At 68.4% G+C, this 55,320-nt stretch carries 55 protein-coding genes (2 of these 55 running past the window's edge); 27 read left to right on the top strand and 28 right to left on the bottom strand.

Going from position 1 to position 55,320, the window contains the following annotated elements; all coding sequences use genetic code 11:
- From ASG63_RS00500 to ASG63_RS24850, 3 genes are all read left to right on the top strand, one after another.
- Positions 1 to 1,806 carry the 3' portion of a lytic transglycosylase domain-containing protein gene (locus ASG63_RS00500; RefSeq protein ID WP_056211004.1) on the top strand. It extends 462 nt beyond the left edge of the window, so only the last 1,806 of its 2,268 coding nucleotides appear in the window; its start codon lies beyond the left edge, outside the window; the stop codon is at positions 1,804 to 1,806.
- Between the two features lie 69 nt (positions 1,807 to 1,875).
- The gene (locus ASG63_RS00495) at positions 1,876 to 2,634 is read left to right on the top strand and encodes a competence/damage-inducible protein A (protein ID WP_056211002.1); all 759 of its coding nucleotides are present in this window, start codon (positions 1,876 to 1,878) and stop codon (positions 2,632 to 2,634) included.
- A 28-nt stretch (positions 2,635 to 2,662) separates the two neighbouring features.
- Entirely contained in the window at positions 2,663 to 2,833 is a 171-nt protein-coding gene (locus ASG63_RS24850; RefSeq protein ID WP_200957514.1) for a hypothetical protein, read from the top strand.
- Between the two features lie 7 nt (positions 2,834 to 2,840).
- Here ASG63_RS24850 and ASG63_RS00490 read toward each other — a convergent pair whose 3' ends face one another.
- On the bottom strand, positions 2,841 to 3,059 hold the full coding sequence (locus ASG63_RS00490; RefSeq protein ID WP_056211000.1) for a hypothetical protein: 219 nt from the start codon (positions 3,057 to 3,059) through the stop codon (positions 2,841 to 2,843).
- 131 nt (positions 3,060 to 3,190) lie between these two features.
- Entirely contained in the window at positions 3,191 to 3,370 is a 180-nt protein-coding gene (locus tag ASG63_RS00485; RefSeq protein WP_056189372.1) for a hypothetical protein, read from the bottom strand.
- Positions 3,371 to 3,601: 231 nt separating this feature from the next.
- Between ASG63_RS00485 and ASG63_RS00480 the strand changes: the two genes are divergently transcribed.
- Positions 3,602 to 4,471 carry an outer membrane protein gene (locus ASG63_RS00480; protein WP_056210998.1) on the top strand — a complete coding sequence of 290 codons (870 nt, stop codon included), beginning with the start codon at positions 3,602 to 3,604 and terminating at the stop codon, positions 4,469 to 4,471.
- A 107-nt stretch (positions 4,472 to 4,578) separates the two neighbouring features.
- Here the strand turns inward: ASG63_RS00480 and ASG63_RS00475 are convergent, their stop codons facing one another.
- From ASG63_RS00475 to ASG63_RS00435, 9 genes are all read right to left on the bottom strand, one after another.
- Positions 4,579 to 5,013, bottom strand: coding sequence for a GlcG/HbpS family heme-binding protein (locus tag ASG63_RS00475; RefSeq protein WP_056210996.1), 435 nt, complete (start codon positions 5,011 to 5,013; stop codon positions 4,579 to 4,581).
- A gap of 220 nt (positions 5,014 to 5,233) precedes the next feature.
- Positions 5,234 to 6,208 (bottom strand): HpcH/HpaI aldolase/citrate lyase family protein, encoded by a 975-nt coding sequence (locus ASG63_RS00470; RefSeq protein ID WP_056210994.1) that lies wholly within the window; start codon positions 6,206 to 6,208, stop codon positions 5,234 to 5,236.
- Between the two features lie 130 nt (positions 6,209 to 6,338).
- Entirely contained in the window at positions 6,339 to 9,098 is a 2,760-nt protein-coding gene (locus ASG63_RS00465; RefSeq protein ID WP_056210992.1) for a phosphoenolpyruvate carboxylase, read from the bottom strand.
- 236 nt (positions 9,099 to 9,334) lie between these two features.
- On the bottom strand, positions 9,335 to 10,228 hold the full coding sequence (gene sucD / locus ASG63_RS00460; RefSeq protein WP_056210989.1) for a succinate--CoA ligase subunit alpha: 894 nt from the start codon (positions 10,226 to 10,228) through the stop codon (positions 9,335 to 9,337).
- A gap of 18 nt (positions 10,229 to 10,246) precedes the next feature.
- Positions 10,247 to 11,425 (bottom strand): malate--CoA ligase subunit beta, encoded by a 1,179-nt coding sequence (locus ASG63_RS00455; protein ID WP_056210987.1) that lies wholly within the window; start codon positions 11,423 to 11,425, stop codon positions 10,247 to 10,249.
- 272 nt (positions 11,426 to 11,697) lie between these two features.
- Entirely contained in the window at positions 11,698 to 12,339 is a 642-nt protein-coding gene (gene fchA / locus ASG63_RS00450) for a methenyltetrahydrofolate cyclohydrolase (protein WP_056210985.1), read from the bottom strand.
- Positions 12,340 to 12,344: 5 nt separating this feature from the next.
- The gene (locus ASG63_RS00445) at positions 12,345 to 13,205 is read right to left on the bottom strand and encodes an NADP-dependent methylenetetrahydromethanopterin/methylenetetrahydrofolate dehydrogenase (RefSeq protein ID WP_056210983.1); all 861 of its coding nucleotides are present in this window, start codon (positions 13,203 to 13,205) and stop codon (positions 12,345 to 12,347) included.
- Between the two features lie 116 nt (positions 13,206 to 13,321).
- Complete coding sequence (locus ASG63_RS00440; RefSeq protein WP_056210981.1) at positions 13,322 to 14,260, bottom strand: D-2-hydroxyacid dehydrogenase; 939 nt, start codon at positions 14,258 to 14,260, stop codon at positions 13,322 to 13,324.
- A 130-nt stretch (positions 14,261 to 14,390) separates the two neighbouring features.
- Positions 14,391 to 15,599: an aminotransferase class V-fold PLP-dependent enzyme gene (locus tag ASG63_RS00435; protein WP_056210979.1), complete on the bottom strand. Its 1,209-nt coding sequence runs from the start codon at positions 15,597 to 15,599 to the stop codon at positions 14,391 to 14,393.
- A gap of 586 nt (positions 15,600 to 16,185) precedes the next feature.
- On the opposite strand from ASG63_RS00435, the gene ASG63_RS00430 reads away from it, so the two are divergent.
- From ASG63_RS00430 to ASG63_RS00420, 3 genes are all read left to right on the top strand, one after another.
- Positions 16,186 to 17,007, top strand: coding sequence for a UDP-2,3-diacylglucosamine diphosphatase (locus ASG63_RS00430; protein WP_056210977.1), 822 nt, complete (start codon positions 16,186 to 16,188; stop codon positions 17,005 to 17,007).
- Complete coding sequence (locus tag ASG63_RS00425; RefSeq protein ID WP_056210975.1) at positions 17,004 to 18,074, top strand: glycosyltransferase family 4 protein; 1,071 nt, start codon at positions 17,004 to 17,006, stop codon at positions 18,072 to 18,074. The genes ASG63_RS00430 and ASG63_RS00425 overlap by 4 nt, the downstream gene beginning before the upstream one ends.
- 65 nt (positions 18,075 to 18,139) lie before the next feature.
- Complete coding sequence (locus tag ASG63_RS00420) at positions 18,140 to 18,769, top strand: ribonuclease HII (protein ID WP_156394032.1); 630 nt, start codon at positions 18,140 to 18,142, stop codon at positions 18,767 to 18,769.
- Here ASG63_RS00420 and ASG63_RS00415 read toward each other — a convergent pair.
- A complete protein-coding gene (locus tag ASG63_RS00415; protein ID WP_056210971.1) occupies positions 18,735 to 19,859 on the bottom strand; it encodes a PA0069 family radical SAM protein in 1,125 nt (374 codons plus the stop codon). The genes ASG63_RS00420 and ASG63_RS00415 overlap by 35 nt on opposite strands.
- Positions 19,860 to 20,028: 169 nt before the next feature.
- Here ASG63_RS00415 and ASG63_RS00410 point away from each other — a divergent pair, with 169 nt between their 5' ends.
- A complete protein-coding gene (locus ASG63_RS00410) occupies positions 20,029 to 20,550 on the top strand; it encodes a hypothetical protein (RefSeq protein WP_056210969.1) in 522 nt (173 codons plus the stop codon).
- Positions 20,551 to 20,580: 30 nt separating this feature from the next.
- On the opposite strand, the gene moaB is transcribed toward ASG63_RS00410, so the two are convergent.
- The 3 genes from moaB to ASG63_RS00395 form a co-directional block, all read right to left on the bottom strand.
- On the bottom strand, positions 20,581 to 21,138 hold the full coding sequence (moaB, locus tag ASG63_RS00405) for a molybdenum cofactor biosynthesis protein B (protein WP_056210967.1): 558 nt from the start codon (positions 21,136 to 21,138) through the stop codon (positions 20,581 to 20,583).
- Between the two features lie 85 nt (positions 21,139 to 21,223).
- Positions 21,224 to 22,135, bottom strand: a complete 912-nt coding sequence (gene ypfJ, locus ASG63_RS00400) for a KPN_02809 family neutral zinc metallopeptidase (protein ID WP_056210965.1) — start codon at positions 22,133 to 22,135, stop codon at positions 21,224 to 21,226.
- 103 nt (positions 22,136 to 22,238) lie between these two features.
- A complete protein-coding gene (locus ASG63_RS00395) occupies positions 22,239 to 23,132 on the bottom strand; it encodes a uracil-DNA glycosylase (RefSeq protein WP_056210963.1) in 894 nt (297 codons plus the stop codon).
- Positions 23,133 to 23,370: 238 nt separating this feature from the next.
- On the opposite strand from ASG63_RS00395, the gene ASG63_RS00390 reads away from it, so the two are divergent.
- The 4 genes from ASG63_RS00390 to ASG63_RS00375 all read left to right on the top strand — a co-directional run bounded on the left by ASG63_RS00390 (position 23,371) and on the right by ASG63_RS00375 (position 29,777).
- Positions 23,371 to 25,032 carry an electron transfer flavoprotein-ubiquinone oxidoreductase gene (locus ASG63_RS00390; RefSeq protein ID WP_056210961.1) on the top strand — a complete coding sequence of 554 codons (1,662 nt, stop codon included), beginning with the start codon at positions 23,371 to 23,373 and terminating at the stop codon, positions 25,030 to 25,032.
- A 164-nt stretch (positions 25,033 to 25,196) separates the two neighbouring features.
- Entirely contained in the window at positions 25,197 to 27,050 is a 1,854-nt protein-coding gene (locus tag ASG63_RS00385) for a tetratricopeptide repeat protein (protein ID WP_056210959.1), read from the top strand.
- An 81-nt stretch (positions 27,051 to 27,131) separates the two neighbouring features.
- Entirely contained in the window at positions 27,132 to 28,007 is an 876-nt protein-coding gene (locus tag ASG63_RS00380; RefSeq protein ID WP_056211427.1) for a 4-(cytidine 5'-diphospho)-2-C-methyl-D-erythritol kinase, read from the top strand.
- Between the two features lie 117 nt (positions 28,008 to 28,124).
- A complete protein-coding gene (locus ASG63_RS00375; RefSeq protein ID WP_082559121.1) occupies positions 28,125 to 29,777 on the top strand; it encodes a putative bifunctional diguanylate cyclase/phosphodiesterase in 1,653 nt (550 codons plus the stop codon).
- A 24-nt stretch (positions 29,778 to 29,801) separates the two neighbouring features.
- On the opposite strand, the gene ASG63_RS00370 is transcribed toward ASG63_RS00375, so the two are convergent.
- Entirely contained in the window at positions 29,802 to 30,821 is a 1,020-nt protein-coding gene (locus ASG63_RS00370) for a polyprenyl synthetase family protein (protein WP_056210957.1), read from the bottom strand.
- Between the two features lie 159 nt (positions 30,822 to 30,980).
- Between ASG63_RS00370 and ASG63_RS00365 the strand changes: the two genes are divergently transcribed.
- Both ASG63_RS00365 and ASG63_RS00360 read left to right on the top strand, forming a co-directional pair.
- Positions 30,981 to 31,205: a putative signal transducing protein gene (locus tag ASG63_RS00365; protein ID WP_056210955.1), complete on the top strand. Its 225-nt coding sequence runs from the start codon at positions 30,981 to 30,983 to the stop codon at positions 31,203 to 31,205.
- Positions 31,198 to 31,968 (top strand): tRNA1(Val) (adenine(37)-N6)-methyltransferase, encoded by a 771-nt coding sequence (locus tag ASG63_RS00360; RefSeq protein WP_056210953.1) that lies wholly within the window; start codon positions 31,198 to 31,200, stop codon positions 31,966 to 31,968. Before ASG63_RS00365 ends, ASG63_RS00360 begins: the two co-directional genes overlap by 8 nt.
- A gap of 9 nt (positions 31,969 to 31,977) precedes the next feature.
- Here ASG63_RS00360 and ASG63_RS23880 read toward each other — a convergent pair whose 3' ends face one another.
- Complete coding sequence (locus tag ASG63_RS23880) at positions 31,978 to 32,271, bottom strand: hypothetical protein (protein ID WP_200957513.1); 294 nt, start codon at positions 32,269 to 32,271, stop codon at positions 31,978 to 31,980.
- Positions 32,272 to 32,462: 191 nt separating this feature from the next.
- Between ASG63_RS23880 and ASG63_RS00355 the strand changes: the two genes are divergently transcribed.
- Positions 32,463 to 33,317 (top strand): S49 family peptidase, encoded by an 855-nt coding sequence (locus ASG63_RS00355; protein WP_056210951.1) that lies wholly within the window; start codon positions 32,463 to 32,465, stop codon positions 33,315 to 33,317.
- 20 nt (positions 33,318 to 33,337) lie between these two features.
- Here ASG63_RS00355 and ASG63_RS00350 read toward each other — a convergent pair whose 3' ends face one another.
- Positions 33,338 to 33,577 (bottom strand): hypothetical protein, encoded by a 240-nt coding sequence (locus tag ASG63_RS00350; protein WP_056210949.1) that lies wholly within the window; start codon positions 33,575 to 33,577, stop codon positions 33,338 to 33,340.
- 212 nt (positions 33,578 to 33,789) lie between these two features.
- Here ASG63_RS00350 and ASG63_RS00345 point away from each other — a divergent pair, with 212 nt between their 5' ends.
- Positions 33,790 to 34,719 (top strand): glycine--tRNA ligase subunit alpha, encoded by a 930-nt coding sequence (locus ASG63_RS00345; RefSeq protein WP_056210947.1) that lies wholly within the window; start codon positions 33,790 to 33,792, stop codon positions 34,717 to 34,719.
- A gap of 60 nt (positions 34,720 to 34,779) precedes the next feature.
- Complete coding sequence (gene glyS, locus ASG63_RS00340) at positions 34,780 to 36,918, top strand: glycine--tRNA ligase subunit beta (protein WP_056210945.1); 2,139 nt, start codon at positions 34,780 to 34,782, stop codon at positions 36,916 to 36,918.
- An 18-nt stretch (positions 36,919 to 36,936) separates the two neighbouring features.
- On the opposite strand, the gene ASG63_RS00335 is transcribed toward glyS, so the two are convergent.
- A complete protein-coding gene (locus tag ASG63_RS00335) occupies positions 36,937 to 37,335 on the bottom strand; it encodes a winged helix-turn-helix transcriptional regulator (RefSeq protein ID WP_056210942.1) in 399 nt (132 codons plus the stop codon).
- Between the two features lie 107 nt (positions 37,336 to 37,442).
- On the opposite strand from ASG63_RS00335, the gene ASG63_RS00330 reads away from it, so the two are divergent.
- Both ASG63_RS00330 and ASG63_RS00325 read left to right on the top strand, forming a co-directional pair.
- Complete coding sequence (locus ASG63_RS00330) at positions 37,443 to 38,321, top strand: SDR family oxidoreductase (protein WP_056210940.1); 879 nt, start codon at positions 37,443 to 37,445, stop codon at positions 38,319 to 38,321.
- Between the two features lie 140 nt (positions 38,322 to 38,461).
- Positions 38,462 to 38,701 carry a hypothetical protein gene (locus tag ASG63_RS00325; protein ID WP_056211425.1) on the top strand — a complete coding sequence of 80 codons (240 nt, stop codon included), beginning with the start codon at positions 38,462 to 38,464 and terminating at the stop codon, positions 38,699 to 38,701.
- 66 nt (positions 38,702 to 38,767) lie between these two features.
- Here the strand turns inward: ASG63_RS00325 and ASG63_RS00320 are convergent, their stop codons facing one another.
- On the bottom strand, positions 38,768 to 39,262 hold the full coding sequence (locus ASG63_RS00320) for a GNAT family N-acetyltransferase (protein WP_056210938.1): 495 nt from the start codon (positions 39,260 to 39,262) through the stop codon (positions 38,768 to 38,770).
- Entirely contained in the window at positions 39,259 to 40,833 is a 1,575-nt protein-coding gene (locus ASG63_RS00315; RefSeq protein ID WP_056210937.1) for a glucan biosynthesis protein, read from the bottom strand. The genes ASG63_RS00320 and ASG63_RS00315 overlap by 4 nt, the downstream gene beginning before the upstream one ends.
- Positions 40,834 to 41,508: 675 nt before the next feature.
- On the opposite strand from ASG63_RS00315, the gene ASG63_RS00310 reads away from it, so the two are divergent.
- Together ASG63_RS00310 and ASG63_RS00305 are read left to right on the top strand one after the other, a co-directional pair.
- Entirely contained in the window at positions 41,509 to 42,675 is a 1,167-nt protein-coding gene (locus tag ASG63_RS00310) for a type III PLP-dependent enzyme (RefSeq protein WP_056210934.1), read from the top strand.
- 155 nt (positions 42,676 to 42,830) lie between these two features.
- Complete coding sequence (locus ASG63_RS00305) at positions 42,831 to 43,400, top strand: GNAT family N-acetyltransferase (RefSeq protein WP_056210932.1); 570 nt, start codon at positions 42,831 to 42,833, stop codon at positions 43,398 to 43,400.
- Between the two features lie 24 nt (positions 43,401 to 43,424).
- Here ASG63_RS00305 and ASG63_RS25875 read toward each other — a convergent pair whose 3' ends face one another.
- On the bottom strand, positions 43,425 to 43,601 hold the full coding sequence (locus tag ASG63_RS25875; RefSeq protein ID WP_200917634.1) for a hypothetical protein: 177 nt from the start codon (positions 43,599 to 43,601) through the stop codon (positions 43,425 to 43,427).
- A 321-nt stretch (positions 43,602 to 43,922) separates the two neighbouring features.
- On the opposite strand from ASG63_RS25875, the gene ASG63_RS00300 reads away from it, so the two are divergent.
- The 4 genes from ASG63_RS00300 (at position 43,923) to ASG63_RS00285 (ending at position 47,178) form a co-directional block, all read left to right on the top strand.
- Positions 43,923 to 45,368, top strand: a complete 1,446-nt coding sequence (locus ASG63_RS00300; protein ID WP_056210930.1) for a homospermidine synthase — start codon at positions 43,923 to 43,925, stop codon at positions 45,366 to 45,368.
- 152 nt (positions 45,369 to 45,520) lie between these two features.
- A complete protein-coding gene (locus tag ASG63_RS00295) occupies positions 45,521 to 45,865 on the top strand; it encodes a hypothetical protein (RefSeq protein WP_056210929.1) in 345 nt (114 codons plus the stop codon).
- 24 nt (positions 45,866 to 45,889) lie between these two features.
- The gene (locus ASG63_RS00290) at positions 45,890 to 46,732 is read left to right on the top strand and encodes a DUF1206 domain-containing protein (protein WP_056210927.1); all 843 of its coding nucleotides are present in this window, start codon (positions 45,890 to 45,892) and stop codon (positions 46,730 to 46,732) included.
- Between the two features lie 110 nt (positions 46,733 to 46,842).
- The gene (locus ASG63_RS00285) at positions 46,843 to 47,178 is read left to right on the top strand and encodes a hypothetical protein (RefSeq protein WP_056210924.1); all 336 of its coding nucleotides are present in this window, start codon (positions 46,843 to 46,845) and stop codon (positions 47,176 to 47,178) included.
- Positions 47,179 to 47,239: 61 nt separating this feature from the next.
- On the opposite strand, the gene ASG63_RS00280 is transcribed toward ASG63_RS00285, so the two are convergent.
- The 4 genes from ASG63_RS00280 to leuD all read right to left on the bottom strand — a co-directional run bounded on the left by ASG63_RS00280 (position 47,240) and on the right by leuD (position 50,540).
- Positions 47,240 to 48,163, bottom strand: a complete 924-nt coding sequence (locus tag ASG63_RS00280; protein WP_056210922.1) for an NAD-dependent epimerase/dehydratase family protein — start codon at positions 48,161 to 48,163, stop codon at positions 47,240 to 47,242.
- Between the two features lie 14 nt (positions 48,164 to 48,177).
- Positions 48,178 to 48,564: a RidA family protein gene (locus ASG63_RS00275; protein ID WP_056210920.1), complete on the bottom strand. Its 387-nt coding sequence runs from the start codon at positions 48,562 to 48,564 to the stop codon at positions 48,178 to 48,180.
- On the bottom strand, positions 48,561 to 49,766 hold the full coding sequence (locus tag ASG63_RS00270) for a lytic murein transglycosylase (RefSeq protein ID WP_082487790.1): 1,206 nt from the start codon (positions 49,764 to 49,766) through the stop codon (positions 48,561 to 48,563). The genes ASG63_RS00275 and ASG63_RS00270 overlap by 4 nt, the downstream gene beginning before the upstream one ends.
- A 171-nt stretch (positions 49,767 to 49,937) precedes the next feature.
- Entirely contained in the window at positions 49,938 to 50,540 is a 603-nt protein-coding gene (leuD, locus tag ASG63_RS00265; RefSeq protein WP_056210918.1) for a 3-isopropylmalate dehydratase small subunit, read from the bottom strand.
- 177 nt (positions 50,541 to 50,717) lie between these two features.
- Here leuD and ASG63_RS25870 point away from each other — a divergent pair, with 177 nt between their 5' ends.
- Positions 50,718 to 50,885, top strand: a complete 168-nt coding sequence (locus ASG63_RS25870) for a hypothetical protein (RefSeq protein WP_200917632.1) — start codon at positions 50,718 to 50,720, stop codon at positions 50,883 to 50,885.
- Positions 50,886 to 50,939: 54 nt separating this feature from the next.
- Here the strand turns inward: ASG63_RS25870 and ccrA are convergent, their stop codons facing one another.
- Positions 50,940 to 52,217, bottom strand: a complete 1,278-nt coding sequence (ccrA, locus tag ASG63_RS00260; RefSeq protein ID WP_056210916.1) for a crotonyl-CoA carboxylase/reductase — start codon at positions 52,215 to 52,217, stop codon at positions 50,940 to 50,942.
- A 596-nt stretch (positions 52,218 to 52,813) separates the two neighbouring features.
- On the opposite strand from ccrA, the gene ASG63_RS00255 reads away from it, so the two are divergent.
- Positions 52,814 to 54,880 carry a protein meaA gene (locus ASG63_RS00255; protein WP_056210914.1) on the top strand — a complete coding sequence of 689 codons (2,067 nt, stop codon included), beginning with the start codon at positions 52,814 to 52,816 and terminating at the stop codon, positions 54,878 to 54,880.
- 121 nt (positions 54,881 to 55,001) lie between these two features.
- Here the strand turns inward: ASG63_RS00255 and ASG63_RS00250 are convergent, their stop codons facing one another.
- Positions 55,002 to 55,320, bottom strand: partial view of an MFS transporter gene (locus tag ASG63_RS00250; protein WP_244479774.1) — the end only. Its footprint extends 857 nt past the window's final position; the window shows 319 of its 1,176 coding nt (coding positions 858–1,176); the start codon falls outside the window, past its right edge; its stop codon occupies positions 55,002 to 55,004.

Raw genomic sequence — 55,320 nt, 5'->3', positions numbered from 1 at the left:
GCGCGCGCGCTCCTCGAATGGGTGGCGATCCGGGCCGGTGCCGGCATCGGCTTCGAACGCACCGTCGCCTTCACGCGCAGCAATCCCGACTGGCCGGCCGGCCCCCTCCTGCGCCGCCGCGCCGAGGAGGCCTTGCTGACCGAGCGCAGGAATTCCGCCACGGTGCGGGCCTTCTTCGCCGCCTCGCGGCCGGCGAGTGCGCCGGGCAAGTTCGCTCTGGCGCTGGCCTTCAAGGCCGACGGCCTCGACGGGGACGCCGCCGCTCTGGTGCGCGACCTGTGGCGCTCGGAAACCTTCGGCCGGAATCTCGAGACGAAGGTGCTGGATGCCTTTCCGTCGGTTCTGACCCGGATCGATCACCGCTACCGCATGGAGCGGGCCCTTCTGAAGGAGGATTACGACACGGCCGGTCGCGCCGCGACCCTGGCCGGCGGCAGCTACGCGACCCTGGTCCGTGCCCGCCGAGCCGTGGAGGACAAGAGTTCGACCGCGCCTGCCGCCCTCAACGCGGTCCCGCCGTCGCTGCGCAGCGATTCCTCCTACATCCTGTCCCGGGCGCAGTACCTGCGCCGCCACGACAAGGTCGTGGAGGCGGCCGCGATTCTGGCCACCGCGCCGACCAACGCGGACGTTTTGGTCGACGGCGACGAATGGTGGGTCGAGCGCCGGATCGTCGCCCGCAAGCTCATCGACGCCAACGACCCCGCCGCCGCCTATGCGGTGGCCCGCGCCCCCTGCGCCCGCACGGTGGAGAAGCGCATCGAGGCCGAGTTTCACGCCGGCTGGATCGCCCTTCGCTTCCAGGACGATGCCGCGAAGGCGGCGCAGCACTTCGACGAGGCCGCCCGGATTGCCGAGACGCCGATCTCGCTCGCCCGCACCGCGTATTGGCAGGGCCGGGCCGCCGAGGCGATGGGCCAGGCCGGGTCCGCCAAGACCTTCTACGAGCGCGCCGCTCTCCAGCCCATCGCGTATTACGGACAACTGGCGCGGACCAAACTCGGACGTTCCAGCCTGTCCCTGCGCAGCATCCCCAGCCTCGACGCGACCCAGCAGGCCGCCTTCGACCAGCGCCTCTACGTCCGTGCCCTGAAGATGCTGGAGGCTGCCGCGATCCGCGACCTCGCGCTACCGCTCTACATCGATACGGCGAACCGCCTCACGGATGCGGCCGAACTCGAAGCGCTCGGCAACGTCGCCGCAGAGCAGCGCAACTCCCGCGCCCTCGTCGCCATCGGCAAGATCGCGGTGCAGCGCGGGCTACCGCTCGACGCCCACGCCTACCCGACCATCGGCATCCCGAACTACGAGGCTTCGGCCGCCGTTCCTCTGGTGGAGAAGGCGATGGTCTTCGCCATCGCTCGGCAGGAAAGTCAATTCGACCCGCAGGCGCAATCCAGCGTGGGCGCCCGCGGCTTGATGCAGATGATGCCGGCCACCGCCCAGCGCACGGCGCGCCGGGTCAGCGCCAGCTTCGACCCGGACCGCCTGACCAGTGACCCCGCCTACAATGCCCGCCTTGGTCAGGCCCATCTCGGCGAACTGATGGAGGATTGGCGCGGCTCCTACATCCTTGCCTTCGCTTCCTACAATGCCGGCGGCGGGAACGTGAAGAAATGGATCGACGCCTACGGCGATCCCCGCAAGGGCGGTGTCGACCCCATCGACTGGGTCGAGCGCATCCCGTTCACCGAGACGCGCAACTACGTTCAGCGGGTGATGGAGAACCTGCAGGTCTACCGCAATCGCCTGGACGGCAAGAGCGCCCTCCTCATCGACGGCGACCTTCAGCGCGGGGCGCGCTGAAGGTCGCGTGGTCAGGCGGGTCCAGCCGCGCTACTTGGCAGGGTCTCCCCCGCTTGCCCCGGATCCGCCGTGCCCGAACCCGCCGAAACCGCCGCCGTCACCGCCGCCGTCCTGGTCATCGGTGACGAAATCCTGTCCGGGCGCACCAAGGACAAGAACATCGGTACGATCGCGGACTATTGCACCGCCATCGGCATCGACCTGAAGGAAGTGCGGATCGTTCCCGACGAGGCCGACCGCATCGTCCCTGCCATCAATGCCCTGCGCGTTTCCTACACCTACCTGTTCACCACCGGGGGCATCGGCCCGACCCACGACGACATCACCGCCGACTGCGTGGCTGCCGCCTTCGGCGTCGCGATTGACGTGGATCCGCGGGCGAAGGCGATGCTGCTGGAGCGCCACAAGCCCGAGGACCTCAACGAGGCCCGCCTTCGCATGGCACGCATCCCCGCCGGGGCCGATCTCATCGCCAACCCGATCTCCAAGGCGCCGGGCTTCCGCATCGACAACGTCATCGTCATGGCGGGTGTGCCGGGGATCATGCAGGCCATGCTCGACAATGTCGGGCCGACGCTGATGACCGGCGCCAAGGTCCTGTCGGAAACGATCGAGGCCGGCAATCTACCCGAAGGCAATTATGCCGGCGGTCTCGCGGCCATCGCCAAGGCTCATCCCACGGTCTCGATCGGCTCCTATCCGTCGATGACGCCGAACGGTTTTGCCAATCGCATCGTGGTGCGCGGCCGGGAAGCCACGTCTCTGGACGCCGCCCGGGCCGAGGTGGACGCGCTGCTCGCGAGATTGCGCAGCGGCACGCCCGCCTGAAGAATCCCAGAACCGGCCCGCTCCCATCGTGATCGCCCTCTTCGTCTGGCTCGGCTCGATAAGCGACGATGCCGGGCGCCTCTTCCCGCCGGCCCTGATCGGAAACATCTTCAATGACACCGCCCTGGTGGCGGTTCTGAACTTCGGTCGGGTCGCGCCGGAGGTCGAGGCGCAAAGAGCCTCCGACGGTGCGGTGTGAGCCCTCCCTAATCGTTCTGGTCGGGCCGACCCCGGACGTAGCCGTGCGAGATGAGGCGATCCCGGCGCAGGGTCCGGCGCTCGGCCTCGCACAGGTCCGTGAGGGCATCGGCCACCGCGCGATGGAGCGCGAGAACCGCATCGCCGCCGGCCTCTTCCAGGTAGGCGGCCACGATCGCCGCCGCAGGCGAAGTCCAGGCAGGCGTGGAGGTGGACCGTGGCTGCATAAGCGATCCTGAGTAAGAACATATCAGGAACATGCGGCCGAAGGTCAGGAATGGTCAACCGATCTGTCGAGCTTTTCCTCGCCCTCCCGACATCTCGGGAGCCGGCACACGCAAATGTGCCGGCGCCGACGTCAGGCTCGGACCAGGCCCTTGCCTTTCACGGCAGCCGCGAGGGCCTTCAGGTTACGGTTGAGATCAGCGATCTCATTCAGGGCGATCGTCTTGTGGCCGTCCTTGACCGCGCGCTCGATGTCACTGACCTGGTCGGTGGCGATGCGCTTCAGTTCGGCGGCGAGCTGGTCCCGTGTCATCGTCGCTCCTGTCACGGCTGGAGGGGTGCCGGACCGGGATAGCGCGACGTGCTTAACCGGCCGTTGTCGGCCCCCGCAGTGCATCGCGGCTCGCATGCCGACGGGGCCGTCCGCCGGAATTTCTTACGCCGTCTGACGCTTCCGAGGGGGGTGTGGCTTGCGGGGCATAGTCGGCTTGGACAACCGCGAGTAGCTTGACGGCAACTCTCCGACCCTGGGACAGACACCCCGATGATTGCAAAGACTTTCCTGGCTGGCCTCGCTTCGCTCGCCGCCATCGGCGCAGCAAATGCCGCCGACCTTCCGCGCCGTCAGGCGCCCCCGCCGGTCTTCGTGCCGGTGCCGGTCTTCACCTGGACCGGTTTCTACGTGGGAACGCACAGCTCCTACACCTTCAGCGACAGCCAGACCATTCGCACGGTCGGCAACAACGCCAACACCGCCACGAACGTCGCTCTCGGCCGCCGCGCTCCCAGCTTCAAGGCCGAGCAGGATGGCATCGGCAACATCGGTGGCGGCATCGGCTATAACTACCAGTTCACCCCGGGCTCCGGCCTCGTCGTCGGCGCCGAGGCCGACGTCACCTGGACCGACATCGGCAAGCGCCGCGACTATTTCGGCCCGGCCATCGCCCAGAACAACTTCATCCCGGATCCGAGCAGCTACCGGAACCGTCTGAACTATCTCGGCACCGTCCAGGGTCGCCTGGGCTACGCTTTCGATCGGTTCCTCGTGTACGGGACCGGTGGTTTCGCCTACGGCGAGGTCAAGTACCAGGCCGACTTCTTCAACACCGCCAACCAGCTGGCCTATTTCGGTCGCTACAAGGGCATGGAGACGGGCTACGTCTACGGCGGCGGAATCGAGTACGCGATCCCCACCGACAGCTTCCTGAACCGCTTCAACTTCATCGGCGGCCTCCTCGGCGCCAGCGCCATCACGCTGAAGGCTGAGTATCTCCGCTACGACCTCGGCAGCCGCAACGTTCTGGTGAACAACACCGGTCTCGGCGCTCCGGCGACCGGCTCGTACACCTCGCGCTTCAACACCGAGGGCAACCTGATCAAGGCTGGTTTCAACTACAAGTTCGGCTCGATGTAAGCTTCGATCCGGCGGCCCCGCGGGGCCGTCGCGCTCGTGGCCCGCAAGGAAAAGCCCCGCTCTCGCGAGCGGGGCTTTTCGCTGTTCGAAGGGGGTTCGCGCGCAGATCAGGTCCGCCAGGGGTGCGCGGGCAGCTCCGTCGACCCGATGCAGCTTGCGCCGGCCAGCGCCACCGCATGGTCGTTCTCGACCGTCGATCCGCTGACGCCGATGGCGCCGGACATCTCGCCGTCCTTGTCGACGATCGGGATGCCGCCCGGGAAGGTGATCAGGCCGTCGTTCGAATGCTCGATCCCGTAGAGCGGTCCGCCGGGCTGCGAGAGCTGACCGATCTGCCCGGTCATCATGCCGAAGAAGACAGAGGTCTTGGCCTTCTTCTGCGAAATGTCGATGGAGCCGACCCAGGCGCCGTCCATCCGGTAGAAGGCCTTCAGGTTTCCGCCGGAATCCACGACGGCGATGCACATCTGTGTGCCGAGCTCCGCGGCCTTCGCGCGGGCGGCCTCGATGGCCTTGTGCGCGTCTTCGATGGTCACGTGCATGATGGGATCTCCCTGAATACCTGGTGAGGGTCTTATGTCATGCGCCCGTCAGTCGGCTCGCTCTTGCAGGTTTGCCGCAACGCTTGGCCATGGCGGGCGTGGATTAACGAATGACGGGCGGTCTTGGTGCCGGCCAAGCTGCGGACCGGTCACCAAACAAAAGGGCCGCCCCGAGAGGGGCGGCCGAGTTGCGGGTTTCGTCAGGCGTCGGGCCGAGCCCTCAGCTCGCCGACATCGCGTTGGCCTTCTCGATCAGCGCCTCGGCCATGCGGATGGAGGCGATGTCGATGAGGCGGCCGTCGAGGGACACGGCGCCCTTGCCGGCCTTGGCGGCATCTTCCATGGCCGCCAGGATGCGGCGAGCCTTGTCGACCTCGGCAGCGGACGGGGTGAACACCTCGTTGGCGAGGTCGATCTGCGAGGGGTGGATCGCCCACTTGCCTTCGAAGCCGAGCGCGGCGCAGCGGCGGGCAGCGGAGGTGTAGCCGTCCGGATCGGAGAAGTCGCCGAAGGGACCGTCGATCGGGCGCAGGCCATAAGCGCGGCAGGCGACCATCATGCGGGCCTGGGCGAACAGCCACGGGTCCTGCCAATGGGTCTCGCGGTTGCCGGCCTCGTCCTTGTCGGTCAGGACCGAATAGTCCTTGTTCACGCCGCCGATGACGGTGGAGCGGGCGCGGGTCGAAGCGGCGTAGTCGGCGACGCCGAAGGACATGGCCTCCAGGCGCTTCGACGAGGTGGCGATCGCCTCGACGTTGGCCATGCCGAGAGCGGTTTCGATCAGGACCTCGAAGCCGATCTTCTTCTCGCGCTTTTTGGCCTGCTCGATCTGCGTCACCATCACGTCGATGGCGTAGACGTCGGCCGGCACGCCGACCTTGGGGATCAGGATCATGTCGAGGCGCGGACACGCTTCAACGATGTCGACCACGTCGCGGTACATGTAGTGGGTGTCGAGACCGTTGATGCGGATCATCATGGTCTTGTTGCCCCAGTCGATCTCGTTGAGCGCCTGGATGATGTTCTTGCGGGCCTGCTCCTTGTCGTCGGGAGCGACCGCGTCTTCGAGATCGAGGAAGATCACGTCGGCCTTCGAGGTGGCCGACTTCTCCATGAAGGTCGGGTTGGAGCCCGGGACGGCGAGTTCCGAGCGGTGGAGGCGCGGCGTGGCCTGTTGGATCAGGGTAAAGCTCATGGGGATTCCTTCCTGTTGCGAATGATTGGGTCGTTCAGGAGACCCGACGGTCGGGCCACCATACCCGTCCGGGTGCGGCTGCGCGCAAGACCGAGGGCCGGTGGCGGTCTTCGGTCTTGGGACAAATGGATCACCCCGTCGCGCCGAAGCCGACGGCGATGCAATTGATCGAGAGCAGCAGGGCGGACTTCACCGCCTCGCGTCGATCCTCGTCCTCCTCCGAGCGGAAGCGGCGCAGGAGCTCGACCTGCTCGCGGCTGACCTGGTTGATGGTCGGCAGGCGCCCGTTGAGGCGGTCGCGGAACAGGGGGAAGCGCTCGGCGAGCTCGCGGCCGCCGCTGACCCGCAGGGCCATCTCGCGGGTCAGGGCGTACTCGGCCTCGATCATCGGGAAGATGCTGTTGCGCGCGTTCTCGTCGGGGACGAGGCTCGCGTAGTCGCGCGCGATCTCCAGATCGACCATCAGCAGCGTCTTCTCGACCTCGTCGAGGATGAGCCGGAACGGCTTCGATTCAGCGAACAGCCGCCGCAGCTGGGCCTCGCCCTGCTGACCGCGCACGTCGAGGAAGCTCTTGAGGCCCGAACCGACACCATACCAGCCCGTGATGACGTGGCGGTTCTGCGACCAGGCGAACACCCACGGGATGGCGCGCAGGTCGGAGAGCGACCGGGCGCCGAAGCGACGGGCCGGGCGGGAGCCGATGTTGAGGAGCGCGATCTCGTCGAGGGGGCTCGCGGCGCCGAAATACGTCACCAGATCGGGGTGCTGGATCAGGTTGACGTAGGCCGCGCGCGAGGCGCCCGACAGCGCCTCCAGGCAATCGTCGAACTCGTTACGGGGGATCTTGGCGGCCTCGCGCTCCGACTTCAGGGCGTGCTCGAAGACCGAGGAGGCCAAAAGCTCCATCTGGTAGGCGGCGGTACCCCGGTTGGCATACTTGAACGAGACGACTTCGCCCTGCTCGGTGGTGCGGAAGCGTCCGTTGATCGAGCCCGGTGGCTGGGCCGCGATGGCCCGGGCGGTCGGAGCGCCGCCCCGGCTGACCGAACCGCCGCGGCCGTGGAAGAACGCGATCGGCACGCCGGAGGCCTTGCCGAGCTGGGTCAGCTTGTCTTGCGCCTTGTAAAGTTCCCAGTTCGAGGCGACGAAGCCGCCGTCCTTGTTCGAGTCCGAGTACCCGATCATCACCTCCTGGACGCCGCCCTGCCAGCGGGTCGAGCGGCGCACCACCGGGATCGAGAACAGCTCCTTCATGATCGCAGGCGCGGCGCGGAGATCGTCGATGGTCTCGAACAGCGGCACGATCGGCAGACAGCAAATTTCGGTGCCGGTGGCGTCGAGGAAGTTGCCGGCCTCCTTGGCCAGCAGGTAGGCGCCGAGGATGTCCTGCACCGAGCGGGTCATCGACAGGATGAAGGCGCCGAAGGCTTCGCGGTCGAGCTGCTCACGCATCTCGCCCACCAGCGCGAAGGTCTCCAGGGTCTCGCGGGCGTCGTCCGGCAGGTCGTCGAAGCTTCGCTCCCCGGTCCGGGGTTTGGCCAGTTCCTCGATCAGCCACTTCTTCCACTCGGGTGAATCGACGTCGGGCGGGGTGCGGTTCTGCCCATGGGACTGAATCCACAGGGCCTGCAGGGTCTTGGTGGTGCGGGTGGTGTTCTCGCGCAGATCCAGGCGGACGGTGGAGAAGCGGAAGATCTCCACCATGCGCCGCACCGGGCGCACCAAGTCGATCGCCAGCGAGGCGCATTTCGCGTCGGCGAGCCCCTGCTCCAGGGTCCGCAGGTCGTTGATGAGGCCGTCGGCACTCGGGTAGTCGGGCCCGGTCGAGCGCTGACCCTTGTTGCGCAGGATCGTCGCCTCGAGCTTGCGCAGAATGCAGGTGAGGAACTGCCGGTAGGCCTCGCCCGGGTTGCGGTTGGCGATGGCGCGGCCGTCGCCGCTCTCGGCCAGCATCTGCGCCAATTCGGCCTTGAAGGTCGCCGGCACCGGCAGCGAGCGTTCGGTGAGGGAGAGCGTGCGCCCGAGGGACGTCACGCCGTCGCGGTAGCGCCGCAGGGAGGCGAGGGCGTTGCGCTGCAGGGTGGTGCGGGTGACGGACGAGGTGACGTAGGGGTTGCCGTCGCGGTCGCCGCCGATCCAGGAGCCGAACTGGAAGAACGCCGGCACTTCGAACTTCTCGTCCGGGTAGTACTGCGCCAGGCTCTCTTCCAGGGAATAGAGCACCTCGGGCAGCATCTCGAACAGCGTCTCGTCGAAGAAGTGCAGACCCCAGGCGACCTCGCGCTCGACGGTGGCCTTCTCTAGGTGGAGTTCGCCCGTCATCCAGACGAGCTCGATCTGGTCGCGCAGCTCGTTCATCAGGCCGTTGCGCTCGCGCTCGGTCCAGCGCGGCAGTTCCAGCTCGCGCAGCACGAGGTAGATGCGACGGAACTTCTCCAGCACAGTGACGCGCTTGCCCTCGGTGGGATGCGCGGTGATCGTCGGGCGGATTCGGAGATCCTTGAGCAGCGCGTGGATTTCCGGCGCCTTGATGCCATTCGCCGCCGCATCGGCCAGCACGGCGCTGAAGCTGCCGCTCAGCGCCTCGCGGCCCTTGGTGCGCTCGACCTGACGGCGCCGGCGCATGGCGGCGTTTTGCTCGGCGATCGAGAGGAGCTGGAACCAGATGCCCTGCACCTGCAGCGCGCGGGCCAGCAGCTCGGGCGAGAATTCCGAGATGTTGGCGCGGCCGTGCAGCACGTCCTCGAGCTCGGGCTCGTGCCGGCGGGCTACGTCCAGGAGGGCATGGAACAGGATGTCGAGCGCTTCCTTCGACGAGGTGCCCGTGATGACGGGCGGCGCGAAGGCGTGGTCGACGGCTCCGACCGGGGCGTGAAGGGTATCCGTCATCGAAGGCCACCTCGAGGGAAGTATCAGCCGATTGACCGCGACGGAGGCAGCCAATGGATTGGTCTGTTGCGCCCCGCCGGCATGGGATCGGCGCCAGCCGTCGGGTTTTCAGTCGCGTCGCCCCTCCCCACTAGCGAGATCGATTTCGGCTAGGCCGGCGATCCGCCGGGGGGGAGCGGTGAGTCGAGGTTCGAATGTCGGCGCGTGGCCGATCCGCAGGACGGATCGGCGTCGGCTCACGCCGCCAGCTTACGCATCACCTGCGCCACCGTCGTGCCGAACTCACCGGGGCTCGGGGCGACCGTGAGACCGAAGGAGCGCATGATCTCGGCCTTCTCGGCGGCGGAATCGCCGGTCGCCGAGATGATCGCACCGGCATGGCCCATGCGGCGGCCCTTCGGGGCAGTGAGGCCGGCCACGAAGCCGATGACCGGCTTCGTCATGTTCTCCTTGATCCAGGCAGAGGCCTCGGCCTCCTGCGGACCGCCGATTTCGCCGATCATCAGGACGGCCTTGGTCTCCGGGTCCTGCTCGAACAGAGCGAGATGATCGAGGAACGACGATCCGTTGATCGGGTCGCCGCCGATGCCCACCGAGGTGGTGATGCCGATACCCTCGTCCTTCATCTGCGCGGCGGCCTCGTACCCGAGGGTGCCGGAGCGCGAGATCACGCCGACATTGCCCTTCAGGTAGATGTGACCGGGCATGATGCCGAGCATCGACTTGCCGGGCGAGATGATGCCGGCGCAGTTCGGGCCCACCACCATGGTGCGCTTGTCCTTGGGGTAGCGGCGCAGATAGCGCTTCACCCGCATCATGTCCTGGGCCGGGATGCCGTCGGTGATCGAGCAGATCAACGCGAGGCCGGCATCGGCCCCTTCCATGATGGCGTCGGCCGCGAAGGGAGGCGCCACGAAGGTGATGGAGGTGGTGGCGCCGGTGGCTTCCACGGCCTCCCTGACGGTGTTGAACACCGGCACGCCGAGATGAGTCTTGCCGCCCTTGCCGGGGGTGACGCCGCCGACGACGTTGGAGCCGTACTCCATCATCTCCTTGGCGTGGAAAGTGCCCTTGTCGCCCGTGATGCCCTGGATGATGATCGGGGTCTTCTCGTCGATCAGAATGCTCATGACGTATCCTCCCCGTTCTTAGTTGGCGCGCTTGGTCGCGGCGCAGGCCTCGACGGCCTTGGCGGCGGCGTCGGACAGGCTGTTGGCGGTGATGAGGTCGAGGCCGCTCTCGGCCAGGATCTTCTGGCCCGCCTCGACGTTCGTACCGGCGAGCCGCACGATCAGCGGCACGTCGATCTTCACCTCGCGCGCCGCCTGAATGACGCCCTGCGCGACCCAGTCGCAGCGGTTGATGCCAGCGAAGATGTTGACGAGGATCGCCTTCACGTTGCGATCCGACAGGACGAGGCGGAAGGCCGTGGCGACCCGGTCCGGCGAGGCGCCGCCACCGACATCGAGGAAGTTCGCGGGCTCGCCGCCGGCATGCTTGATCATGTCCATGGTGGCCATGGCGAGGCCGGCGCCGTTCACGATGCAGCCGATCTCACCCTCGAGGCCGATATACGAGAGGTTGTGCTCAGCGGCCTGGGCCTCGCGCGGGTCGCCCTGCGAGGGGTCGTGCATGTCGGCGATGTTGCGCCGGCGGAACATGGCGTTGTCGTCGAAGGACATCTTCGCGTCGAGCGCCAGGACCCGGTCGTCCTTGGTGACGACCAGGGGGTTGATCTCCAGCATGGTGCCGTCGCAATCGCGGAACGCCCGGTAGGCGTTCATGATCGTCTTCACGGCGGCCGACACCTGCTTGATATTGAGGCCGAGCTGGAACGCGATCTCGCGGGCCTGGAACTGCTGCAGGCCGACGGCGGGTTCGACGACCACCTGGATCAACGCCTCCGGCTCATTGGCGGCGATCTCCTCGATGTCCATGCCGCCGCGCTGGGAGGCGATGACCCGCACGCGCTCGGCCTTCCGGTCGAGGACGTAGCCGAGGTAGAGTTCGCGCTCGAACGGATCCGCGGTCTCGACGTAGACGCGCTGGACCGGCTTGCCCTCGGGCCCCGTCTGGAGGGTCACGAGGCGCTTGCCGAGGAGGTCCTTGGCGGCGTCGCGCACCTCGTTGTAGGTCCGGCACAGCTTGATCCCGCCGGCCTTGCCGCGGGCGCCGGCGTGGATCTGCGCCTTCACGGCCCAGAACGATCCTCCGAGCTCGGTCGCGGCGTAGACCGCCTGGTCGGCGCTGAAGGCCACGGCTCCCTTGGGAACGGCGACACCGAAGCCGGCAAGCAGTTCCTTGGCTTGGTACTCGTGCACGTCCATCAGCGTTCTCCTCGGCGTTTCTTTCTTGGGGCGACTGTCTCGTAAATTTCACTTCACGGAAAGTGCTTTGCCATTTATATTTTTTTAAATTACCGTTCACTCTGCCTTGAGGGACGGTGAACTGTATTCATTTTGCACAAGAGCCGCCCCGATGGCGTCGGGAGCAGCTCTTGTTACCTCTGATCGTCCGGTTTGTCTTGAGCCGATGCCTCGCGGAACCGCCCGGACGTACCCGAGGTCGACTCACCTCGGGTCCCGGGTCGGATCGCGCCTCAGTTCACCTTGGCCTTGACGACCTCATAGATGGACTCGTTCAGCGGACCGGCCGAGCCCAGGAGGGTTTCGAGTTCGCGCAGGCGCTCGTCGGCGAAGGCGCGGTCGTCGAGGCCCTTGGCGTTGACGTAGACGTTCAGGGCCGCGCTGCGCAGGCCCGCATGCGCGGAGAGCACCGCAACACCGGCATCCGAGATCACGTTCAGGTTGCCCTTGTCGGCGACCGTCTGGGCGAGGTCGATGACCTTGCGGCAGGCGCGGCAGCAGGCGAGCGGCACGTCGGTGGCGACCTTGAGGGCGGCCTGGATCCTGTCCGCCCGCGCGGCCTTCTCCTCGTCGGTGGTCTTGGGAAGCCCGTAGGCGCCCATGACCGCGTCGAAGGCCTCGACGTCGTTGGCGATCATGCCGGTGAGTTCGGCGCGCAGGGCCTCGGACTGTCCGAGGATCTCCGTGAGCTCGCCCTCGACCTCGACGTACTTCTTCTTCCCGATGGTGAGGTTGCACACCATGCTGAGGAGGGCGGCACCCATGGCGCCCGAGATGGCGGCGGCACCGCCGCCGCCGGGCGTGGGCGCCGAACTCGCCAGACCATCCAAGAAGGTCTGGATCGTCTCGTGCGCGGGATTCTCTTTCTCCGCCATGGCGATCAGGCCATCTTCTTGGCGAGCGCGTAGATCGCCTCGGCGTCGAGCACCTGCTCGGTGTTGTCGAAGAGCTGGCCGACGCAGGCGCGGTGCAGCTTGAGCTTCAGGCCGCCGATGCCGAGCGCGCCGAACACTTTCTTGCCGTGCCGATCCTTGCCCTTGTCCATGGCCTCGATGCCGCCGAAGCCGAGGGGCGGCTGAGCGTTGTAATCGGCCACGAACTCGATGCTGGCCTCGTCCTTCCAGGCGTCCTCGGGCAGGAGCTCGAGGCCGATGGCGCCGGCCGAGAACACGAGGTTCTGGCCCTTGACGATTTGTGCGCGCGAGGCGGCGTCGGGCGTCTCGGCGGCCTTGATGTTCACCTTGAAGCGGGTGTTGATCTGGTCGGCGGCGGCCTGGGCCTTGTCGAGCGAGCGACCGCACAGGATGACGTCGGCGCCTTCCTGCGCGAGGAGCGCGGCCGAGCGCATGCCGACCGGGCCGGTGCCCGCGAGCACGACGGCCTTCTTGCCCTGCAGCGACCCGGCCGCCTTTTGCACCAGCGCGACGCCGGCGGCGGCGGTGGTGTTGGAGCCGTTGGAATCGAGCATGATCGAGACGCGGAACGGGCCGAAGAAGCGCTTCTTCACCGCCTCGAACACGGCCTCGCCGGCCGCCATGCTGCCGCCGCCGACGAAGATCGCCGTCGACTTCTTCTCGGAGCCGCCGCGGGTGTAGATCGTGCCGTCGACCAGTGCGCCGACATTGTCCGGAGTGACGTTGCCGTAGCCGGTGATGTGATCCGCGCCGCCATCGTAACCGACGACCACGTCGAACACGCTCGGGACGGCGTCGGTGTCGAATTGGAACAGCAGCTTCTTCATGTCTTCAGGATCCCTGTCGGTTCCGCGCTCGGCGCGGCTGGCGTTTGTTTTCGATTTGGTCGATCGCTTCGGCGATCACGATGCGCCCCCGCGCGAGTGGGGAGCGCGGGCCCGCGTCACACTACGTTCTGCGGCTTGCCGGCGACGAAGGCCTCAACATTGTCGACGAGCTGGTCGGCGAGAATCTGCATGGCCTCCTTGCTGGCCCAGGCCACGTGCGGCGTGACGATGAGGTTGGGCAGGTCGAGCTCGCACAGGATGTTGCCGTTCTTGGGCGGCTCGGTCATCACCACGTCGAAGCCGGCGCCGCCGATGGTGCCCGCCTTCAGGGCTTCGGCCAGAGCCTCCTCGTCGACGAGGCCGCCGCGCGCGGTGTTGATGAGGAGCGCGTGCTTCTTCATCTTCGCGAGTTGTTCGCGCCCGATCATGTTGCGGGTTTCGGGCGTCAGCGGCGCGTGCAGCGTGATGACGTCGGACTCGCGCAGGATCGTCTCGAAGTCGACGAGGCCCTCCTGGGGGAACACGTCGTAGGCGATGACCGTCATGCCGAGGGCTTCCGCCCGCTTGGCGATGGACTTGCCGAGCGCGCCGTAGCCGACGATGCCCAGCGTCGAGCCGGCGATGTCGTGGATCGGGTAGTCGAAGTAGCAGAATTGGGTCGACTTCGCCCAATCGCCCCGGCGCACGGAGTTGGCGTAGGGCACGATGGCCCGGCGCAGGGCGAACATCAGGCCGATCACGTGCTCGGGCACGGTGTTGAAGGCGTAGCCGCGGATGTTGACGACGGTGATGCCCTGGGCCTTGGCGGCCTCCTTGTCGACCACGTCGGTGCCGGTGGCGGCCACCGCGATCAGCTTGAGGTCGGGGAGCTGCTTCAGGGTTTCGGCCCGCATCGGGACCTTGTTGATCAGCGCGATCTCGGCACCCTTCAGGCGCTCGACGATCTCCTCCGGCGTCCAGGTCGACTCGTACTCGACGTACTCGTGGGGGAAGTTGAACTCACGGACCTTGGCGTCCAGGGACTCGCGGTCGAGGAACACGATCTTCTTCGTCATGGAATCCTCTGGCCGATCCGGCCAAGTCTCGGATAGGGCACGTCACGGGTGGGGTCGAGGTCGTGGCCGGGATGGGCGAACCCATCCCGGCCGAACGTCTGGCTTCGAAAGATCCGGAACCCGGGGAGGCTCAGGACTTCGAGAGCGGGTTCTCGCGCAGGTAGCTCGAGGCGGCGGCGACGCCGGAGCCGGGCTGGACCTTCACGCCGTGATCGAGCATCGACATCTCGGCACCCGCGATGGCGCCCAGCAGCGACAGTTCGTTCATGTCACCGACGTGACCGATGCGGAACACCTTGCCGGCCACCTGGCTCAGACCGGCGCCGAGCGCCAGGTTGTAGCGCACGTAGGCGTGCTTGATGATCGCGGCGGCGTCGACGCCCTCCGGCACCAGGATGGCCGTGACCGTGTCGGAGTTCCACTTGGGCTCCTTGGCACAGGTCTTCAGGCCCCAGGCGGCCACGGCCTGGCGGGTCGCCTCGCCGAGGACGTGATGGCGGTGGTAGACGTTCTCGAGGCCTTCCTCGTTAAGGCAGGCCAGGGCCTCGCGCAGGCCGTAGAGCAGCGGCAGCGACGGGGTGTAGGGGAAGTAGCCGGCCGGGTTCTGCTTCTGGTGGTCGGCCCAGTCGAAGTACACGTGTGCGAGGCGGTCGTTCTGGCCCGACGAGGTGTCGGCGGCCTTGAGCGCCTTCTGGCTGACGCAGATCACGCCGAGGCCGGCGGGGAGCATCAGGCCCTTCTGCGAGCCGGCGATGGCGCAATCGACCTTCCACTCGTCCATCTTGAATGGGAGCGAGCCGATCGAGGAGACGCCGTCGACGAACAGCAGGGCCGGGTGGCCGGCGGCGTCGATCGCCTTGCGCACGGCACCGACATCGCTGGTGACGCCGGTGGCGGTCTCGTTATGGACGACCATGACGGCCTTGATCTCGTGGTTCTTGTCGGCGCGCAGGGCCTCGCCGATCCGCTCCGGGTTCGCACCCGTGCCCCACTCCTCGTCCTGGACGATGACTTCCAGGCCGAGGCGCTGGGCCATGTCGATCCAGAGGTGGCTGAACTGGCCGAAGCGGGCGGCCAGGACCTTGTCGCCGCGCGACAGGGTGTTGGACAGGGCGGATTCCCAGATGCCGGTGCCGGAGGCCGGGAACAGGAAGATGGTGCCCTCGGTCGAACCGTAGACGGCCTTCGTGTCCTGGAAGAGCGGCTTGGTCAGCGTGGGGAAGTCCACCGAACGGTGATCCTCGGACTGCACCATCATCGCGCGCATCACGCGATCCGGGATGTTCGTCGGGCCCGGGACGAACAGGTGGTTCCGGCCGGGACGTCGCGTTGCCGCCATGATGTTTTCTCCGTTTCTCACGTTAGTGACCACACGCGCCCTGGCGTGCGGCGACAATGATGCGCCGAGGGTTGAAGCGGATCGCACGGGGCGTCCCGGGACGATCCCGAGTGCTCGTAGCGGCCGCTGGTTAGATGAATCGCGGGACGAACTCGTACGTGCGCGACCTGTGGACGGATACAGGACCCAGGTCCGCCCGCGTCGAAGAAAGCCCTTCGACGCCCGTCGCCGCGCGCGCCACCGAACACCACAAGCCTCTTCTCCATGGGCCGGGTCGCGCGACACGCGCTGACCGCTGGGCCGTTTCAGCGTCGTCGTCCCCGGGGACGGCACCCTTAGTTCGCCTCGATGGGCTCCGGTCATGCGTTCTCGAACGCCGCCCGGTGGGGCACCTTGAGCGGGACTATGCCCGGCTTCCCGCCGAAAGGAAAACCCGAAATACTTGGTCTCAAATCAAAATTTTTTTTGTGGAAGAAGAGCTTACGTCGCGGCGCCGAAGGCGGCCGGTCTGGCGAGGCCGACGTCATCAAACTGATACGGGAATCCGGTTTGGCTCCAGGGATCGGAGGCTGTCCCGGAGGCGAACGTGGGCGAAGACACCGAGACGACCCGCGTCCGGACCCTGTTCCTGTCCGACATGCATTTGGGGACCAAGGGTTGCCAAGCCGATCTGCTGCTCGAATTCCTGCGTGATTACGATGCGGACGAGATCTACCTCGTCGGCGACATCGTGGATGGCTGGCAACTCAAGTCCGGCTGGTACTGGCCGCAGAGCCACAACGACGTCGTGCAGAAGCTCATGCGCAAGGTTCGCAAGGGCTCGACGCTGGTCTACGTCCCGGGCAACCACGACGAGTTCCTGCGCGATTATATCGGCATGACCTTCGGTGGCATCGAAATCGCCGATCAGCGGGTGCATGAGGCCGCCGACGGCAAGCGCTACCTCGTCATCCACGGCGACCAATTCGACATGGTGGTCCGCCATGCCCGGTGGCTCGCGTTCCTGGGCGACGGCGCCTACACCTTCGCCCTCTTCGTGAACACCTACGTCAACACCGTGCGCCGCCGCCTCGGCCTCGCCTACTGGTCGCTCTCCGCCTGGGCCAAGCTGAAGGTCAAGAACGCCGTCAACTTCATCGGCAAGTTCGAGGAATTGCTCAGCGCCGAGGCCAAGCGCGTCGGGGCCGACGGGGTGATCTGCGGCCACATCCACCACGCGGCCAACCGGCAGATCAACGGTCTCACCTACCTGAACACCGGCGACTGGGTGGAATCCTGCACCGCCATCGTCGAGCACTACGACGGCACCATGGAGGTGTTGCACTATCCGAGCCTGCTGAGGGCCCGCGCCGGGCGGACCGATCTCGTCGACCGCACGCGGCCCGACGGAGCCCGGGCGGTCGCGTGAGGCTCCTCATCGCGACCGATGCTTGGCATCCGCAAGTCAACGGCGTGGTCCGCTCCCTGGAGAACATGGCCGCGGCGGGGGCTGCCTACGGCTTCGACCCGGTGTTCCTGACCCACCAGGACTTCGCCTCCCTGCCCCTGCCGGGCTATCCCGAGATTCGGGTCGCCTACGCTACCAAGCGGCACGTGGCGCGCCTCTGGGACGATCTGCAGCCCACCCACGTCCACATCTCCACGGAAGGGACCGTGGGCTATGCCACGCGGCGATACTGCCTCGCCCATGGCCGCCCGTTCACCACGAGCTATCACACCCGCTTCCCGGAATACCTCTCCGCCCGGGCCCCCGTGCCCGAAACCTGGAGCTATGCCTGGCTGCGCCGGTTCCATGGCGCGGCCAACGGCACCATGGTCTCGACCCCCTCCCTGGAGCGCGACCTCCACGCGCGCGGCTTCACCAACCTGATGCGCTGGACGCGCGGCGTCGACACCGAGCTGTTCCGGCCTCGCCCGCCGGATGCGCCGGACCTTGCCGGGCTGCCGCGGCCGATCTTCCTCACGGTGGGACGGCTCGCGGTGGAGAAGAACCTCGAGGCGTTCCTGCGCCTCGATCTGCCCGGAACGAAGGTCGTCGTCGGCGACGGCCCGGATCGGGCGCGCCTCGCGGGGATTGCGCCGGCGGCCCGCTTTCTCGGCATCCGCACCGGCGCCGCCCTCGCCGCCCTCTACGCCGCTGCCGACGTCTTCGTGTTTCCGAGCCTGACCGACACCTTCGGAATCGTGCTTCTCGAAGCCCTCGCCTGTGGCGTCCCGGTGGCCGCCTATCCCGTCACCGGGCCCCTCGACGTCATCGGCCGGACCGGTGCCGGCGTCCTCGATCACGACTTGCGTGCGGCCACCCTGGCCGCCTTGGCAATTCCGCGGGAGCGTTGCCGCAGCGAAGCCCTGCGGTACACCTGGGCCGAGAGCGCGCGGCAGTTCTACGACAACATCGCTCAAGCCCATGGCAGCACGTCCGTCCGGGTACAGGCCGCGGGCACGCCATCGCGGGGCATCGTCGAACTCGGCTGACGCGTGGACCCGTCTGACCGCGCACGCTAGGGGAAGGGATCAGCCCCCTGCCCGGACCCTGCCCGATGCCGCCCTTCGACCCGCGCCTGGCGGAGACCTACCCGGCCGTGATCGGCTGCGACGAGGTTGGGCGGGGAGCCCTCTGCGGCCCGGTGATCGTCGCGGCGGTGTGGTTCGCGCCGGCTGCATTCCCGCCCGAGCTTCTGGCGCGTCTCGACGACAGCAAGCGCCTGAAAGCGGCCGAGCGCGAGGCGTTGACTCCACTCATCCGGGCGTGGGCCCGCGTCGCGGTGGCGGCCGGATCGCGCGCGCTGGTGGACCGGATCAACGTCCGCGCCGCCACCCTCGACGCCATGCGGCGCGCGGCCCTCGGCCTGCATCTCGACGCACCGGTTTGGGTCGACGGCCGCGACACGATTCCGGGACTCGCCCTCCCCGGCCGCGCCGTGGTGGGCGGCGACCGGCTGGTGCCGCAGATCGCCGCCGCCTCCATCGTGGCCAAGACCCTGCGCGACGCATTGATGCGTCGGCTGGCCGGGCGCTACCCGGACTACGGCTGGGCGAGCAACGTCGGCTACGGCACGCGCACCCATCTCGCCGGCCTCGCACACCGCGGCCGCTCGCCCCATCATCGGCTCAGCTTCACGCGCGCCTACGATCTCAGAACAGGCTCAACTGGTCGCGCGGAACCCTGAACAGGTCGACGCGCAGGCGACGACGGACTTCGGGATAGCCGAGGCGCTGCCGGGCGAGCCGCATGCGCTGGCGGATCAGGTCGGCATAGGCGCCGGTGCCGGTCATCCGCGTGCCGAAAGCGGCGTCATAGGCCTTTCCGCCCCGCGCGGCGCGGACCAGCGACATGACGTGGCGCTGGCGACCTGGGTAATGCTCGGCGAACCAGTCGTTCACCAGGTCATCGAGTTCGAGCGGCAGGCGTAGGAGTACGTGGCTCGCCTCCACGGCGCCGAGCGCCCGGGCCCGGGCGAGGATCGCCTCGAGCTCGTGGTCGTTCAACGAAGGGATGATCGGCGCGGCGATGACCATCACGGGAATGCCCGCGGCGCTCAGGCGGGCGATCGCGTCCAGGCGCTTTTGCGGATGCGGCGCGCGGGGCTCCAGCCGGCGTGCCAGGACGGGATCGAGGGTGGTCACCGAGATCGCGACCTTCACGAGACCGTCGCGCGCGAGGTCGGTGAGGAGGTCGAGATCGCGCACGACGAGATTCGATTTCGTCACGATGCCGACCGGGTGGCGGAACCGCGCCAGGACCTCCAGCACCGCGCGGGTGACGCGATGCTCCCGTTCGATCGGCTGATAGGGATCGGTGGCGGTTCCCAGGGCGATGGTGGCGGGACGGTAGCCCGGTGCCGACAACTCCGCTTCGAGCAGAGCGCCGGCACCCACCTTCCGGAACAGCTTGGTCTCGAAGTCGAGGCCCGGTGACAGGCCGACATAGGCATGGTTCGGACGGGCGAAGCAGTAGACGCAGCCGTGCTCGCAACCGCGGTAGGGATTGATCGAGCGATCGAACGAGATGTCGGGCGAGGTGTTGCGGGTGATCAGCGTGCGGGCATGCTCCGGCCGCACCTCGGTCCGGACGGGGACCGCCTCCTCGTTGCCGGACCAGCCGTCGTCGAAGGTTTCCCGTCGGGCCGCCTCGTACCGTCCGCTCGGATTGGCCGTGGCGCCCCGGCCCCGCCGCCCCATCGGCTGCGGTGTGGTCTCGCCGAGGCGTCGCGCAGCCGCGGGGCCGGCGGACGATGGGCGAGTGGCGTCTGCTGGCATGGGCGAGGTTCATCCGTTGGGATCGGACGAGAACGTATCATGAACAAATGCTCGGGGCGCTGCAAAAATTTCAGGCAGAACGCGTGTCGTGTCGCGTTTCTACCCATTTGCGTCCTCTGCGTCGCCGCGATGTGGCTTGGCGCTACGCGAAAATACGGTATGCGCGCGCATGCTTTCGGCTCTCATCTCCGTGGCGCGGCCTGCCGACCCCGATTCCGTCGATCATCTCGCCGATACGCTAGGCGCGCTGGTCGCCGGAGTTGCGGCAGGACTCGTCGGTGACGCGGTGATCGTCGTGCCGGTCGCGAATGCGATGATCGAGGCCGTGGCCGAGGCGACCGGCGCGACGGTCGTTCTGCGTGGTCGTGGGTCGTCGCCCTGGTCGGCCGGTGCGAAGATCGCGCGCCGGGACTGGGTGCTGTGTCTCGAGGCCGGCGATGTTCCCGCCGAGGGTTGGATCCGTCTTCTGGACCGCTTCATCGGGACGGCCCGCCCGGAGGTGTCTTTGGCCCGCTTGCGCCGCCCCCATACCGGCCTGCCGGCACGCCTGGCCGCCGGAGGGGAGCGCGTCATCGGCGTGAACGCTCCACGCCCAGGCGATCTGGTGCGCCGCGAACGCCTGCTGGCGGGCCCGAAATTCATCCGCCGTTTGAAGGCCCGCCCGCTCGCGGCGCGCCTCGACCGGGCGTAATCGCCGCTGATCGAGGGTCGACCGTCCCGCCTACACCGAGATTGAAGCGCCGCGACGCAGGTGCTCGTCCAGGCGGGGCATGATCTCGACGAAGTTGCAGGGCCGATGGCGGTAGTCGAGCTGCGCGGCCAGGATGCCGTCCCAAGCGTCGCGGCAGGCGCCGGGAGAGCCGGGCAGAACGAAGATGTAGGTCGCGTTCGCGACGCCCGCCGTGGCGCGCGACTGCAAGGTCGAGGTTCCGATCTTGTCGTAGGAAACGCGGTGGAAGACGGCCGAGAAACCATCCATGCGCTTCTCGAACAGGGGCTCGATGGCCTCGGGCGTCACGTCGCGGCCCGTGAAACCGGTGCCGCCCGTGGTGATGACCACGTCGACGGCCGGGTCACGGCTCCAGCGCTCGACCTGTCCGCGGATCGCCTCGACCTCGTCGGGGACGATGGCGCGGGCGGCCATGGTGTGCCCCGCCGCCGTGAGGCGCTCGACGAGGGTGTCGCCGGAGCGGTCGTCCCCCTCGCTGCGGGTGTCCGATACCGTGAGGACCGCGATGGCCAGCGGGATGAAGCTGCGGGTCTTGTCGGATGCGACCATCTTGGAATGCCTTCAACCGAACGCGGGCGGGACGGGACCGATCCTACGCGAAAGTCCCGCCCCCCGACAGCGCGCCGGCTGCAGCTCAGTTCCGCGCGGCCCGGAACGTGTCGCAGGATTTCGTCTGTCCGCTGCGATAGCCGGTCATGAACCAGCGCATCCGCTGCTCGGATGAGCCGTGCGTGAAGGAATCCGGCACGGCATACCCCTGCGACTGCTTCTGAAGCTTGTCGTCGCCGATGGCGCTCGCCGCCTGCATCGCCTCTTCGATGTCGCCCTGCTCCAGGGCGTTATACTTGTCGTTGGAATTCTTGGCCCAGACGCCCGCGAGGCAGTCGGCCATGAGCTCGGTGCGCACGGACAGCTGGTTCGCCTCGGTCTTGCTCGACGCGTTCTGCTGGCGGCCCTGGACCTTGCCGAGAATGCCGAGTTCGTCCTGCACGTGATGGCCGACCTCGTGGGCGATGACGTAGGCGTAGGCAAAGTCGCCCTTCACGCCGAACTTCTGCTCCATCTCCTTGAAGAACGAAGTGTCGAGATAGACCTTCTTGTCGATCGGACAGTAGAACGGCCCCATGGCGGCCTGGGCCGAGCCGCAGCCGCTGCGTGTGCCGCCGGTGTAGAGCACCATCGCGGTCGGGCGGTACTGGCGGCCCGTCTGGTTCGGCAGGACCTCCTTCCACACATCCTCGGTGTTGCCGAGGATCGCGGCGGCGAAGCGCCCGCTCTCGTCCGTCGGCTTGGTCTTGCGCTGGGCCTGGGTCTGGGGGTCGACCTGCTCCTGGCGCGGGCGTCCGCCGCCGGACATCTGCTCGGCACCGCCGATCAGGACCGCCGGGTTGATGCCCGTGACCCAGCCGATGATGCACAGGATCACGATGGTGCCGATGCCAAGGCCACCGGCTCCGCCGCCGGGAAAGCCGAACCCACCATCGCCGCCACCTTCGCCGCGCCGATCCTCGACATTGTCCGACGAGCGGAAATCTTCCCAGCGCATGATCTCGTTACACCCTGTCCGGCCACGCGGCGTCACACACGGCCGCGTGAAGTAAGTCGCAGCTACGGGATACGGTTCCGCTTGGGCGCCGGCCCGAGCGGGCTCAGGCCTTCCCGTCGAGGGCGGCGCGCAAGGTCCGGAAGTCCCGCCAAGCAAGGCGCTTCTGCAGCGGCTGGCGCAGGAGATAGGCCGGATGCAGCGTCGCCAGGGCGCGGATCTCGCGGCTCCCGACGCGGTAGGGGTAGAAGCGACCGCGCGCCTTCAAGATGCCGTCCTTGGTGCCGGTGATCGCCTGCGTCGCCGGGCTGCCGAGGCAAACGATGAGGTCCGGATCGGCGAGTTCGATCTGCCGTTCGATGAACGGCCTGCAGATCGAGACCTCCTGCGGGGTCGGGTTGCGGTTCCCCGGCGGCCGCCACGGCACGATGTTGGTGACGTAAGCATTCGTCCGGTCGAGGCCGATGGCCGCCATCATGCGGTCGAGAAGCTTGCCCGAACGGCCCATGAAGGGTTTGCCGACGCGGTCCTCGTCGGCCCCCGGGGCCTCGCCGATGAACATCAGCTTCGCCGCCGGATTGCCGTCGGCGAAGACGAGGTTCTTGGCGGTGAATTTCAGCGGGCAACCATCGAAGCCGGCGAGCAGCGCCTCCAGCTCGTCGAGGCTCTGCACGTCGCGGGCCCGCGCACGCGCATCGCCGGCCGCCTCCCCAGGCTTGGACGCGGCCGACTGGCCGAAGGTCCGGGCCGGCGGCGGGGCCGCGCCGCGCTGGGGCAAATCGGCCAGGACCATGCCGACGCCGGGCAAGGGTGGCCGCGGCGGGGCCGGCGCGTCGCGCAAAGGCGTGGGCCGTGCGGGGGGCGCCGTCATCTGCTCGGGCGCCTCGGCCTCCGAGAAGCGATCGTGAGGCGCCTCGTCGAGGAAGAGGTCGAGTCCGGCCTCGACGTGAAAATCGAGGCTGGCGATGAGATCCCGCTGTCGGTCGTCGCTTTGGCTCATGATCCCGATGTGGCGCCTCACGCAGTTGTGGACAACCGGGCGTGCGACGCTGCGCACTGCCTTTTGACCCGCGCGACATCGTCACCCGCTGCCCCCGAGACCTTGGCGCCGCTTGCGTTCTCAGGTTGGAATGGGTTGAGAGTGATCGCCGGACACGGGATCGTCGGTCCGTAGACGGACGATCGGGACGAATGACGAGGGCCCCGCGGCAGAGCAGGGCCTCACAGGAGGATGACGGATGGCGCTGCCCGAACGCGAGGCGATGGAATTCGACGTGGTCATCGTGGGGGCCGGGCCGGCCGGGCTCGCGACCGCCATCCGCCTCAAGCAGTTGTCCGCCGATGCCAGCATCGTCGTGGTGGAGAAGGGCTCAGAGGTCGGTGCCCACATCCTGTCGGGCGCGGTGATCGATCCCTCGGGCCTCGACGGCCTGCTGCCCGGCTGGCGCCAGGACGAGGCGCGCCCGCTTAAGACGGCGGTCGCGCGCGACGAGTTCATGTTCCTGACCAAGAACAGCGGCCTTACCATGCCGAACCTGTTTTTCCCCAAGCTGATGTCGAACCACGGCAACTTCGTCGGCTCGCTCTCGAACGTGACGAAGTATCTCGGCGCCAAGGCCGAGGAGCTCGGCGTCGAGATCTACCCGGGCTTCCCGGCATCCGAGGTGCTTTACGACGAATCCGGCGTCGTCGTGGGCGTCGCCACGGGCGACCTCGGCATCGGCAAGTCCGGTGAGCCGCGCGACGACTACACCCGCGGCATGGAGTTGCGGGCCAAGTACACGGTCTTCGGTGAGGGCGCGCGCGGATCGCTGACCAAGACGGTGATCGATCGCTTCAAGCTCAACGCTTACAGCGACCACCAGAAGTACGGCCTCGGCGTCAAGGAACTCTGGCAGCTCGCCCCTGACAAGTTCCAGGCCGGCCTCGTGCAGCACACCATGGGCTGGCCCCTGCCGAACAAGGCCGGCGGCGGCTCCTGGCTCTACCATTTCGACGACGGCCTGCTCTCGGTCGGCTTCGTCACGCACCTGAACTACGAGAATCCGACCCTGTCGCCGTTCGAGGAGTTCCAGCGCTTCAAGACCCACCCGATGATCGCCGAGACCTTCGACGGGGCCAAGCGCATCGGCTACGGCGCGCGCGCCATCATGGAGGGCGGCTGGCAGTCGGTGCCGAAGCTTGTGTTCCCGGGCGGCTGCCTCGTGGGCGACTCTGCCGGCTTCGTGAACGTGCCCCGCATCAAGGGCTCGCACAATGCGGTCCTCTCCGGCATGCAGGCGGCCGAGGCCCTGGCGCAGGCACTCGAATCCGGCCGGCAGGGCGACGAGCTCGAGACCTACGAGAACGGCTGGCGCGACAGCGCCATCGGCCAGGATCTGAAGCGCGTACGCAACGTCAAGCCGCTCTGGTCGAAGTACGGCACGCTCGTTGGCGTCGGCCTCGGCGGGCTCGACATGTGGTCGAACACCATCCTGGACGCCTCGCCCTTCGGAACGCTGCGCCACGGGAAGCCGGACCACGCGACGCTGAAGCCGCTGAGCGAGGTGAAGCCGATCGTCTATCCCAAGCCCGACGGCAAGCTGACCTTCGACCGACTCTCCTCGGTCTACCTGTCGAACACCAACCACGAGGAGGACCAGCCGGCCCACCTCAAGGTGCGGAACATGGAGCTGCAGAAGGCCTCCGAGCACGACGTCTACGGTGGCCCGTCGGCCCGCTACTGTCCGGCCGGCGTCTACGAATGGGTGGAGGATGCCGGCGCCAGCGACGGCGTACGCTACCAGATCAACGCCCAGAACTGCGTCCACTGCAAGACCTGCGACATCAAGGATCCGAACCAGAACATCAACTGGGAGACCCCGGAAGGACCGGGCGGGCCGAACTACCCGAACATGTGAGGGGGCCGGTCCGCCGCCCGGATCACGGTCGAATGAGGGGGGATGGCGGGCGCAGAGGCCGCCATCCTTATGCCTTGCGAGGATGGCGGTAAGAGTCCAGTGTCCCGCCCCGAACGAGCCCGGCCACCGAGATGGCCGGTGCGCAGGAGCCGTGATCGGTGCCCATGAACGGAACAGCCAAAACCAGCCGGACCGGCCGCCGGGTCCTCTCGGCCCTCGCCGTCTGCCTCGCGAGCTCGCCGGCGGCCTACGCGGCTCAGCCGCGGGAATCCGCTCCGATCTCCGAGTACGAGCCCGCGGAGTCGCTGGAGGGCAACTTCCTCTCGGCCTACATCGCCGGTGCCTCCAAGGACACCGCAGCCGCCGCGAGCTACTACCGCGAGGCCGTGAAGGCCGATCCCCGCAACGCCGAGCTGCTGGAGCGGGCCTTCGTGTCGCTGCTCGCCGACGGCTCCCTGCCGGACGCCTTCCGGGCCGCCGAACGCCTGACCAGCCGCGACGGATCGAACGGCCTCGCCCAGCTCGCCCTCGGCGTGCGCCAGATCAAGGCGGGACAGTTCGCCCAGGCCCGCCAGAACTTCGCACGCAGCGGCCGGGGGGCCGCCGCCGACCTGACCGGGACGCTGCTCACCGCGTGGGCCTTCGCCGGGGCCAACGACGGCAAGCGCGCGCTGGAGACCATCAACAAGCTCAAGGGCGAACGCTACTACAACACCTTCCGCGACTTCCATGCCGGGCTGATCGCCAGCCTCGTCGGCGATCAGGCGGAAGCCGAGCGCCGCCTCAAGGCCGCCTACGACGCCGACCGCAACACCCTGCGCATCGTCGACGCCTATGCGCGCTTCGAGGCCCAGGCCGGCCGCACCGACCTCGCGATCCAGGCCTATACCGAGTTCGACAAGCTGCTGCCGCGCCACCCCATCGTGCGCGATGCCCTGACCAAGCTGAAGGAGGGCAAACCCCTCAGCCGCCTCGTCAACTCGGCGCAGGAGGGCGCGGGCGAGGTGCTGTACGGTCTCGGCTCGGCCGGCTCGACCCAGGGCGACGAACTGCCGGCGGTGGTCTACCTGCGCTTCGCCCTCTACCTCGCCCCCGAGCACGCCCTCGCGCGGCTCACCCTTGCCGACATCCTCGACCGGATGAAGCAGACCGAGCGGGCCAACGAGGCCTATTCGCAGATCCCCACCACCTCGCCCCTGCGCCTCAATGCCGACGTCCAGGTCGGACTGAACCTGGAGCAGATGGGCAAGGGCGACGAGGCCATCGCCCATCTCGATGCCGCGATGAAGGCGCATCCGGACGACATCGACGTCGTCACGGCGCTCGGCAACGTCCAGCGTTCGCGCAAGAAGTACGAGGAGGCGGCGGAGACCTACAGCCGTGCCATCGCGCTGATCGGCGACAAGCCGGCCGCGAATTATTGGACGACTTTCTACTTCCGGGGAACCGCCTACGAGCGCGCCAAGCAGTGGCCGAAGGCCGAGGCCGACCTGAAGAAGGCCCTTGAGCTGGTTCCCGCGAGCCAGCCCGGCGCCCGGGCCCAGGTGCTGAACTACCTCGCCTATTCTTGGGTCGACCAGAACATGAACATCGACGAGGCCTTCACGATGCTGAAGCAGGCCGTCGATGCGGCCCCGCGCGACGGCATGATCATCGACAGCCTGGGTTGGGCCTATTTCCGCCTCGGCCGCTGGGACGACGCGGTGCGCGAGCTGGAAAAGGCGATCGAGCTGAAGCCCGGCGATCCGACCATCAACGACCACCTGGGCGACGCCTACTGGCGCGCCGGGCGTCGCCTGGAGGGCAAGTTCCAATGGCAGCACGCCAAGGACCTGAACCCAGAGCCGGACGACCTCGAGAAGATCAATGCCAAGCTCAAGGACGGCTTGCCGGAACTCGAGAAGCCCGCCGCCACCGCCGAGAATCCGCCCGAGAGCAAGGTGAACCCCGAGCTGCCGAAGGGCGCCCCTGCCCCGAACGAGCCCCCGGGCGCGGCCGACAAGAAGAGCGGCGGTTGATCGGCCCGAAGGCTTGACGGAACGCGCGTCGCGAGGCCAGACCGGCCCCGCGATTGCCCGACCCATGAGCCCCGAGTGTCCGTGCCCCTCCTCGTCACCCGCGCTCCGGCGAAGATCAACCTCACCCTTCACGTCCTCGGCCGCCGGGCCGGCGACGGCTATCACGAGCTCGAAAGTCTCGTGGTCTTCACCGGCGCCGGCGACACGCTCAGCCTGGAGCCGGGTCCCGACCTGGCGCTGACCGTTTCGGGGCCGACGGCCGGCCCGGCCGGCCCCCTCGACGACAACCTCGTCATCCGCGCGGTGCGTCACCTCGCCCGCCTTCGGCCCGGTCTCCGCCAGGGCAGCTTCCATCTCGTGAAGCGTCTGCCCGTCGCCGCAGGCATCGGCGGCGGCTCCTCCGACGCCGCGGCGGCCCTGCGCCTTCTGGGCCGCCTGAACGACATCGCCCCCGACGATCCGGACCTGGTCGCGGCCGCCCGTGCCACTGGCGCCGATGTCCCGGTCTGTCTTGTCCCACGCGCCCGCATGATGGCGGGCGCCGGCGAGGCCGTCGGACCCGCCCTGGATATGACCCCGCTGCCGGCGGTCCTCATCAATCCGGGCGTCCCGGTCGAGACTGCGCCGGTGTTCCGCGCGCTTGGGCTCGCGGTCGGCGATCGCCACGGCACCGGCGCGCATCCCGTCATCGCCCCCGGTCTCGGGGCGGAGGCCCTCCTGCGCGCGATCACCCCTGCCCGCAACGACCTCGAAACCCCGGCGCGGAGCCTCGCCCCGGTGATCGACGTGGCGCTCGGGGCCCTGCGGGCCGCCCCCGGATGCCGCTTGGCGCGGATGTCGGGGTCCGGCGCGACGGTGTTCGGAATTTTCGGGCATCGGTCCGAGGCGGCCCGCGCCGCACGCAGCATCGCGGCAGTTCATCCAGGCTGGTGGGTCACGGCAGCAATGCTGCGCTAAGCATTCGCCCTCTTGGTGGGATAGCAACTTTCCGTGCAACGGCGCCGACTTCAGACGTCAGCTTTACGCTCGCTCAAGGTTTGAGGCTGCAGGATCGGCGCGCGCAAGGAGCGGTGCATGCCCGACCAAAAAAACAACTCGTGGGGAGAGGGCGAGCTCCGAGAACTCCTGTGCCTGATGATGATCGGCTCCTGCATCTGGATCGTCGGCACTCAGCTGGGGTTCTTCACGGTTCTCATCGACGCGACCCGGACGCATCAGCTTCAGGATCTGCTGATGCTGTCCCTTTGCATGAGCCTGGGCGTGGTCGTGGCGGCCGTCCGCAAGTCGTTCAAGCTGCGCAAGGCGATGCAGGATCGGGACGGGGCCGAGGCGCATGCCGAGGCCGTCGCACGCCACGATGCGATGACGGGTCTCGCCAATCGCCGCCTGTTCGGCGAAACCCTCGCGGCGCGCATCCGCGTGGCCACCGGTCTCCCGCGGGTCGCCGTGATGCTGATCGACCTCGACCGCTTCAAGCCGGTGAACGACGTCCATGGTCATGCCGCGGGTGACGCCGTCCTCTGCGTCATCGCCGATCGCCTGCGGGCCCTCGCGCCGCCCCAGAGCCTCGTCGCGCGCCTCGGGGGCGATGAGTTCGCTCTTCTTCTCGACACCGACAGCGATCCGGAAGCTCTGGCGCGACTCGCGCAGGGCATCATCGCCTCGCTCTCTCAGCCGATCGCCTGGACCCAGAGCCGTCTCGAGATCGGCGCCACCATCGGAATCGCGACGGCGACGGAAGAGAGCCGCACCGCCGAGGCGCTGCTGCACGCCGCCGATGTCGCCATGTACCAGGGCAAGCGGGATGGGCGCGGGACCTACCGGTTCTTCCATCTCGACATGGGTCAGGCCCTGAAGGCACGCGCCCGGCTCGAAGGGGAATTGCGGGTCGGCATCGAGCAGGGCGAGATCGAGCCGTTCTACCAGCCAGTGGTGTCGCTGCCCGGCCGCGATCTCATCGGGTTCGAGGTGCTGGCCCGCTGGAATCATCCCCGGCTGGGCGTCCTGACCCCGGCCGATTTCATCAGCCTGGCCGAGGAGACCGGTCTGATCGCCGAGCTCACCTGGTCGCTGATGCGCCGGGCCTGCCGAGACGCTCGGCTCTGGCCGGCCCATCTCCAGCTGGCGATCAACATCTCACCGCTGCAGCTGCGCGATCCGCACCTGCCCGAGCAGATCCTCGGCATCCTGACGGAGACCGGGTTCGCACCGGGTCGCCTGGAGATCGAGATCACCGAGACGGCCCTGGTCAACGATCTCGAAGCGGCGCGGACCGCCCTGAAGTCGCTCCAAAGCTTTGGCGTCCGCATCGCCCTCGACGATTTCGGGACCGGATATTCCAGCCTCTACCATCTGCGCGAACTGCAGTTCGACAAGCTGAAGATCGACCGCAGCTACGTGGAATCGATGCGGCTAAGCAGCGAGCGCGCCAAGCTCGTGGATGCGATCATCGCTCTGGGCTCCAGCCTCGGCCTTCTCACCACGGCCGAGGGCATCGAGAGCGGGACTAGCGTCGATTGGCTTGCCGGCCAGGGGTGCACCTACGGCCAGGGCTACCTCTTCGGGCGGCCCATGGACAAGGCCACCACCGACGGCCTTCTCACGCAATGGTCCGACGACGCGGGCCGGATCGTGATCGCGCCGTCCCCGGCCGAAACGTCCGAGGTCACCGATTACGAGCGCGTGGCCCTCGCTCCGCCGCCGGTCATGCGCCAGGCGGCAGCCTGACGATCCGACGCTGCGCTGGGACGCTCAGTGCGCCCGGGCGATGCAGAAGTCGACGACCTGCAGCAGGGCGTGCTTCATCGGGCTCGGCGGGAACGTCTTCAGGGCATCCCGGGCCCGGTCGCCGTACAGGCGGGCGCGCGCCATCGTTTCCTCCAGGGCGCCGTGACGCCGCAGGATGGCGCGCGCTGTTTCGAGATCGTTGTCCGTGACCTCGCCGAGTTCGAGCGTCCGCTTCCAGAAGCCGCGCTCGCTACCCGTGGCACGACGCACCGCCAGGACGATGGGCAGCGTGATCTTGCCCTCGCGAAAATCGTCGCCGACATTCTTGCCCAGGGTATCGCTGGTGCCGCCGTAATCGAGGACGTCGTCGATGAGCTGGAAGGCGATGCCGAGGTTCATGCCGTAGGCGCGGCAGGCTGCCTGCTCGGCGGCGTCGCGCTCAGCCAGGACCGGACCGACCTCGCAGGCAGCGGCGAACAACTCCGCCGTCTTGGCGCTGATCACCGCGAGATACTCGGCCTCGCTCGTTTCCGTGTTCTTCGCCGCGGTGAGCTGCATCACCTCGCCCTCGGCGATGATGGTGGCCGCCGCGGACAGGATGTCGAGGGCCTTCAGCGATCCGACCTCCACCATCATCCGGAAGGCTTGGCCGAGGAGGAAATCGCCCACCAGGACGCTGGCCTCGTTCCCCCACTTGATGCGGGCCGCCACCTTGCCGCGACGCATGTCGCTGCCGTCGACCACATCGTCGTGCAGGAGGGTCGCGGTGTGCATGAACTCGACGCTGGCGGCGAGCTTCACCGCGCCGTCGCCGACATAGTGGCAGAGATCGGCGGTCGCGAGCGTGAGGATCGGCCGAAGGCGCTTGCCGCCCGAGGAGATCAGGTGGTTGGCGACTTCGGGAATCATCTGGACGTCGGATCCGGTGCGGGACAGGATCGTCGCGTTGACGCGCTCCATCCCACCGGACACCAGGGCGACGAGGTCGGCCAGGCTCGCCTCGGGATCGGGACTTCTCTCATCGATCGGAACTACGACGCCCAAGACCTTGAGGCCTCCCGCTTCCCTACGCCAACGCGGCGCGATCCAATCGACCGCGTCCGTGACACCCCATCGCATGCGCCCGGAGGCGCTGCAACACGCACCATGCCGCAAGCTATACATCCAGGGGCGGTGCCCAGGATGGCGCCGGGGAGAGCGTGTATGACCGAACTCATTCGCAGCAACGACGTCGTCCTGATCGGGTTCGCCCAATCGATCCTGGAGGCCGCAGCCATTCCGGCCCTCGTCGCCGACCAGCACATGAGCCTTCTCGAAGGCTCCATCGGCGCCTTCGCGCGGCGTCTCCTGGTGCCGCGGGATCAGGCGATGCAGGCGCGCCGCCTGCTCACGGATGCGGGCCTCGCCCACGAGTTGCGGGATGCCTGAGCCCGGGGCCGATCTCTGGCTCGGCGGTCGGCTGCGCCTGATCCAGCCGCCGCGCGGCGCGCACCGGGCCGGCACGGACGCGGTCCTTCTGGCAGGGCTCCTGGCACCCGAGCCCGGTGCGGTCGTCTGCGACGTGGGGGCGGCGAGCGGTGCGGTGGGCCTCGCGGTGGCCCTGCGGAGCCCCGACTGCCGCGTGGTGCTGGTGGAACGTGACCCGGACCTGGCAGCTTACGCCCGGTGCAACGCCGAGGCGAATGGCTTGGTTAACCGGACGACGGTCATCGAGGCGGACGTGCTGGCGCCCGGACTGCGTCGGCAGGCCGATGGCCTGACGCCCGGCCTCGCCGACCTCCTCCTGACGAACCCGCCCTACTTCGAGCCCGGACGGCACCAGCCCTCCCCCGTGATCGGCAAAGCCAGCGCGCATACCTTTTCGGACGGCGGGATCGAGGCCTGGATGCGCAGCTGCGTCGATCTGCTCCGCCCACAGGGTCGGCTCGGCCTGATCCACCGGGCGGATCACCTCCCCGCCTGCCTCGACGCCGCCCGCGGCCGCTTCGGCGCGCTGGCGATCCGGCCGGTCCACGCCAAGCGGAATCAGCCGGCGATCCGCATCCTCATGAGCGGCGTGAAGGGAAGCCGGGCTCCGCTGCGGCTCCTGCCGCCCGTCGTCCTTCATGACGACGAGGGCCGCTTCACCCCGCACGCCGCGGCCCTTCACGAGGGTCGCGGGTGGGTCGATGCCGGCGTCGAGGTCCCCTGAGGGGCGCGCTCAGTAGAACGTCCGGACCCGATAAGGCCGATGCCAGCCGTGATGGCGGTGGCCCCAGCCGTGGTGCCGGCGCCAATGGTGGCGGCGATACCCGTGGTGGCGATGGTGCCAGTGCCGGCGGTGATGCCAATGACGCCGATGTCCGTGCCACCGGGCCTGCGCCACCAGGGGGGCCTGCGCACCGGCCTCGATACCCGCCACGGGCATCGGCGCGGCGGTCGCCGTCGCTGCTCCAAATCCCATCGCACCGGCCAGCATGCCGAGTGCCAGGGCCATCCAACGCATCATGCGCATGGTCGCATCTCCTTCGCTGCTGCGCGGGCCTCCCCGGGAGGCGCGCGGGCCGCCACGATGCGGCGGCGTGAGGCGACAACGGCGACGCTGGCAAAAGGGTTCGCCCCGCCCCACCTCACCGCTCGAGCGACCCTGCCCTCCGTGGCCGACGCGCAACACCCTTCCGCTCCTCCGATCCGAGTCGAGGCCGCATGCCCGTTTCCCTGCCTGGTCCCCTGCGCGCGCTGCTTCCCCGACGCTGGCGCCGTGCGGAGCCGCGCGTCGCCGTCCTGCGGCTCAGTGGGGCGATCGGCGCCGTGTCGCCGTTCCGCGCCGGACTGTCGATCGGCAGTCTCGCGAGCAGCCTCGATCGAGCCTTCGCGACGCCCGGCATCGCCGCCGTCGCGCTGGTCATCAACTCACCCGGCGGCGCTCCGGCGCAATCGCACCTGATCCACCAGCGCATCCGCGCCCTGGCGGCCGAGAAGAAGCTCCCGGTCCTGGCCTTCGTGGAGGATGTGGCGGCGTCCGGCGGCTACATGATCGCCTGCGCGGCCGACGAGATCATCGCCGATCCGATGTCGCTGGTCGGATCGATCGGCGTCGTCTCGGCCGGGTTCGGATTCGACCGGCTGATCGAGCGCATCGGCATCGATCGCCGGGTGCACACCCAGGGCGAGGCCAAGGGGATGCTTGATCCGTTCCGTCCGGAGGATCCGGCTGACGTGGCGCGTCTTAAGGCCATCCAGACGGACGTGCAGGCCCTGTTCACGGCCCTCGTCGGCGCCCGCCGCCCCAGGCTCGCGCCTAATGGAGAAAACCTGTTCACGGGGGCTGTCTGGACCGGCCAGCAGGCGCTACCGCTGGGTCTCGTCGATGGCCTGGGGGATGCCCGCTCGACCCTGCGGGCACGCTACGGCGACAAGGTCGATCTCGTCTTCATCGCCGAGAAGAAGGGCTCGCTCGTCGCCCGCCTGTTGCGGCGCTCGGCGCCCGGCAGCAGCGTCGCGGGCGAAGTCCTGGCAGCGATCGAGGATCGCGCGGCCTTCGCCCGCTACGGCTTGTAGGATCTCAGCGTTTGCAACTTTCAGCGCTTGCAGCTCTCGGCGCCGTAACCGGCATAGACCACCCGGACCTTCCGGGCGCAGGTCTCGGCAACGGCGGGGGCCGGCACGGCCGCGACCTCGATCGGCGTCACGGCGGCGGGCATTGTGACCGTATCCGAATACTCCGCCGTGGCGAGCGCGTTCGACGCCGTGATCACCAGCGGGGTGGCCACCAGGGATGCTGCGACGAGGGCGGCGAAGACTGTGAAGGACGAGCGCATGGCGCGATGTTCCAAATTGTCGACCGCCCTTGAGGACGGTGAGAACCCCTTGATTGCCGAATAAACTTGGCAGCAAGCGAGACCGTTCCACCGCTAAGGCGAATCGTGGCCGAATTGTGTGTGGTGACGCACGCCCATGGTGCGGTGCCGTCGCTTGACACGACCGGGCCGCCTCTTAAACGCTGGCCGCCCCTCCACGGACCGGAAAACCCATGTCGAGCGCCGTCGATCTAGCGCCCAAAACCTCGTTCCAGGGCCTGATCCTGACCCTGCAGCGATTCTGGGCGGCGCAGGGCTGCGTGATCCTGCAGCCCTACGACATGGAAGTCGGTGCCGGTACCTTCCATCCGGCGACGACCCTGCGGGCGCTCGGCCCGAAGCCCTGGAAGGCCGCCTATGTCCAGCCTTCGCGGCGGCCGAAGGATGGCCGCTACGGCGAGAACCCGAACCGGCTGCAGCACTATTACCAGTTCCAGGTGATCCTGAAGCCGAACCCGCCCAACCTGCAGGAGCTCTACCTCGCTTCCCTCGACGCCATCGGGGTCGACTTGAAGCTGCACGACATCCGCTTCGTCGAGGACGACTGGGAGAGCCCGACCCTCGGGGCCTGGGGCCTCGGCTGGGAGTGCTGGTGCGACGGCATGGAGGTGAGCCAGTTCACCTATTTCCAGCAGGTCGCCGGCTTCGAGTGCGCCCCCGTGGCGGGCGAACTCACCTACGGGCTTGAGCGGCTGGCAATGTACGTCCAGGGCGTCGAGAACGTCTACGACCTGAATTTCAATGGTGGGACGGGCGAGGATCGGGTGTCGTACGGCGACGTCTTTCTCCAGTCCGAGCAGGAATATTCCCGCCACAACTTCGAGGCGGCGGACACCGCCATGCTGTTTCGCCAGTTCACCGACGCGGAAAAGGCCTGCCGGACCTATCTCGACGCCGGTGCGCCGGAGGACGAGACCGGCCGGCACCGAATGGCGCAGCCGGCCTACGACCAGTGCATCAAGGCGAGCCACGTCTTCAACCTGCTCGACGCCCGGGGCGTCATCTCGGTGACCGAGCGCCAGAGCTACATCCTGCGGGTGCGCGAACTCGCGAAGGCCTGCGGGGCGGCGTACCTGCGCACAGCGGGTGGTGGCGCGGTGTGATCCGCAACGCCGACCGCGCCCGTCACCCCGAACACCATTACCTGGACGCCGCCTGATCTCATGCCCGACCTCCTCCTCGAACTGCGCTCCGAAGAGATTCCCGCCCGCATGCAGCGGCGGGCGGCCGACGACCTGAAGAAGCTCGTCACCGACGCCCTCGTGGAGCGCGGCTTCCTCTACGAGGGCGCCAAGGCCTTCGCCACGCCGCGCCGGCTGGCGCTGCACGTGGCCGGCCTGCCGCCGCGCGGCCAGGACGTGCGCGAGGAGCGCAAAGGGCCCCGGGTCGGGGCACCGGAGGGCGCGGTCCTGGGCTTCCTGAAGAGCGCTGGGCTGGCGAGCCTCGATCAGGCGACCATCGTCACCGACCCGAAGAAGGGCGAATTCTACGTCGCGGTGATCGAGCGGCCCGGGCGCGAGACCCTCGACGTCCTCGCCGAGATCCTGCCGCAGATCATCCGCGGCTTCCCGTGGCCGAAATCGATGCGCTGGGGCAAGGCCTCGGCACAACCGGGCGCCCTCCGTTGGGTGCGTCCGCTCCAGTCCATCGTGGCCACCTTCGGACCGGAGACCGAGACACCGGACGTGGTGCCGTTCGCGGTGGACGGCATCGTTGCCGGAACCACAACCTACGGCCACCGATTCCTGGCGCCGGAGGCCATCGAGGTCCGGCGCTTCGACGATTACGTCCAGGCCCTGGAGCGCGCGAAGGTCGTGCTCGACGTGGAGCGGCGCAAGGACATCATCCTGCACGACGCCCGCGACCTCGCCTTCGCGCGGGGCCTCGAACTGGTGGAGGACGAGGGGCTGCTGGAGGAGGTCGCCGGCCTCGTCGAATGGCCCGTGGTGCTGGTGGGCTCCTTCGACGAGGCCTTCCTCGACATCCCTGCCGAGGCCATCCGCGCCACCATCCGGGCCAACCAGAAGTGCTTCGTCCTGCGCCAAGCCGGCACCGACACCCTCGCGCCGGCCTTCGTCCTGACCTCGAATCTGGTCGCCAGTGACGGTGGCCTCGCCATCACTGCCGGCAATGAGCGGGTGGTGCGCGCCCGGCTGTCGGACGCCAAGTTCTTCTGGGAGACCGACAAGGCGATCCGCCTCGAGGACCGGCTGCCGAAGCTCGACAGCATCGTGTTCCACGAGAAGCTCGGCACGCAGGGCGCGCGCGTTCAGCGCATCGCGGCCCTGGCCCGCGAGCTGGCACCCCTGGTCGGCGCCGACCCGGACCAGGCCGAGCGTGCCGCGACGCTTGCCAAAGCCGACCTCGTCACCGAGATGGTCGGCGAGTTTCCCGAGCTTCAGGGTCTGATGGGGCGCAAGTATGCGGCACTGCAGGGCGAACCTTCGAGCGTCGCAGCGGCGATCGAGGACCACTACAAGCCGGTCGGTCCTTCCGACCGGGTCCCCACCGATGCCGTCGCCGTGGCCGTCGCGCTCGCCGACAAGCTCGACACCCTGGTGGGGTTCTGGTCCATCGACGAGAAGCCGACGGGCAGCAAGGACCCCTACGCCCTGCGCCGCGCGGCGCTCGGAGTGATCCGGCTGCTCATCGAGAACACCGTCAAGCTGTCGCTGCTTCGCGACGGCTATCAAGCCGCCGCCGACGGCCATGCGAACTACGGCAACCCGGCAAAGGAAAACGCGCCAGCGAGCGCCGCTGACGCGGATGCCGCAAGCCTCCTCGCCTTCTTCGCCGATCGCCTGAAAGTCTACCTGCGCGACAAGGGTGCCCGGCACGACCTCATCGACGCCGTCTTCGCCGTGCCGGGCCAGGACGATCTGCTGATGGTGGTCCGTCGTGTCGAGGCCCTCGGCACCTTCCTCGAGACCGACGACGGCCGGAATCTGCTGGCCGGCTCCAAGCGCGCCGCCAACATCCTGCGCATCGAGGAGAAGAAGGACGGTCGCGCCCACGACGCTGCCCCCGACACGGTCCTGGCCGCCCGTGGCGAGCCGGAGGAGCGGGCCCTCGCCGAAGCCCTGGCGGCGGCGCGCGAGACTGCGTCGGCGGCGGTGGCGGCGGAGGATTTCGCCGGGGCCATGCAGGCTCTCTCCACGCTGCGCGCTCCGGTGGATGCGTTCTTCGAGCGGGTCACGGTGAATGCCGATGATCCGGCCCTGCGCGAGAACCGTCTCGCCCTGCTCAACGCCTTGCGGGCGGCGACCCGCGAGGTCGCGGACTTCTCGCGCATCGAGGGCTGAGCGGCCGAATTTAGCCCCTCACGGCTCGGCTTGGAACCGTGTCCGGGCCGCGCGGATGGCGGGGTGATTCCGCTCCGCCCAATCCACCAGCCCGGCGAGGGGCCGGAGCAACGAACCGCCCAGGGGCGTCAGGCTGTATTCGACGCTGGGTGGGCTCGTGGGAAACACGCGCCGTGTGACGAGGCCGTCGCGCTCCAGGTCGCGCAGGGTCTGCGTCAGCATTCGCTTCGAGATGTCGGGGATCACCCGGTGGATGGCGCCGAACCGGCGGGTGCCGCCGGCAAGGGACGCGATGATGAGGGTCGTCCACTTGTCGCCGAGGTGACTCAGCACGTCGCGGACCGGGCAGTGATGCGGGTCGAAGCCGAGATCCTGCCAAGCCGCGAACCGCTCCGCGAGATCAGGGCCATCGGTCATGGGCGGTTCCCTCCGGGTAACCAGGGTTCGAAAACCTGCCGCCTTACGGGGCCTGTCGGTCTCTTTTATAGACCTTGTGAAGAGTCAGAACCACGAGGCAGCCCGACATGTCCCAGATTCCGTCATCGAGACTGTTCGTCACTGGAGCCACCGGCCAACTCGGACGGCTCGTGATCGCGGCCCTCCTGCGGCGGGTGCCCGCCGCCCGGATCGTCGCCGGCGTCCGGCAGGGCGAAGGCCCGGCGGCGCATGACCTTCGTGCACAGGGCGTCGCGGTGCGCGTGGCCGACTACGCCCACCCGGAAACCCTCGCGGAGGCTTTCGCGGGAATCGAACGGCTGCTGCTGATTTCCTCCAGCGAGATCGGTCAGCGCGTGGCCCAGCACCGGAACGTCATCGCCGCCGCCGCCCGGGCGCGCGTTGGTCTGATCGCCTATACCAGCCTGCTGCACGCAGACACCTCGCCGCTCGGACTTGCCGAGGAGCATCGCGCCACCGAGGCGATCCTCAGGGAGTCCGGCCTGCCCGCCATCATCCTGCGCAATGGCTGGTACACCGAGAACTATACGGCGTCCCTGCCGTCGGCCCTCGCGCACGGCGTCCTGCTCGGAAGCGCCGGGACGGGACGGATCTCCAGCGCCGCCCGTGCCGACTACGCCGAGGCCGCCGCCGCGGTGCTCACCGGTGACCAAGCAGCCGGGCGCATCTACGAATTGGCGGGAGACGAGGCCTACACCCTGCCCGACTTCGCGGCGGAAGCCGCGCGGGCCTCCGGCCGGCCGCTCCGCTACCAGGATCTGCCGCCCGCGGATTACGCGGCGGCCCTCCTCGCGGCGGGCCTACCGGAAGGGGTCGCGCGCCTCCTCGCGGATTCCGATGCCGGCGCAGCCCAAGGTGCCCTGTTCGACGACGGCCACGCCCTGCGCGACCTGATCGGCCGGCCGACGACGCCCTACGCCAGCGTCGTCGCCGGGGCCCTCGCGTAAGGTCTCGGACGAAGTCGGCAGGGCATCGTTCACCGAGGGGACGAGATCCAGAAGATTTCGGCTGGTCCGCCAGCCAACAAGCGGAACGGTTTCTGGATGAACGCCGTTGGGGCTGCAGATTTTCCTGAAGGGAGATGTTCATGCGCAACCCCATCATCGCCGCCCTCACCCTGGCAACGCTGTTTGGCGCTTCGGCCGTGCAGGCGGAGACCACGGTCATCCGCCGCGATGCGCCCGACACCGTCGTTGTCGACCGTCCGTCCACCGAGAGCCGCACGGTCGAGCGCCGCGAATCCAGCGACGGGTGCTCCTCGAAGACTGTGACCAAGGAGAACGATCTCGGCGACCGCAAGACGGTCACCAAGGAGAGCTGCGACTGAACCCAGCGTCCGAGTTCGGATGGCTGCAACGCCCGCTCCGGTCCAACCGGGGCGGGCTTTCGCGTTTCAGAGGGTCTTTTCGTAGCGCCAGGCTTCCATGCCATCCTCGTAGTAATCCGGGATGACGGCGAAGCGCGTGTAGCCCCGCCGTTCGTAGAGCCGGATTCCGGCACCGTTGTCGGCTCGGACCTCGAGGCGCAGGCGCGCGCAGCCATGAGTACGCGCATCCGCTTCGGCGGCATCGAGGACGAGGCTGCCGAGCCCGAGACCGGCCCGCGCCGGGGACACGGCGATGGAAGAGAGGCGAGCGCTGCGGCTGCCGCGTCGGCGCTCCAGGGTGGCGGAGCCCACCAGGGTCGCCTGCCCCGCCGCGTCGTGGGTGAGCGCGACGAGAAGCGACATGCTGGCCGAGCGAATCGCGTGGCGGATCGCCCGCCGCTCGGCACGGTCGCTGGCGAAGGCGGCGTGTTCGAGGGCCACCAGGGCGTCGAGGTCGGCCAGGGTCGCGGGGCGGATCTCCACCACCGGCGCCGGATCGGGCTGGATCGAGGGCGCCCTCACCGGGCCGTCCAGGGATAGACCCAGGTTTCCGTCAGGGCACGGCCGGAGGTTCGCAGGAAGACGCGCAGGTCCGTCGTCTGGCCCGGCGCCTCCAGGGTCACGTCGAAAGCGGCCCGCAGGCCGCGGATATGCGGGTTCGGCGTCACCGAACTGTGCGTGATGTGGCCGGTGGAGGTGCTGGCCACCACCTCCACCCGGCTCGGATCGGCGCGATAGTAGTCGAGGTCGCCGCCGGCGAAATCCACGAGGAAGCGCCGCGTCAGGCCGCCCTTGGCCTCTTCGGCCTTGGCGGTGCCGCTGGCCACCGGGGCGACGCTGAAGGTGTTGATCACGCGCCCCCCCGGATGGAGGGGGGCGCCGCCGACGGCGCGAACCCGGTAGGACAGTGGGACCGGCGTGCCCGCCGGATAGGGGTTCGCCGGCCGCCAGCACGCGACGACGTTGTCGTTGGTCTCTGTGTCGGTGGGCAGCTCCATCAACATCACCGCGCCCTCCCCCCAGGGGCCGTCCGGTTCCACGAAATAGCCGGGCCGGCGGTCGTAGGAGGCTTCAAGGTCCTGGTAGGTCTCGAAGGTCCGATCGCGCTGCATCAGCCCGAAGCCCTTCGGGTCGCGGTCGATGAAGCTGGAGATGCGCCGGTCACGCGGATTGTGCAGCGGGCGCCACAGCCATTCCCCGCTGCCCGCCGCGATCTGAAGCCCGTCGGAGTCGTGAAGTTCCGGCCGGTAATCGTCGGCGTGGCGGCGGTCGTTCTCGCCGATGAAGAACATCGAGGTGAGCGGTGCCAAGCCCACCGTCGCGAGGTCAACCCGCGGGATCAGGGTGGCGCGCACCGCCACGCTGGTCTCGTCACCCGGCGTCACGGTGAACTGGTAGGCGCCGGTGAGCGACGGGCTGTCGAGGAGCGCGTAGAGCGTCAGGGCATCGTCGGCTTTCTCCGGCGCGCCCACCCAGAACTCGCGGAACACCGGAAACTCCTCCGGACCGCCCTGCCCCTCGACGTTGACCGCCAGTCCCCGGGCCGAAAGCCCGTAGAGCTGATCGCGTCCGAGGAAGCGATAGTAGCTGGCCCCGAGGAAGACGACGAGCTCGTCGAGCAGGTTCGGCTTGTTCAGCGGTGCATGGATGCGCAGACCGGCGAAGCCGAGATCAACCGGCAACGCCTTGTCGAGCTTGGTGCGCCCCATGTCGTAGAGGCTCGACTGGTAGGGGATCGGCGTCGCCACGCCACCGCGCACGAGGTTCACCGTCACCGGACGGGTGTAGAGGAAGCCGAGATGGAAGAGCTGGAGCCGGAACGGGCTCCCCTCCACGAGGAAGGCCTTGTCGGGCTTGAAGCGGATGTCGCGCCAGGCGTCGTAGTCGAGCTTGGCGATCGGTGCCGGCAGGGCCGGGACGCGCGGATCATGGGCGACCTTGGCCAGGTCCTGCGCCCGGCGCTCCACGTCGGCGAAGCCGAACGGGGTCTCCGGGCGCCCCTCGCGGCGTTGGGCCCGCGCCTCCCCGGTTGCTGCCAGGAGAGTCGTGGCCGCGAGTCCCTGCACGATTCTGCGCCGGTTGGGTTTTGACATCGTCCTGCGATCCGGTGCGCCTGTGGGAAAACCGTGCGCTTGATGGCCCGTCCGCACGGGCTTGGGAAGGGCCCATCGTCGGCCGGGCGGCGGTGTCCGCGGCGTTTCTGCAACAGCCCAGGAAGACAACCCGGTTTCGGGTGAAAGATCGCGGTTTTCCCTTGTGGGGAGAACACCCTGACCGTATATGCGCCTTGCCCAATTTCGCACGTGCCTGTGGCCGCGTGTCGGTTGGTGGGCATCCGGCCAACTGCCGGACAGCCGCCAGGGGTCTTAAAGGATCGATGGTCGACAGGGTGGATTCCCTCCGGCCGGCATCCAGGTGGCAACACCGGACCCCGACAACAACCGGCAGCCGGAGGCGAAACCGGCGAACCCCGCTCTCCACGGGGGACGCAGCTTAAAGCAACGACGAACGGGCTTTTTTGGTCTCGTCGGCCCTCCAAAGGCCGGCACCGAAGAGGCTTGTTTCTCTTTGCCCGGCGTGCGGTGGGGGTCCTCCCTTCCAATCCAAGGCAGCTTCCGGGTGCTCTCGCGCCCGCTGCGCTTCGCGTGTCTCCAAAGCACGCGGTGCGTCGCGACGCAGCGCCCCCAGACGCCGGACGGCTCACGTCGTCCTGACATTCGACAGCGCGCCCCTTGAGGGCGGCCGCGAACCTGTGGGTTGGAACGACCATGACCGATCGTATCCGCGATTTCCTCCGCGCACGCCGCGACATGGGCCAGGACGAGGGCCCGGTGATGGTGCTCGACCTCGAGGTCGTGCGCGACAACTACACCGCGTTCGCCCGTGCCCTGCCGGATACCCGGGTATTCTATGCCGTGAAGGCGAACCCGGCCCCCGAGGTCCTGCGCCTCCTCGCCGAGATGGGCTCCTGCTTCGACACGGCCTCGGTGGTCGAGGTCGAGATGGCGCTCGCCGCCGGCGCCACCGCCGACCGCGTCTCCTTCGGCAATACCATCAAGAAGGAGCGCTGCATCACCCGCGCGCTCAAGCTCGGCGTGCGCCTCTTCGCGGTCGATTGCCAGGCCGAGGTCGAGAAGATCGCCCGGGCCGCCGAGGCCGCGGGCGTCGCGGCTGCCGATGTGCAGGTGTTCTGCCGCATCCTCTGCGACGGGGCCGGGGCCGAATGGCCGTTGTCGCGCAAATTCGGCTGCGTGCCGGAGATGGCCGTCGACGTGCTGGAGCACGCCCACCGCCAGGGTCTCACGGCCTATGGCGTCTCGTTTCACGTCGGCTCGCAGCAGGGCAACACCGGTGCCTGGGACGGCGCGCTCGCCTCCGCCGCCGCGATCTTCGAGGAGTGTGCCCTGCGCGGCATCAGCCTGTCGATGGTCAATCTCGGTGGCGGCTTCCCGACCAAGTACCTCAAGGCGGTCCCGGGCGTGGAATCGTACGGCGATGCGATCTTCCGCGCCCTGACCAAGCATTTCGGCAACCACATGCCGGAGACCATCATCGAGCCGGGTCGCGGCATGGTCGGCAATGCCGGCGTGATCGAAGCCGAGGTGGTGTTGGTCTCGAAGAAGTCCGACGCCGAGGACGAGGTGCGCTGGGTCTACCTCGACATCGGCAAGTTCGGCGGCCTGGCCGAGACCATGGACGAGTCGATCCGCTACGCGATCCGCACCGAGCATGACGAGGACCGCATGGCGCCCTGCGTACTCGCCGGCCCGACCTGCGACTCGGCGGACGTGCTCTACGAGAAGGTGCCCTACCCGCTGCCGGTGTCGCTCTCCATCGGCGACAAGGTGCTGATCGAGGGGGCCGGCGCCTACACCACGACCTACGCGGCGGTCGCCTTCAACGGTTTCCCGCCCCTTCAGCAATACGTCATCTAAACGCCTTCACGGTCATGACGCGAATGCCGGGCATTCCCCATGGGGACGCCCGGCGTTGAAACTCTCCACGCCCGTCCCGTTCAGGCCGGCGGCCCCGGCCGCAGCCTGAACGGATTCGTCCTGTCGCCTGCCCAACGTTCGGGAGGGGTGCGGCCTTGGTCCAGATCCGTGATGAAGTGGAAGGCGACGTCGTCGCCCGCGAGCACCTCCTCGACGCCTGCTTCGGCGAGGCACGCCGCCTGAAGACGTCCGAGCGCCTGCGTGAGGGTCGGCTTCCTGCGGAGGGCCTCGCCCTCGCCGCCGAGCAGGACGGTCGCGTCGTCGGCACCTGCCGTCTCTGGCATGTCGAGGCGGGTTCCCGGCGTCCGGCCCTGCTGCTCGGGCCGTTGGCGGTCGACCCGGCGATCCAGGGGCTCGGCCTCGGATCGATCCTTATGCGGGCAGCCCTGCGTCGCGCGGAGCATCTCGGGCACGGCGCGGTGCTGCTGATGGGGGACGCGCCCTACTATGCGCGCTTCGGCTTCTCGGCGGAGCGTGCGGAGGGTCTGTTCATGCCCGGTCCGTTCGCGCGCGAGCGCTTCCTCGGCCTGGAACTGCGTCCCGGCGCGCTGGCCGGCGCACGGGGCATCCTGCGGGCTTCGGGCGCCTGGGATCAGGCGGCGCCCATCCCCCTGGGGCCGGCGGTGACCGAGATCGGCGCGGAGTCCCGACGACGGGTCGCCTGACGGCCGTTCCGGCGCAGCCGCCGGTTAGATCGCAGTGTGATAGTCGGTCTTGGCAGCGAGGTCGCAGCGGCGCTGAAAGGCGGCCTCGTGGCGACGCGTCACCGCGCGAAGCAGCGAGGCGGCGAGCGTGATGATGCCGGGATCGCGGTCGATGGGCTCGTCGACCGGAGCGGCGAGGCGCGAGGCGATGAGTGCGAGCATGGCAGATGTCCGTGGCGTCGAAGGGGCGGACGCTTCCTCGTCTAGGGTCGCTCTTGTTCTGTTGCAGTGCAATATCGGTTGGTGGAACCGCGCTCGCAATGCGCCGAGATGGGATGTCGCCCTGCGTGCAGGGCATACGCCCCTTCAATCTTCCGTAAGACTTGATGCATGGCGCATGACGCGGTCGCGTCCTGGCGGTTGACCGCCGGAGCCGCAAACGTCACTGAGCCCGTCGCTTGTTCGTCATTTGCGCCGCCTAAGGCATGCGGTCGCCGTGCGACGACTGATAAACGACACGTCTCTGAGAAGGACATCACGCCCATGACCGAAGCCGCCACCACCTGGCCCGTCCACGGCCGCATCACCGGCCCCATCGTGATGATCGGCTTCGGCTCCATCGGACGCGGCACGCTCCCGCTGATCGAGCGACACTTCGCCTACGACAAGGCCCGCTTCACGGTCATCGAGCCGTCCGACGCGCACAAGGCCCTGGCCGATCAGCACGGCCTGCGCTTCGAGCAGGTCGCGCTGACCAAGGAGAACTACCGCGAAATCCTGACGCCCCTGCTCACCGAGGGCGGCGGCCAGGGCTTCTGTGTGAACCTCTCGGTCGACACCTCGTCGCGGGCGATCATGGAGCTGTGCCGCGAACTCGGCGCCTTCTACATCGACACCGTGGCGGAGCCTTGGCCGGGCTTCTACTTCGACAAGACCAAAAGCCAGGGCGACCGCACCAACTACGCTCTGCGCCAGGAGATTCTGGACGCCCGCACCGCGAGCCCCGGCGGCATCACCGCCGTGTCGTGCTGCGGCGCCAATCCCGGCATGGTGTCGTGGTTCGTGAAGCAGGCCCTCCTCAACGTCGCCGGCGATCTCGGGCTGAAGATCTCCGAGCCGAAGGACCGCGCCGGTTGGGCCGCGCTCATGCGCGAGGTCGGCGTCAAGGGCGTCCACATCGCCGAACGCGACACCCAGCGCGCCAAGTCGGCTAAGCCCATGGGCGTCTTCGTCAACACCTGGTCGGTGGAGGGCTTCGTCTCCGAGGGCAACCAGCCGGCCGAGCTCGGCTGGGGCACGCACGAGACCTGGAAGCCGGAGAACGCCCGTGAGCAGGAGAAGGGGTCGCGCTGCGCGATCTACCTGCTCCAGCCCGGCGCCGACACCCGCGTGCGCTCCTGGACGCCGACAGCTCAGTCGCAGTTCGGCTTCCTCGTGACCCACAACGAGGCCGTCTCGATCTCCGACTACTACACGGTGCTGGAGGGTGAGCGCGCCGCCTACCGCCCGACCTGCCACTACGCCTATCACCCGGCCAACGACGCGGTCCTGTCGCTTCACGAGATGTTCGGGAACGGCGGCAAGGTGCAGAAGCAGCACCACATCCTCGACGAGACCGAGATCGTGGACGGCATCGACGAGCTCGGCGTCCTCCTCTACGGCCACGCCAAGAACGCCTACTGGTACGGCTCGCAGCTCTCCATCGAGGAGACCCGGCGCATCGCCCCCTACCAGAACGCCACGGGCCTGCAGGTCACCTCGGCGGTGCTCGCCGGCATGGTCTGGGCCCTGGAGAACCCGGAGGCCGGCATCGTCGAGGCCGACGAGATGGACTTCCGGCGCTGCCTCGAGGTGCAGACGCCGTATCTCGGCCCCGTCGTCGGGGTCTACACCGACTGGACCCCGCTGACCGGTCGCCCGGGCCTGTTCCCCGAGGACATCGACACCAGCGATCCCTGGCAGTTCCGCAACGTGCTCGTGCACGGCTGAGCCGCCCCGTCGTCGCGTCCCCGGCACGGCTTCCGCGCCGGGGACGAGAGCGATGCATCGAAGCCCGTTGTGCCCGGGACTGACGGACGGCTACGATGGCGTTGCGCTGCGATGCGCGCCATCTTCGTCTCCAGCCAGGACTGAGCCGCCCGGTGCCCCACTTCGAAGATTTCTACGCCAACAAGCTGCGCGGTTCGCTCGGGGTGACCGATGCGGAATCGGTCCTCGACCTGCGCGAGACCAATCGTCCGACCGCGGAGGCCTCCCTCGCGGACATGCTGGAACGCAGTCGCTTCGGGAAGGGCAAGACGGTGGCGATCCGCCTGGCTCCACCGCCGGAGGGCGGGGGCGAAACCCTGTTCCAGCCGATCGGGCGCCTGCTCCTCGACGCGAAGCGCAAGGGCCTCGTCGATCGCCTGCAGACCCTCCCGGCCGGCGATGGCCTCGGGTTCTACGTGGCACTATCCGGTAAGGCTGTGCGTTCCTCCGACGGATAACGTCGCGCGACCCCGGAAAACGCCTTGCTCACCCTCGGACACAACACCATCGAGCGCGTCGCTCGATTCGGCTACGGCGCCCGCGGCATCGTCTACTGCATCGTCGGGGGGCTGGCGGTGCTGGCCGCCATCGGCCAGGGCGGCCGTGCCGGCGACAGCGAGAGTGCGCTCCGCTGGGTCCTCGCCGGACCGTTCGGCGTGGTGCTTGTCGGTTTGATCGCGGCCGGGCTGCTGGGATTTGCCGTCTGGCGCTTTATCGAGGGCCTCACCGATGCCGACCGGCGCGGGACCTCGCTGAAGGGCCTGACCGTCCGGCTCGCCCATCTCCTGAGCGCCGCGATCTATACCGGCCTCGCCATCACCGCCGCGAGCCTCGCCCTCGGCCTCGGGCGCGGGGGCGGCGACGCCGCCCAGGATTGGACGGCCTGGCTTCTGGCCAAGCCCTTCGGCCTGTGGCTCGTGGGCTTGATCGGCCTCGGGGTGATGGGGGGCGGTGTCGCCTTCCTGGTCAAGGCGTTCAAGGGCGACGTCACCGATCGCCTGAAGCTCGATGCCGACCATTGCCGCTGGGCCAAGCCCGTGGGCCAGTTCGGGTACGCCGCCCGGGGCGTCGCCTTCCTGATCATCGGCGGGTTCTTCATCGCGGCGGCCTGGTATCAGGCTTCTTCGGAGGTCAAGGGTCTGGCCGGCGCCTTCGCGGCTTTGCGCGCGCAACCCTATGGTTGGGTGCTGCTCGCCATCGTGGCCGCGGGCCACTTCGCCTTCGGCGCCTTCGGCCTGATCCAGGCGCGCTTCCGCCACATCGACGCGCCGGACATCGACCAGACCGACGACGCCGTGGCCGCAGCGATTCGCGCGGTACGCTGACGCTGCTCAGGAACAAATTCAGACCTGTGTCGATTGAGGCCCCAAACTGAAGGATGCGCAGCGACGGCGATGGGTCGAGGCGGCGCGCCTGTCAGAGGGGGGAAGACATCATGCGAATCCATTCGACACGCCTGGTTGGCAGCCTCGTGGCCCTGGGCCTTGGCCTGTCCGCCGCTCCCGCTTTCGCCCAGGGCATCTCCATCGGTCCCGGCGGCGTCCAAGTCGATCCGGGCTACCGTCGCGGCTATGACGATCGCGGCCCGCCGCGCAGCGAGCTGACGCGCGGTGAGGCTGCCCGCATCGCCCGCCGCGAGGGTCTGGTGGATGTCGACGGCGTCGACCGCCGCGGCCCGCGCCTGATCGTCCGCGGTTCGGACCGCCGGGGCGACGACATCTCCGTCGTTCTCGACAGCCGGTCCGGCGACGTGCTCGACGTCCGCCGCTGAGCCGGCAGACCGCGACAAAGTTCGCATCGGTCGAGGCCCGGTAGGCGATGCCGGGCCTTCGTCATGTCTGGCTGCGGGCGAAGCGTTCCAGACCGTCCCGCGCCGTACCCTCCGGCCTCCATCCCAGCGATGCCAATCCATCCGCGCGCGCGACGAGGCTGGTCGAGAGGCGGGCATAGGCCGCCTCCTGTCCGGCCATCCGACAGGCGAGCCCCAGCAATACGGACGGCGTCGGCAGAAGGCCGGCGCTTCGTCCGAAGCCGGCCCGCAACGCCGTGACCATCTCGCCCGGCGTCAGCGGGTCGGGCTCGGCCACGATGAGCGGGCGACGCAAGGGACCGGGCGCTTCGAGCGCCACGGCAACCGCCTGCGCCAGCGATTCCACCGAGACGAGGGAGCGGCGGCCCCTGAGGCTAGCGAGGGGCAGCGGCATGGCGGAGCGCGCCAGTTGCAGAAGGGTCGCGACGTTGCCCTTCACGCCGGCGCCATAGACCAGCACGGGGCGCAGGGCGACCCAGTCGAGCCCCGTCTCGGCCAGCGCCGCCTCGGCCGCGAGCTTCGAGCGCCCGTAGGCGTCGGTCGGGGCGGCGAGATCGGACTCCGTCACGATCCCGGCCGCCGAGATCCCGGTCTGCGCCCGAATCGAGGACAGGAAGACGAAGCGTTGGACCCGGGCGCGAACCGCGGCCTCGGCGAGCCGCAGGGTCGCTTCGGTATTGGACGAACGGAAATCGTCCTCGGGCGTGCCCGACATGGTCAGCGACAATCCGGCGGAATGCACCACCGCGTCGACCCCTGCGAGGGCCGCGGCCATGTTCATCGGCCGGGTCAGCTCGCCGACGACGGCGCTGCTCGCGCCCTCCGCGACCTCGACCGGCCGACGGAGCAGGACGCGCACCCGAAAGCCGCGCTGCGACAGGCTTCGCAGCAGGTGCCGCCCGATGAAGCCCGTGGCGCCGGTGAGTGCGATCAGCGGCCCACCCATGGGACGAACCCCTCCTACGGCAGCAGCGCCGTGACCTCGATCTCGACCTTCATCTCGGGACGCAACAGGCCGGCGACGATCACGATCGTGGCGGCGGGCCGGATTTCAGCCAGGATCCGGCCGCAGACCCCGAGTACCGCCTCGGCCTCCGTTCGATCCGTCACGTAGTAGGTTGCCCGCACGATGTCCGCGAGCCCGGTCCCGGCATGCCCCAGGACGTCGCCGATGGTGCGCCAGCAGGCCTCGGCCTGGTCGGCCGCCGAGACCGGCATCGTCATCGTGGCATGGTCGTATCCGGTGGTGCCGGCCACGAAGACGAAGCCGCCCCGCACCACGGCGCGGGAATAGCCGTAGGCCGACTCGAAGGGCGAGCCGGAGTCGATCAGGCGCCGTGTGCTCATCCGCGTCGCAGCGCCTCCAGGACCTTGGCCCCGGGCCGGCCGGTGGGCGGCATGCCGAGGCTGCGCTCGACCTCCTTTATGGCGTCGCGGGTCTTGGATCCGACCTTACCGTCAGGCTCGCCGACGTCGAAGCCACGCTTGGTCAGGCGGGCCTGCAGGTCGCGGCGCTCGGCCCGCGACAGCGGCGGATCGTCGGTGGGCCAGTCGGCCTGGATGCCGCCGCGACCGCGGAGGCGGTCGGACAGCACCGCGATGGCGAGGCCGTAGGATTCGGCGGCGTTGTAGGAATAGAGCGCGTCGAAGTTCTTCGTTACCAGGAAGGCCGGTCCGTCGATGCCGGCCGGAAGCAGGATACCGGCAGGCCCCTCACCCGAGAGCGGACGGCCGTCGATTCGGGTGACGCCGAGGGAGGCCCAGTGGGCGATCGCCTTCTTGTTCTTGCGCCCCGCCGCGCCGGCATTGAAGCCGCGCGGCACCTTCACTTCGTAGCCCCAGGGCTGGCCGTTGTTCCACTTGGCCACGCGCAGGAAGTTCGCCGTGGAAGCGACGGCATCGGGCACCGAATCGACGAGGTCGCGGCGGCCGTCCCCGTCGCCGTCGACGGCGAGGCGCTGGTAGGTCGTGGGCATGAACTGGGTCTGCCCGAAGGCGCCGGCCCAGGAGCCGTTGAGGCGGGACGGATCGATGTCGCCGCGCTCGATGATCTTCAGGGTCGCCATCAGCTCGCCCTTGAAGAACTCCTTCCGGCGATGATTGGCGCAGATCAGGGTGGCGAAGGACTGCACCAGCGGCATCTTGCCGAGGTTCTTCCCGAAGTTCGACTCGACGCCCCAGACCGCCGCGATGGTGTGCCGGTCGACGCCGTAGCGAGCCTCCGCATTGGCCAGGGCCTGCGCGTGCTGGCGCATGGCGGCCTTGCCGTCGTCGACGCGCTCCTCGTCCACGAGGGCGGCCATGTAGTCCCAGATCGGCGTCTTGAACTCGGGCTGGGCCTGAGAGAGTTCCAGCACCTTCTCGTCGTAGGTGATCCCGGCCGTCGCCGCACGGAAGGTCTGGGCCGAGATGCCCTGCGCGGCGGCCTGCGCCTGCAGGCTGCCGAGGCAATCCTGGAAGTCGGCCCGGGCCGGGGCGCAGATCGCCAGGAGGGCCGCGGCCGCTCCGCAGGAGAGGGTCGCCGTCTTACCCGATCGGCCGAATGCCATCGTGTTCTCCGCCAATGCGTTCGTCGAAACTGTGATCGCCGATTCAGGCGATACCAGGGTTAACGAACGGTTGAGGCCGGAGCGGAATGCTCCGGGGCGGTCGCCCTCCGGACCCGGCCACCCCGAGCCCAACCGCGCTGCGATCGAGCGGAGGGCCGGGTTCGCCCGAATTCAGGCGAAGCCGCGCGCGGCGAGCTTCTCTTCGTAGGCGTCGATGGCGGGCGCCCGCTTCAGGGTCAGGCCGATCTCGTCGAGGCCGTTCAGGAGGCTCTCCTTGCGGCCGGGATCGATGTCGAAGTGCAGGGTGCCGCCGTCGGGCCCCTTGATGGTCTGGGCCTCGAGATCCACCGACAGGGTCGCGTTGGAGCCACGCTCCGCATCCTCGAACAGCTTCTCCAGGTCTTCCGGCGAGACCGTGATCGCCAGGATGCCGTTCTTGGCGCAGTTGTTGAAGAAGATGTCGGCGAAGCTCGTGGAGATGACGCAGCGGATGCCGAAATCGGTCAGGGCCCAGGGCGCGTGCTCGCGCGACGAGCCGCAGCCGAAATTGTCGCCGACCACGAGGATCCTGGCGTTGCGGTAGGCCGGCTTGTTCAGGACGAAATCCGGGTTCTCGGAGCCGTCGTCGTAGTAGCGCATTTCCGAGAACAGGCCCTTGCCGAGGCCGGTGCGCTTGATGGTCTTGAGATACTGCTTCGGGATGATCCGGTCGGTGTCGACGTTGATGATCCGCATGGGCGCCGCGACGCCCTCCAGGGTGGTGAATTTTTCCATGATGCCGGTAGCCGTGGTCTCGCGATGCGCGGCGGCCTCTCCCAGGAACGGTCGGGGCGTCGCGCTTGGGCGATATCTAACAGCCAGGGGGCGCCCCTGAAAGACGGGGTCCGCGCGTCTCGCGATCGTCGCGCATCGCGCCTATGCTCCCTGTTCGGCACGACACGAGGGGCGGCGATGACCGAGACCACCAACCAGTTCAAGAAAGCGCCCAAGCGCAAGAAGGAGAAAGCGCGTTCGGTGACAGTGTCGCCCGAGATGCGCCAAGCCTACGCGGACCTGATCAAGCAGAAGGAAGAGCGTGAGGAATACGCAAAACACCTGCCCTCCGAGAAGGGCAGGTGAGGGTCGCTCCGAACCCGCCCGCCGAAACGGGCGGGCCGTGACGGCTTCCGCCGCCTAGCGCTTTCCGGCCTCGATCACGTCCTCGACCGTGCGCAGGCCGGCGCGGGGCGCGTTGACGAGGCAGGCCATGTTGCCCGGGGCGTGCTGGTTCTTCCACATCTTGGTGTGGGCCTGGGGGATCTTTTCCCAGGGAAAGACCTCGCTCATGCACGGGTCGATGCGCTGGTCGAGGACGAACTGGTTGGCGGCCGAGGCCTGCTTCAGGTGGGCGAAGTGCGAGCCCTGGATGCGCTTCTGGCGCATCCAGACGTAGCGGGCGTCGAAGGTGATGTTGAAGCCCGTGGTACCGGCACAGAACACGATCATGCCGCCGCGCTTGGCCACCAGGGTCGAGACCGGGAAGGTCGACTCGCCCGGATGCTCGAACACGATGTCGACGTCGTTGCCCTTGCCGGTGATGTCCCAGATCGCCTTGCCGAACTTGCGGGCTTCCTTGAGCCAGGTGTTGTACTCAGGCGAGTTCACCTTCGGCAGCTGGCCCCAGCAGTCGAATTCCTTGCGGTTGATCACGCCCTTGGCGCCCAGGCTCATGACGTAGTCGCGCTTGGAATCGTCGGAGATCACCGCGATGGCGTTGGCGCCCGAGGCGGCGCAGAGCTGCACGGCGAACACGCCGAGGCCGCCCGAGGCGCCCCAGACCAGGACGTTCTGGCCCGGGCGCACGGTGTGCGGGGCGTGACCGAACAGCATCCGGTAGGCGGTGGCGAGGGTCAGCGTGTAGCAGGCCGCCTCTTCCCAGGTCAGGTGCTTGGGGCGCACCATGAGCTGGCGCGACTGCACCCGGCAGAACTGGGCGAAGGAGCCGTCGCCGGTCTCGTAACCCCAGATGCGCTGGGATGGGGAGAACATCGGGTCGCCGCCGTTGCACTCCTCGTCGTCGCCGTCGTCGCGGTTGCAGTGGACGATGACCTCGTCGCCGACCTTCCAGCGCTTCACCTTGGCGCCGACCTTCCAGACGATGCCGGAGGCGTCCGAGCCGGCGATGTGGTACTCGCCCTTGTGCACGTCGAAGGGCGAGATCGGCTCGCCGAGGCCCGCCCAGACGCCGTTGTAGTTCACGCCGGCGGCCATGACGTAGACCAGCACCTCGTCGTCGCCGATCTCCCAGACGGGCAGAACCTCGAGCTGGTGCGACTGCTCGGGCGGCCCGTGCCGCTCGCGCCGGATCGCCCAGGCGTACATCTTCGCCGGCACGTGCCCGAGGGGCGGCACTTCGCCCATCTCGTACAGGTCCTTCAGTTCCGTCGTGCTCGACGCAGCGCTCGCGGCCATCTTGGCTCTCCCCGTCACTTCTTGTGCTGCTCGCTATATCGGCGAACCGAGAGCCGTCCAAGAGCCCGAACCGCCAAGAATCTTTTCGGCTGAGGCCAAGAAACCTTCACGCCCACAAGAAGAGGCCACTTCTTGAGCCGACGGCATCCTGTATTCAATATTCTCGTGGTGCGCCGGGCCTTTAGCGCACTTCGTACACAGGCTTATCTGCCCGTGGCCCACCTCCCGACGATCTGCCGCCCGCGGCAGCGCCGCGATACGGCCCGACGCCGGCTTGTACCAATGTCCAATTCGCGGATGTGCGACGGGGATACCCGACCCACCCAGCTTTGCGAAGTTGTCCACAGGTCGCTGGGACCGTCCCCGGAAGGCCGGGCTGCGGCACCAGGGTTGGACCGCACGGTCCCCCCGATAGGCGGCACGTTTCCGTGAGTTCGAGGGCGTCGACGAGACCGCGCAGACCTGAGCTGCCGCGGATGGTCTTTGGTGCTGATGACGTGGCGAACGCGCTTCGCTAGGGTGCGCCGCAAGTGATCGACAGCAGTCAAATGCAATTTGAGATCACATCAAATTCAGTCTTGAGGGAGTGTTCCGGGATGAGCGGACAGGCAGCGGTCGCCGAGACCAAGCGCGACAAGCCGTGGATCATCCGCACCTATGCGGGTCATTCCAATGCCAAGGAGTCGAACACGCTCTATCGCGGCAACCTGGCCAAGGGACAGACCGGCCTCTCGGTGGCCTTCGATCTGCCGACCCAGACCGGCTACGACCCCGACCACGAGCTCGCCCGGGGGGAAGTCGGCAAGGTCGGCGTGTCGATCGCGCATCTCGGCGACATGCGGACCCTGTTCGACCAGATTCCGCTGCAGCAGATGAACACCTCGATGACGATCAACGCCACGGCGCCGTGGCTGCTGTCGCTCTATCTCGCGGTGGCCGAGGAGCAGGGCGCGCCGTTCGCAGGGCTTCAGGGCACCACCCAGAACGACATCATCAAGGAATACCTCTCGCGGGGCACCTACGTGTTCCCGCCCGCGCCGTCCCTCCGGCTGACCAAGGACGTGATCCTGTTCACGACCAAGGAAGTGCCGAAGTGGAACCCGATGAACGTCTGCTCCTACCACCTGCAGGAGGCCGGGGCGACGCCGGTGCAGGAGCTGTCCTACGCGCTCGCCATCGCCATCGCGGTGCTCGACACCGTGCGCGACGACCCCGATTTCGACGAGGCCAGCTTCGCCGACGTGTTCAGCCGGATCTCGTTCTTCGTGAACGCGGGCATGCGGTTCGTCACCGAGATCTGCAAGATGCGGGCGTTCTCCGAGCTTTGGGATGAGATCGCCCAGGAGCGCTACGGCATCACCGATCCGAAGAAGCGGATCTTCCGCTACGGCGTTCAGGTGAACTCGCTCGGACTGACCGAGCAGCAGCCCGAGAACAACGTCCACCGCATCCTCATCGAGATGCTGGCCGTGACCCTGTCGAAGCGGGCGCGCGCCCGCGCCGTGCAGCTGCCGGCCTGGAACGAGGCCCTCGGCCTGCCGCGCCCCTGGGACCAGCAATGGTCGATGCGCATGCAGCAGATCCTCGCCTTCGAGACCGACCTCCTGGAATACGACGACATCTTCGACGGCTCGAAGGTCATCGACGCCAAGGTCGAGGCCCTGAAGGCCGAGACCCGTCAGGCTCTCGAAGAGATCGGCGGCATCGGTGGCGCCGTGGCGGCGGTTGAGACCGGCGCCCTCAAGCGCGCCCTGGTGGAATCCAACGCCCGGCGCATCTCGGCCATCGAGGCCGGCGATCAGGTCGTGGTCGGCGTGAACAAGTTCCAGGCCGGCGAACCCTCGCCCCTCACCGCCGGCGAGGGCGCCATCTTCACCGTCTCCGAGACGGTGGAGATGGAGGCCGAGCAGCGCATCCGCGAGTGGCGGTCCAAGCGCGACGGCAAGGCGGTGGAGACCGCCCTCGACGCGCTCGAGGCTGCGGCGCGCTCGGGCGCCAACATCATGCCGGTCTCGATCGCGGCGGCGAAGGCCGGCGTCACCACCGGCGAGTGGGGCGGGCGCCTGCGCCAGGTCTTCGGCGAGTACCGCGCCCCCACCGGCGTCACCCTGGAGACCATCTCCTCGGGGGCGGCCCAGGACGCCAAGCTCCTGATCGCCGATCTCGGCGAGCGTCTCGGCGAGACCCCGAAGCTGGTGGTCGGCAAGCCCGGCCTCGACGGCCATTCCAACGGCGCCGAGCAGATCGCGCTGCGCGCCCGCGACGTCGGCTTCGACGTGACCTACGACGGCATCCGCCAGACCCCGGCCGAGATCGTCGCCAAGGCCAAGTCGACCGGCGCCCACGTGGTCGGCCTGTCCATCCTCTCGGGCAGCCACGTGCCGCTGGTGCGGGACGTCCGGGCCAAGATGCGCGAGGCCGGCCTCGACCACATCCCGCTCGTGGTCGGCGGCATCATCTCGCCCGACGACGAACTGGTGCTCAAGAACATGGGCGTCACGGCGGTCTACACCCCGAAGGACTACGTCCTCGACACCATCATGGTGGGCATCGCCAAGGTGGTGGAGCGCGCCCTCGACAAGCGCGCCGCCGAGCAGGCCGACGCAAAGGCCGGCATCGCGGGCGCGACCCCGCGCGGCGACACGTCTGAGAAGGTGTTCTGACGAACCACGCTCACGCGTCGCCCTCCTGCATGACGCAGAGGGCGCCGCGCTCCGGGCGCGCCCGGACGGGAGCGTGATCGCTCCCGGCGTCGCGGGGCGACGGCGGTCGGCCCTCCGCCCGTCAGGCCTTGCCCACGTAGCGGTCGCGCCCCGCGCCCAGGCTGCACAGGAAGGCGCCGGCCGCGATGGTGCAGAACAGGGCCGTCGAGGCGGCCCAGGTGCCCGTCAGATCGTGCGCCAGCCCGAAGCTCAAGGGCCCGAGGGACGCCACCGTATAGCCGACGCTCTGGGACATCGCCGCGAGGCTGCCGGCCGTGGCCGGATCGCGGGCGCGCAGGACGATGATCGTGAGGCCGAGGCCGAACAGGCCGCCGAGGCCGGCTCCGAGCAGCATCCCGATCGGCAGGGCCCAGGCGAGCGGGCCGTAGACCAGGGCGACG

The organism is Methylobacterium sp. Leaf94 (assembly GCF_001426045.1).
Classification (GTDB): Bacteria; Pseudomonadota; Alphaproteobacteria; order Rhizobiales; family Beijerinckiaceae; genus Methylobacterium.
The sequence above is the reverse complement of the archived record's forward strand: the minus strand, read 5'-3'. Positions and strand labels throughout refer to the sequence as shown.

Bases quoted from the DNA above. Each gene is read 5' to 3' on its own strand.
- ASG63_RS00490 (WP_056211000.1), bottom strand. From the start codon at position 3,059: ATGCAGCCACGGTCCACCTCCACGCCTGCCTGGACTTCGCCTGCGGCG.
- ASG63_RS00485 (WP_056189372.1), bottom strand. From the start codon at position 3,370: ATGACACGGGACCAGCTCGCCGCCGAACTGAAGCGCATCGCCACCGAC.
- ASG63_RS00480 (WP_056210998.1), top strand. From the start codon at position 3,602: ATGATTGCAAAGACTTTCCTGGCTGGCCTCGCTTCGCTCGCCGCCATC.
- ASG63_RS00475 (WP_056210996.1), bottom strand. From the start codon at position 5,013: ATGCACGTGACCATCGAAGACGCGCACAAGGCCATCGAGGCCGCCCGC.
- ASG63_RS00470 (WP_056210994.1), bottom strand. From the start codon at position 6,208: ATGAGCTTTACCCTGATCCAACAGGCCACGCCGCGCCTCCACCGCTCG.
- ASG63_RS00465 (WP_056210992.1), bottom strand. From the start codon at position 9,098: ATGACGGATACCCTTCACGCCCCGGTCGGAGCCGTCGACCACGCCTTC.
- sucD (WP_056210989.1), bottom strand. From the start codon at position 10,228: ATGAGCATTCTGATCGACGAGAAGACCCCGATCATCATCCAGGGCATC.
- ASG63_RS00455 (WP_056210987.1), bottom strand. From the start codon at position 11,425: ATGGACGTGCACGAGTACCAAGCCAAGGAACTGCTTGCCGGCTTCGGT.
- fchA (WP_056210985.1), bottom strand. From the start codon at position 12,339: ATGGCGGAGAAAGAGAATCCCGCGCACGAGACGATCCAGACCTTCTTG.
- ASG63_RS00445 (WP_056210983.1), bottom strand. From the start codon at position 13,205: ATGAAGAAGCTGCTGTTCCAATTCGACACCGACGCCGTCCCGAGCGTG.
- ASG63_RS00440 (WP_056210981.1), bottom strand. From the start codon at position 14,260: ATGACGAAGAAGATCGTGTTCCTCGACCGCGAGTCCCTGGACGCCAAG.
- ASG63_RS00435 (WP_056210979.1), bottom strand. From the start codon at position 15,599: ATGGCGGCAACGCGACGTCCCGGCCGGAACCACCTGTTCGTCCCGGGC.
- ASG63_RS00420 (WP_156394032.1), top strand. From the start codon at position 18,140: ATGCCGCCCTTCGACCCGCGCCTGGCGGAGACCTACCCGGCCGTGATC.
- ASG63_RS00415 (WP_056210971.1), bottom strand. From the start codon at position 19,859: ATGCCAGCAGACGCCACTCGCCCATCGTCCGCCGGCCCCGCGGCTGCG.
- ASG63_RS00410 (WP_056210969.1), top strand. From the start codon at position 20,029: ATGCTTTCGGCTCTCATCTCCGTGGCGCGGCCTGCCGACCCCGATTCC.
- moaB (WP_056210967.1), bottom strand. From the start codon at position 21,138: ATGGTCGCATCCGACAAGACCCGCAGCTTCATCCCGCTGGCCATCGCG.
- ypfJ (WP_056210965.1), bottom strand. From the start codon at position 22,135: ATGCGCTGGGAAGATTTCCGCTCGTCGGACAATGTCGAGGATCGGCGC.
- ASG63_RS00395 (WP_056210963.1), bottom strand. From the start codon at position 23,132: ATGAGCCAAAGCGACGACCGACAGCGGGATCTCATCGCCAGCCTCGAT.
- ASG63_RS00390 (WP_056210961.1), top strand. From the start codon at position 23,371: ATGGCGCTGCCCGAACGCGAGGCGATGGAATTCGACGTGGTCATCGTG.
- ASG63_RS00385 (WP_056210959.1), top strand. From the start codon at position 25,197: ATGAACGGAACAGCCAAAACCAGCCGGACCGGCCGCCGGGTCCTCTCG.
- ASG63_RS00375 (WP_082559121.1), top strand. From the start codon at position 28,125: ATGCCCGACCAAAAAAACAACTCGTGGGGAGAGGGCGAGCTCCGAGAA.
- ASG63_RS00365 (WP_056210955.1), top strand. From the start codon at position 30,981: ATGACCGAACTCATTCGCAGCAACGACGTCGTCCTGATCGGGTTCGCC.
- ASG63_RS00360 (WP_056210953.1), top strand. From the start codon at position 31,198: ATGCCTGAGCCCGGGGCCGATCTCTGGCTCGGCGGTCGGCTGCGCCTG.
- ASG63_RS23880 (WP_200957513.1), bottom strand. From the start codon at position 32,271: ATGCGCATGATGCGTTGGATGGCCCTGGCACTCGGCATGCTGGCCGGT.
- ASG63_RS00355 (WP_056210951.1), top strand. From the start codon at position 32,463: ATGCCCGTTTCCCTGCCTGGTCCCCTGCGCGCGCTGCTTCCCCGACGC.
- ASG63_RS00350 (WP_056210949.1), bottom strand. From the start codon at position 33,577: ATGCGCTCGTCCTTCACAGTCTTCGCCGCCCTCGTCGCAGCATCCCTG.
- ASG63_RS00345 (WP_056210947.1), top strand. From the start codon at position 33,790: ATGTCGAGCGCCGTCGATCTAGCGCCCAAAACCTCGTTCCAGGGCCTG.
- glyS (WP_056210945.1), top strand. From the start codon at position 34,780: ATGCCCGACCTCCTCCTCGAACTGCGCTCCGAAGAGATTCCCGCCCGC.
- ASG63_RS00335 (WP_056210942.1), bottom strand. From the start codon at position 37,335: ATGACCGATGGCCCTGATCTCGCGGAGCGGTTCGCGGCTTGGCAGGAT.
- ASG63_RS00330 (WP_056210940.1), top strand. From the start codon at position 37,443: ATGTCCCAGATTCCGTCATCGAGACTGTTCGTCACTGGAGCCACCGGC.
- ASG63_RS00325 (WP_056211425.1), top strand. From the start codon at position 38,462: ATGCGCAACCCCATCATCGCCGCCCTCACCCTGGCAACGCTGTTTGGC.
- ASG63_RS00315 (WP_056210937.1), bottom strand. From the start codon at position 40,833: ATGTCAAAACCCAACCGGCGCAGAATCGTGCAGGGACTCGCGGCCACG.
- ASG63_RS00310 (WP_056210934.1), top strand. From the start codon at position 41,509: ATGACCGATCGTATCCGCGATTTCCTCCGCGCACGCCGCGACATGGGC.
- ASG63_RS25875 (WP_200917634.1), bottom strand. From the start codon at position 43,601: ATGCTCGCACTCATCGCCTCGCGCCTCGCCGCTCCGGTCGACGAGCCC.
- ASG63_RS00300 (WP_056210930.1), top strand. From the start codon at position 43,923: ATGACCGAAGCCGCCACCACCTGGCCCGTCCACGGCCGCATCACCGGC.
- ASG63_RS00285 (WP_056210924.1), top strand. From the start codon at position 46,843: ATGCGAATCCATTCGACACGCCTGGTTGGCAGCCTCGTGGCCCTGGGC.
- ASG63_RS00280 (WP_056210922.1), bottom strand. From the start codon at position 48,163: ATGGGTGGGCCGCTGATCGCACTCACCGGCGCCACGGGCTTCATCGGG.
- ASG63_RS00275 (WP_056210920.1), bottom strand. From the start codon at position 48,564: ATGAGCACACGGCGCCTGATCGACTCCGGCTCGCCCTTCGAGTCGGCC.
- ASG63_RS00270 (WP_082487790.1), bottom strand. From the start codon at position 49,766: ATGGCATTCGGCCGATCGGGTAAGACGGCGACCCTCTCCTGCGGAGCG.
- leuD (WP_056210918.1), bottom strand. From the start codon at position 50,540: ATGGAAAAATTCACCACCCTGGAGGGCGTCGCGGCGCCCATGCGGATC.
- ASG63_RS25870 (WP_200917632.1), top strand. From the start codon at position 50,718: ATGACCGAGACCACCAACCAGTTCAAGAAAGCGCCCAAGCGCAAGAAG.
- ccrA (WP_056210916.1), bottom strand. From the start codon at position 52,217: ATGGCCGCGAGCGCTGCGTCGAGCACGACGGAACTGAAGGACCTGTAC.
- ASG63_RS00255 (WP_056210914.1), top strand. From the start codon at position 52,814: ATGAGCGGACAGGCAGCGGTCGCCGAGACCAAGCGCGACAAGCCGTGG.